Annotated in this window: 57 protein-coding genes and 1 pseudogene (2 of these 58 only partly in view); 17 read left to right on the plus strand and 41 right to left on the minus strand. The window is 72.6% G+C overall.

Annotated elements, in window-relative coordinates; translation table 11 throughout:
• The 10 genes from ABD978_RS37190 to ABD978_RS37235 all read right to left on the minus strand — a co-directional run.
• A protein-coding gene (locus ABD978_RS37190; protein ID WP_345365153.1) for a DsbA family protein crosses the window boundary here: on the minus strand, positions 1-426 show its 5' portion. 411 nt of this gene lie to the left of the window's left edge; only the first 426 of its 837 coding nucleotides appear in the window; its start codon is at positions 424-426; the stop codon falls past the left edge of the window.
• 46 nt (positions 427-472) lie between these two features.
• On the minus strand, positions 473-1,159 hold the full coding sequence (locus ABD978_RS37195; protein WP_345365155.1) for a MauE/DoxX family redox-associated membrane protein: 687 nt from the start codon (positions 1,157-1,159) through the stop codon (positions 473-475).
• Positions 1,160-1,273: 114 nt separating this feature from the next.
• Positions 1,274-2,104, minus strand: coding sequence for a tryptophan synthase subunit alpha (trpA, locus tag ABD978_RS37200; RefSeq protein WP_345365293.1), 831 nt, complete (start codon positions 2,102-2,104; stop codon positions 1,274-1,276).
• 17 nt (positions 2,105-2,121) lie between these two features.
• Positions 2,122-3,348 carry a tryptophan synthase subunit beta gene (gene trpB, locus ABD978_RS37205; RefSeq protein ID WP_345365157.1) on the minus strand — a complete coding sequence of 409 codons (1,227 nt, stop codon included), beginning with the start codon at positions 3,346-3,348 and terminating at the stop codon, positions 2,122-2,124.
• Between the two features lie 110 nt (positions 3,349-3,458).
• Positions 3,459-4,265, minus strand: coding sequence for an indole-3-glycerol phosphate synthase TrpC (trpC, locus tag ABD978_RS37210; protein ID WP_345365159.1), 807 nt, complete (start codon positions 4,263-4,265; stop codon positions 3,459-3,461).
• A gap of 219 nt (positions 4,266-4,484) precedes the next feature.
• Positions 4,485-4,925, minus strand: coding sequence for a DUF2752 domain-containing protein (locus ABD978_RS37215; protein WP_345365161.1), 441 nt, complete (start codon positions 4,923-4,925; stop codon positions 4,485-4,487).
• Positions 4,926-4,965: 40 nt separating this feature from the next.
• Complete coding sequence (locus ABD978_RS37220) at positions 4,966-5,769, minus strand: response regulator transcription factor (protein ID WP_345365163.1); 804 nt, start codon at positions 5,767-5,769, stop codon at positions 4,966-4,968.
• Complete coding sequence (locus tag ABD978_RS37225) at positions 5,770-6,357, minus strand: Trp biosynthesis-associated membrane protein (RefSeq protein ID WP_345365165.1); 588 nt, start codon at positions 6,355-6,357, stop codon at positions 5,770-5,772.
• Positions 6,354-6,722: a phosphoribosyl-AMP cyclohydrolase gene (gene hisI, locus ABD978_RS37230; protein WP_345365167.1), complete on the minus strand. Its 369-nt coding sequence runs from the start codon at positions 6,720-6,722 to the stop codon at positions 6,354-6,356. The genes ABD978_RS37225 and hisI overlap by 4 nt, the downstream gene beginning before the upstream one ends.
• A gap of 9 nt (positions 6,723-6,731) precedes the next feature.
• Positions 6,732-8,198, minus strand: a complete 1,467-nt coding sequence (locus ABD978_RS37235; protein WP_345365169.1) for an MDR family MFS transporter — start codon at positions 8,196-8,198, stop codon at positions 6,732-6,734.
• A 122-nt stretch (positions 8,199-8,320) separates the two neighbouring features.
• On the opposite strand from ABD978_RS37235, the gene ABD978_RS37240 reads away from it, so the two are divergent.
• Complete coding sequence (locus ABD978_RS37240; protein ID WP_345365171.1) at positions 8,321-8,872, plus strand: PadR family transcriptional regulator; 552 nt, start codon at positions 8,321-8,323, stop codon at positions 8,870-8,872.
• Between the two features lie 16 nt (positions 8,873-8,888).
• On the opposite strand, the gene ABD978_RS37245 is transcribed toward ABD978_RS37240, so the two are convergent.
• The 3 genes from ABD978_RS37245 to ABD978_RS37255 form a co-directional block, all read right to left on the minus strand.
• Positions 8,889-9,092, minus strand: a complete 204-nt coding sequence (locus ABD978_RS37245; RefSeq protein ID WP_252799752.1) for a cold-shock protein — start codon at positions 9,090-9,092, stop codon at positions 8,889-8,891.
• A 287-nt stretch (positions 9,093-9,379) separates the two neighbouring features.
• Positions 9,380-11,155: an ABC transporter ATP-binding protein gene (locus ABD978_RS37250; RefSeq protein WP_345365174.1), complete on the minus strand. Its 1,776-nt coding sequence runs from the start codon at positions 11,153-11,155 to the stop codon at positions 9,380-9,382.
• Positions 11,152-12,957 (minus strand): ABC transporter ATP-binding protein, encoded by a 1,806-nt coding sequence (locus ABD978_RS37255; protein WP_345365176.1) that lies wholly within the window; start codon positions 12,955-12,957, stop codon positions 11,152-11,154. Before ABD978_RS37255 ends, ABD978_RS37250 begins: the two co-directional genes overlap by 4 nt.
• 110 nt (positions 12,958-13,067) lie before the next feature.
• Between ABD978_RS37255 and ABD978_RS37260 the strand changes: the two genes are divergently transcribed.
• Positions 13,068-13,706 (plus strand): TIGR03085 family metal-binding protein, encoded by a 639-nt coding sequence (locus ABD978_RS37260; protein ID WP_345365178.1) that lies wholly within the window; start codon positions 13,068-13,070, stop codon positions 13,704-13,706.
• A gap of 145 nt (positions 13,707-13,851) precedes the next feature.
• On the opposite strand, the gene ABD978_RS37265 is transcribed toward ABD978_RS37260, so the two are convergent.
• Positions 13,852-15,324 carry an MFS transporter gene (locus ABD978_RS37265; RefSeq protein ID WP_345365180.1) on the minus strand — a complete coding sequence of 491 codons (1,473 nt, stop codon included), beginning with the start codon at positions 15,322-15,324 and terminating at the stop codon, positions 13,852-13,854.
• A gap of 112 nt (positions 15,325-15,436) precedes the next feature.
• Between ABD978_RS37265 and ABD978_RS37270 the strand changes: the two genes are divergently transcribed.
• Entirely contained in the window at positions 15,437-16,408 is a 972-nt protein-coding gene (locus ABD978_RS37270) for an Lrp/AsnC family transcriptional regulator (protein ID WP_345365182.1), read from the plus strand.
• A 41-nt stretch (positions 16,409-16,449) separates the two neighbouring features.
• Entirely contained in the window at positions 16,450-17,679 is a 1,230-nt protein-coding gene (locus ABD978_RS37275; protein WP_345365184.1) for a hypothetical protein, read from the plus strand.
• Between the two features lie 89 nt (positions 17,680-17,768).
• Here the strand turns inward: ABD978_RS37275 and ABD978_RS37280 are convergent, their stop codons facing one another.
• The gene (locus tag ABD978_RS37280) at positions 17,769-18,905 is read right to left on the minus strand and encodes an FAD-dependent monooxygenase (protein ID WP_345365186.1); all 1,137 of its coding nucleotides are present in this window, start codon (positions 18,903-18,905) and stop codon (positions 17,769-17,771) included.
• A 102-nt stretch (positions 18,906-19,007) separates the two neighbouring features.
• Here ABD978_RS37280 and ABD978_RS37285 point away from each other — a divergent pair, with 102 nt between their 5' ends.
• The gene (locus ABD978_RS37285) at positions 19,008-19,568 is read left to right on the plus strand and encodes a TetR/AcrR family transcriptional regulator (RefSeq protein WP_345365188.1); all 561 of its coding nucleotides are present in this window, start codon (positions 19,008-19,010) and stop codon (positions 19,566-19,568) included.
• A 27-nt stretch (positions 19,569-19,595) separates the two neighbouring features.
• Positions 19,596-20,969, plus strand: coding sequence for a glutamine synthetase family protein (locus ABD978_RS37290; protein WP_345365190.1), 1,374 nt, complete (start codon positions 19,596-19,598; stop codon positions 20,967-20,969).
• 51 nt (positions 20,970-21,020) lie between these two features.
• On the opposite strand, the gene ABD978_RS44100 is transcribed toward ABD978_RS37290, so the two are convergent.
• Positions 21,021-21,476: an alpha/beta fold hydrolase gene (locus tag ABD978_RS44100; protein WP_425550811.1), complete on the minus strand. Its 456-nt coding sequence runs from the start codon at positions 21,474-21,476 to the stop codon at positions 21,021-21,023.
• An 88-nt stretch (positions 21,477-21,564) separates the two neighbouring features.
• Positions 21,565-22,353, minus strand: coding sequence for an IclR family transcriptional regulator (locus tag ABD978_RS37300; RefSeq protein WP_345365194.1), 789 nt, complete (start codon positions 22,351-22,353; stop codon positions 21,565-21,567).
• Between the two features lie 76 nt (positions 22,354-22,429).
• Here ABD978_RS37300 and ABD978_RS37305 point away from each other — a divergent pair, with 76 nt between their 5' ends.
• On the plus strand, positions 22,430-22,903 hold the full coding sequence (locus ABD978_RS37305) for a RidA family protein (RefSeq protein ID WP_345365196.1): 474 nt from the start codon (positions 22,430-22,432) through the stop codon (positions 22,901-22,903).
• A gap of 3 nt (positions 22,904-22,906) precedes the next feature.
• Here ABD978_RS37305 and ABD978_RS37310 read toward each other — a convergent pair whose 3' ends face one another.
• The 13 genes from ABD978_RS37310 to ABD978_RS37370 all read right to left on the minus strand — a co-directional run bounded on the left by ABD978_RS37310 (position 22,907) and on the right by ABD978_RS37370 (position 34,137).
• Positions 22,907-23,890, minus strand: coding sequence for an aldo/keto reductase (locus tag ABD978_RS37310; RefSeq protein ID WP_345365198.1), 984 nt, complete (start codon positions 23,888-23,890; stop codon positions 22,907-22,909).
• Positions 23,891-23,924: 34 nt separating this feature from the next.
• A complete protein-coding gene (locus ABD978_RS37315; protein ID WP_345365200.1) occupies positions 23,925-25,337 on the minus strand; it encodes a sugar porter family MFS transporter in 1,413 nt (470 codons plus the stop codon).
• 12 nt (positions 25,338-25,349) lie between these two features.
• Positions 25,350-26,396 (minus strand): glucose 1-dehydrogenase, encoded by a 1,047-nt coding sequence (locus ABD978_RS37320; protein WP_345365202.1) that lies wholly within the window; start codon positions 26,394-26,396, stop codon positions 25,350-25,352.
• Positions 26,397-26,924: 528 nt separating this feature from the next.
• Positions 26,925-27,677 (minus strand): imidazole glycerol phosphate synthase subunit HisF, encoded by a 753-nt coding sequence (hisF, locus tag ABD978_RS37325; RefSeq protein ID WP_345365204.1) that lies wholly within the window; start codon positions 27,675-27,677, stop codon positions 26,925-26,927.
• The gene (locus tag ABD978_RS37330; RefSeq protein WP_345365206.1) at positions 27,674-28,078 is read right to left on the minus strand and encodes a RidA family protein; all 405 of its coding nucleotides are present in this window, start codon (positions 28,076-28,078) and stop codon (positions 27,674-27,676) included. Before ABD978_RS37330 ends, hisF begins: the two co-directional genes overlap by 4 nt.
• On the minus strand, positions 28,075-28,803 hold the full coding sequence (gene priA / locus ABD978_RS37335) for a bifunctional 1-(5-phosphoribosyl)-5-((5-phosphoribosylamino)methylideneamino)imidazole-4-carboxamide isomerase/phosphoribosylanthranilate isomerase PriA (protein ID WP_345365208.1): 729 nt from the start codon (positions 28,801-28,803) through the stop codon (positions 28,075-28,077). The genes ABD978_RS37330 and priA overlap by 4 nt, the downstream gene beginning before the upstream one ends.
• Before the next feature lie 3 nt (positions 28,804-28,806).
• The gene (locus ABD978_RS37340; RefSeq protein WP_345365210.1) at positions 28,807-29,139 is read right to left on the minus strand and encodes a hypothetical protein; all 333 of its coding nucleotides are present in this window, start codon (positions 29,137-29,139) and stop codon (positions 28,807-28,809) included.
• Positions 29,139-29,765: an imidazole glycerol phosphate synthase subunit HisH gene (gene hisH / locus ABD978_RS37345; RefSeq protein WP_345365212.1), complete on the minus strand. Its 627-nt coding sequence runs from the start codon at positions 29,763-29,765 to the stop codon at positions 29,139-29,141. The genes ABD978_RS37340 and hisH overlap by 1 nt, the downstream gene beginning before the upstream one ends.
• On the minus strand, positions 29,762-30,352 hold the full coding sequence (hisB, locus tag ABD978_RS37350) for an imidazoleglycerol-phosphate dehydratase HisB (RefSeq protein ID WP_345365214.1): 591 nt from the start codon (positions 30,350-30,352) through the stop codon (positions 29,762-29,764). Before hisB ends, hisH begins: the two co-directional genes overlap by 4 nt.
• A 143-nt stretch (positions 30,353-30,495) precedes the next feature.
• The gene (locus tag ABD978_RS37355) at positions 30,496-31,569 is read right to left on the minus strand and encodes a histidinol-phosphate transaminase (RefSeq protein WP_345365216.1); all 1,074 of its coding nucleotides are present in this window, start codon (positions 31,567-31,569) and stop codon (positions 30,496-30,498) included.
• The gene (gene hisD / locus ABD978_RS37360; RefSeq protein WP_345365218.1) at positions 31,566-32,873 is read right to left on the minus strand and encodes a histidinol dehydrogenase; all 1,308 of its coding nucleotides are present in this window, start codon (positions 32,871-32,873) and stop codon (positions 31,566-31,568) included. Before hisD ends, ABD978_RS37355 begins: the two co-directional genes overlap by 4 nt.
• Positions 32,874-33,131: 258 nt before the next feature.
• Entirely contained in the window at positions 33,132-33,962 is an 831-nt protein-coding gene (locus tag ABD978_RS37365) for a PhzF family phenazine biosynthesis protein (protein WP_345365220.1), read from the minus strand.
• A gap of 22 nt (positions 33,963-33,984) precedes the next feature.
• Positions 33,985-34,137: a hypothetical protein gene (locus ABD978_RS37370; protein WP_345365221.1), complete on the minus strand. Its 153-nt coding sequence runs from the start codon at positions 34,135-34,137 to the stop codon at positions 33,985-33,987.
• 275 nt (positions 34,138-34,412) lie between these two features.
• Between ABD978_RS37370 and ABD978_RS37375 the strand changes: the two genes are divergently transcribed.
• Both ABD978_RS37375 and ybaK read left to right on the plus strand, forming a co-directional pair.
• The gene (locus ABD978_RS37375; RefSeq protein ID WP_345365223.1) at positions 34,413-35,075 is read left to right on the plus strand and encodes an LON peptidase substrate-binding domain-containing protein; all 663 of its coding nucleotides are present in this window, start codon (positions 34,413-34,415) and stop codon (positions 35,073-35,075) included.
• 23 nt (positions 35,076-35,098) lie between these two features.
• On the plus strand, positions 35,099-35,596 hold the full coding sequence (gene ybaK, locus ABD978_RS37380) for a Cys-tRNA(Pro) deacylase (protein ID WP_345365225.1): 498 nt from the start codon (positions 35,099-35,101) through the stop codon (positions 35,594-35,596).
• On the opposite strand, the gene ABD978_RS37385 is transcribed toward ybaK, so the two are convergent.
• Positions 35,480-36,091, minus strand: coding sequence for a hypothetical protein (locus ABD978_RS37385; RefSeq protein WP_345365227.1), 612 nt, complete (start codon positions 36,089-36,091; stop codon positions 35,480-35,482). The genes ybaK and ABD978_RS37385 overlap by 117 nt on opposite strands.
• Positions 36,092-36,194: 103 nt before the next feature.
• On the opposite strand from ABD978_RS37385, the gene ABD978_RS37390 reads away from it, so the two are divergent.
• Complete coding sequence (locus tag ABD978_RS37390; protein ID WP_345365229.1) at positions 36,195-36,881, plus strand: DUF6882 domain-containing protein; 687 nt, start codon at positions 36,195-36,197, stop codon at positions 36,879-36,881.
• Between the two features lie 137 nt (positions 36,882-37,018).
• Here the strand turns inward: ABD978_RS37390 and ABD978_RS37395 are convergent, their stop codons facing one another.
• Together ABD978_RS37395 and ABD978_RS37400 are read right to left on the minus strand one after the other, a co-directional pair.
• The gene (locus tag ABD978_RS37395; protein WP_345365231.1) at positions 37,019-37,654 is read right to left on the minus strand and encodes a GOLPH3/VPS74 family protein; all 636 of its coding nucleotides are present in this window, start codon (positions 37,652-37,654) and stop codon (positions 37,019-37,021) included.
• A gap of 55 nt (positions 37,655-37,709) precedes the next feature.
• Positions 37,710-38,981 carry an MFS transporter gene (locus ABD978_RS37400; protein ID WP_345365233.1) on the minus strand — a complete coding sequence of 424 codons (1,272 nt, stop codon included), beginning with the start codon at positions 38,979-38,981 and terminating at the stop codon, positions 37,710-37,712.
• 71 nt (positions 38,982-39,052) lie between these two features.
• Here ABD978_RS37400 and ABD978_RS37405 point away from each other — a divergent pair, with 71 nt between their 5' ends.
• A complete protein-coding gene (locus ABD978_RS37405; protein WP_345365235.1) occupies positions 39,053-40,018 on the plus strand; it encodes a GlxA family transcriptional regulator in 966 nt (321 codons plus the stop codon).
• Positions 40,019-40,155: 137 nt separating this feature from the next.
• Here ABD978_RS37405 and ABD978_RS37410 read toward each other — a convergent pair whose 3' ends face one another.
• Positions 40,156-40,842, minus strand: a complete 687-nt coding sequence (locus ABD978_RS37410) for a response regulator (RefSeq protein WP_345365237.1) — start codon at positions 40,840-40,842, stop codon at positions 40,156-40,158.
• Entirely contained in the window at positions 40,839-42,137 is a 1,299-nt protein-coding gene (locus ABD978_RS37415; RefSeq protein WP_345365239.1) for a sensor histidine kinase, read from the minus strand. Before ABD978_RS37415 ends, ABD978_RS37410 begins: the two co-directional genes overlap by 4 nt.
• 226 nt (positions 42,138-42,363) lie before the next feature.
• On the opposite strand from ABD978_RS37415, the gene ABD978_RS37420 reads away from it, so the two are divergent.
• A complete protein-coding gene (locus ABD978_RS37420) occupies positions 42,364-43,764 on the plus strand; it encodes an FAD-binding oxidoreductase (protein WP_345365241.1) in 1,401 nt (466 codons plus the stop codon).
• Positions 43,765-43,904: 140 nt separating this feature from the next.
• Here ABD978_RS37420 and dnaE read toward each other — a convergent pair whose 3' ends face one another.
• Positions 43,905-47,429: a DNA polymerase III subunit alpha gene (dnaE, locus tag ABD978_RS37425; RefSeq protein ID WP_345365243.1), complete on the minus strand. Its 3,525-nt coding sequence runs from the start codon at positions 47,427-47,429 to the stop codon at positions 43,905-43,907.
• 387 nt (positions 47,430-47,816) lie between these two features.
• Between dnaE and ABD978_RS37430 the strand changes: the two genes are divergently transcribed.
• Positions 47,817-49,214 (plus strand): amino acid permease, encoded by a 1,398-nt coding sequence (locus ABD978_RS37430; protein ID WP_345365245.1) that lies wholly within the window; start codon positions 47,817-47,819, stop codon positions 49,212-49,214.
• Between the two features lie 290 nt (positions 49,215-49,504).
• Here the strand turns inward: ABD978_RS37430 and ABD978_RS37435 are convergent, their stop codons facing one another.
• Positions 49,505-49,810, minus strand: coding sequence for a chorismate mutase (locus ABD978_RS37435; RefSeq protein ID WP_345365295.1), 306 nt, complete (start codon positions 49,808-49,810; stop codon positions 49,505-49,507).
• 165 nt (positions 49,811-49,975) lie between these two features.
• A pseudogene (locus ABD978_RS37440) lies at positions 49,976-50,386 on the minus strand (hypothetical protein); the annotation flags it as partial.
• A 322-nt stretch (positions 50,387-50,708) separates the two neighbouring features.
• Here ABD978_RS37440 and ABD978_RS37445 point away from each other — a divergent pair.
• From ABD978_RS37445 to ABD978_RS37460, 4 genes are all read left to right on the plus strand, one after another.
• Complete coding sequence (locus ABD978_RS37445) at positions 50,709-51,800, plus strand: sigma-70 family RNA polymerase sigma factor (RefSeq protein ID WP_425550812.1); 1,092 nt, start codon at positions 50,709-50,711, stop codon at positions 51,798-51,800.
• Complete coding sequence (locus ABD978_RS37450; protein WP_345365247.1) at positions 51,797-52,615, plus strand: AraC family transcriptional regulator; 819 nt, start codon at positions 51,797-51,799, stop codon at positions 52,613-52,615. Before ABD978_RS37445 ends, ABD978_RS37450 begins: the two co-directional genes overlap by 4 nt.
• A gap of 287 nt (positions 52,616-52,902) precedes the next feature.
• Positions 52,903-53,604 carry an AzlC family ABC transporter permease gene (locus tag ABD978_RS37455; RefSeq protein ID WP_345365249.1) on the plus strand — a complete coding sequence of 234 codons (702 nt, stop codon included), beginning with the start codon at positions 52,903-52,905 and terminating at the stop codon, positions 53,602-53,604.
• Positions 53,605-53,615: 11 nt separating this feature from the next.
• Positions 53,616-53,927 (plus strand): AzlD domain-containing protein, encoded by a 312-nt coding sequence (locus ABD978_RS37460; RefSeq protein ID WP_345365251.1) that lies wholly within the window; start codon positions 53,616-53,618, stop codon positions 53,925-53,927.
• Between the two features lie 10 nt (positions 53,928-53,937).
• Here the strand turns inward: ABD978_RS37460 and ABD978_RS37465 are convergent, their stop codons facing one another.
• The 3 genes in view from ABD978_RS37465 to ABD978_RS37475 are tightly spaced (each overlapping or abutting the next) and all read right to left on the minus strand, a layout consistent with a single transcriptional unit that may run on beyond the window.
• Positions 53,938-54,939, minus strand: coding sequence for a M24 family metallopeptidase (locus ABD978_RS37465; protein WP_345365253.1), 1,002 nt, complete (start codon positions 54,937-54,939; stop codon positions 53,938-53,940).
• On the minus strand, positions 54,936-55,856 hold the full coding sequence (locus ABD978_RS37470; RefSeq protein WP_345365255.1) for an ABC transporter ATP-binding protein: 921 nt from the start codon (positions 55,854-55,856) through the stop codon (positions 54,936-54,938). Before ABD978_RS37470 ends, ABD978_RS37465 begins: the two co-directional genes overlap by 4 nt.
• A protein-coding gene (locus ABD978_RS37475; protein ID WP_345365257.1) for an ABC transporter ATP-binding protein crosses the window boundary here: on the minus strand, positions 55,853-56,262 show its end. 451 nt of this gene lie beyond the right edge of the window; only the last 410 of its 861 coding nucleotides appear in the window; its start codon lies off the right edge, out of view; it ends in the stop codon at positions 55,853-55,855. The genes ABD978_RS37470 and ABD978_RS37475 overlap by 4 nt, the downstream gene beginning before the upstream one ends.

Raw genomic sequence — 56,262 nt, forward strand, 5'->3', positions numbered from 1 at the left:
CGCCCGCTGGGAGTTGCCCCGGATCGGTTCCTCCCGCTGCTGGAACAGCCAGAACGGGTAGTAGACGACGTTGACCTTGCCCTCGGCGGCGAGCTTCTTGACGGTGTTGCCGCTGGTGCTCTCCATCTCGTGGCAGATGGGGCACTGGAAGTCCTCGAACATCTCCAGCTTGGGCGCCTTGATCCCCGGCTTGCCCATCAGGACCCCGCCGTCGGCCAGGCGGGTCGCCGGCGCGATCGCACCGGTGTAGGTGTTCTTGTCCTTCTTGTTCACGACGTACACGGTGACGATCACGGCCAGCGCCACGATCGCGAGAGCGCTGATGGCGATGGTCAGGGCGCGCATCCGCTGTTGTTTCTGCGCCTGACGCTTGCGCTCCTCCGCCAGCCGCTCGCGGGCCGACCGCTGTCGAGCGGCCTTACTCATCTGGTCTCCTAGTTGATATTCGTTGAGCGCTCGGGCCGGGTGATGCTCAGGCGTACATCCCGAGCGCCCGGTCGAGCGCGAATTTGCCGCGCGGGTACAACATCAGCCAGGCGGCGAGAGCGAGGAAGCCGAGGTCTCGGAAGACCTCTCTAAGGTAGTGGGTCTGGCCCTTGGCCACCGTGCCGCCACCACCGAAACAGCCGCAGTCGATGGACAACCCGCGTGCGGCCACGGAGATGATTCCGGCGATGAAGACGAGGAACAGCAGACCCACGCAGATCGCCATGACCCTCGTGGCGAAGCCGAGAAGGATCATCGCGGCGAGGACCATCTCCAGCACCGGCAGACCGAGGGCGACCGGAGTGACCATGCTCTGCGGCAGGATGCGGTACGCGGCCACCGCCGTCTTCTGCAACGCGGCGGGCTCGGTGAACTTCGCGTATCCGGCGATCCCGAGGATGCCCGCGAGCCCCACGCGCACGACGAGCGTGATCCACTCCTGGTAGCGCTCCGGCAGCGACGGCAGGCGGACCCGCCCGGCCGCGTCGGTCCCGTCGTCGACGGTCGTGACCTTGGCGTTCGCGGGGCGGGCCGCCGCGTTCGCGGGGCGGGTCTTACCGCCTCCCGGTCCGCCCCGCCCGCTCGCGGGGGTCTTCCTCCCGCTCGCGGGCCTGGACGCCCCACTGCTGGCCTTGGTGCCACGCCCGGCGGAGTCAGCCTTGGCTTCAGCCACTGTCGTTCCTCACCCTGAGATGATCCCGGCGCGCGCCAGCATAGGCGACGAGAATGTAAGGACGCCGTCAAGCACGGGGTAGATCCTGTCACCTTCGGGACGGGAGTGCCCGCGCTATCGCCGGACGCCCGCCGCGAGTTCGGCGGTGAGGCGGCGTACGGCGTCGATCCCGGCCTCGGGGGACGGCGCGTCGAGCAGCCTCCGGATGAACGCCGACCCGACGATCACTCCGTCCGCGAAGCCCGCGACCTGCGCGGCCTGGTCGCCGTTGCTCACGCCGAGGCCGAGCCCGACGGGCAGCGGGGACCGCCCCGCGATCGCCTTGCGGGTGCGTTCGACCAGGTGCGCCGCGCCGGTGTCGACGGCGGTGCGCGCCCCGGTCACGCCCATGAGCGAGGCGGCGTACACGAAGCCGCGGGACAGACCGGTGATCGTGGCCAGGCGCTCGTCGGTGGAGCTCAGCGCGACCAGGAACACCCGGTCGAGGTCGTACGCGTCGGAGGCGGCGAGCCACGGCTCGGCCTCCTCCGGGGTGAGGTCCGGGGTGATCAGGCCCGAGCCGCCCGCCGAGGCCAGGTCACGGGCGAAGGCGTCGACGCCGTAGCGGTCGACGGGGTTCCAGTACGTCATGACGAGCGTGCGCACGCCGGTGGCGGCGACCGCCTCGACCGTGCGGAACACGTCGGCGACCCGGAACCCGCCGGTCAGCGCCTGGTGGACGGCGTCCTGGATGGTCGGGCCGTCCATGAGAGGGTCGGTGTAGGGCAGGCCGATCTCGATGACGTCACAGCCGGCCTCGACCATGGCCGTCGCGGCGGCGATGGCCCCCTCGTACGAGGGGAACCCCGCGGGCAGGTAGCCGACGAGCGCGGCCCGCCCTTCCGCCTTGGCCCGCTCGAAAGCCGTCGCGACGGTACGCGCCGGCGCGCCCTCGGTCCGTTCCATGACCTCACTCCGCTCACTCATCGGACCGACCCCTCGCCCTCGACCAACCCGAACCATTCGGCGGCCGTGTGCATGTCCTTGTCGCCCCGGCCGGAGAGGCAGACCACGATCGTGGCGTCCGGGCCGAGCTCGCGGCCGACGCGGAGCGCGCCGGCCAGCGCGTGCGCGGACTCGATGGCGGGGATGATGCCCTCGGTGCGGCACAGGAGCGCGAAGGCGTCCATGGCCTCGGCGTCGGTGACGGCCTCGTAGGTGGCGCGGCCGCTGTCGTGCAGCCAGGAGTGCTCGGGGCCGACGCCGGGATAGTCGAGCCCGGCCGACACCGAGTGGGTCTCCAGGGTCTGGCCGTCCTCGTCCTGCAGCAGGTAGGTGCGCATGCCGTGGATGACTCCGAGGGACCCGCCGACGAGGGTCGCGGCGTGCTTGCCGGTCTCGACGCCGCCGCCGCCGGCCTCGAAGCCGTAGAGCCGGACGCCCTCATCGGGGACGAAGGCGTGGAAGGCGCCGATGGCGTTCGACCCGCCGCCGACGCAGGCGACGACCGCGTCGGGCAGCCGCCCGGTCAGCTCGAGGACCTGCTCGCGGGCCTCGACGCCGATGATCCGCTGGAAGTCGCGGACCATCATCGGGAACGGGTGCGGGCCCATGACCGAGCCGATGCAGTAGTGGGTGTCCTCCACGGTCGCCACCCAGTCGCGGAACGCCTCGTTGCAGGCGTCCTTGAGGGTGCGGCTGCCGGTCTTGACCGCGACCACCTCGGCGCCGAGCATCCGCATCCGGGCGACGTTCAGCGCCTGGCGGACGGTGTCGACCTCGCCCATGTAGACGACGCACTCGAGACCGAGCAGCGCCGCCGCGGTCGCGGTGGCGACGCCGTGCTGGCCGGCGCCGGTCTCGGCGATGATCCGGGTCTTGCCCATGCGCTGAGTGAGCAGCGCCTGCCCCAGCACGTTATTGATCTTGTGCGAACCGGTGTGGTTGAGGTCCTCGCGCTTGAGGAGGATCCGCGCGCCGCCGGCCTCCGCGCCGAACCGCTTCGCCTCGGTGAGAAGGCTGGGCCGCCCGGCGTACGTCGCCAGCAGGTGGTCGAGCTCGCCGCGGAACGCCGGGTCCGCCATGGCGGTCTGGTAGGCGGTGGTGAGCTCGTCGAGCGCCGCCATGAGCGCCTCGGGCGCGAACCGGCCGCCGAAGGGGCCGAAGTGCCCGGTCAGATCAGGAAGAGAGCGTGCGGAATCGATGGTCATCACAATGGTCCTGTCGCAGGTGGGTAAAGCCGATCCGATCAACTGGAATGCCGATTCAGGCCCGCCATCGCTCGCGAAGGATCATGCCCACAGCTTACTTGCTCCGCCGCCTACTTGCCCTGGCGCAGGGCCGGGTGCGTCCCGGCGGCGACGAGGTCGGACACCGCCGAGCGCGGGTCCTTGCCGATGACGAGGCTCTCCCCGACGAGGACGGCGTCGGCCCCGGAGGAGGCGTAGGCCAGCAGGTCGTGCGGCCCGCGCACACCGGACTCGGCGATCTTCACGATGCCGTCGGGGATCTGCGGCGCGATCCGGGCGAAGGTGCCGCGGTCGACGCGCAGCGTGGTCAGGTCACGGGCGTTGACGCCGATGACCTTCGCGTTCGCGTCCAGCGCGCGCTCCAGCTCCTCCTCGGTGTGCACCTCGACGAGCGGCGTGAGCCCGATCGACTCGGCCCGCTCGATCAGGGAGATCAGGGCCTGCTGCTCGAGCGCGGCCACGATCAGCAGCACGAGGTCGGCGCCGTACGCCCGCGCCTCCCAGAGCTGATAGGAGGAGACGACGAAGTCCTTGCGCAGCACCGGGATGTCGACGCGGTTGCGGACCGCGGCCAGGTCGTCGATGCTGCCGCCGAAGCGGCGACGCTCGGTCAGCACGCTGATCACGGCGGCGCCGCCGGCCTCGTAGTCGGCGGCGAGCGCGGCCGGGTCGGCGATCGCGGCGAGCGCGCCCTTCGACGGGCTGCACCGCTTGACCTCGGCGATCACCGCGACGCCCTGGCCACGCAGTGCGCCGATCGCGTTAAGCGGCGATGGGGCGTGGGTGGCCATCCGCTTGAGCGCGTCGAGCGACACGGCCTCCTGCCGCTCCGCAAGATCTGCCCGGACGCCGTCCAGGATCTCGTCGAGCACGCTCACGAGCCCACCCTCCCCGCTCTCATGGAAGGCGTCCGCGACGCCGCTCTGCCGAACCGGTCGCCCATATGCCCTCCCCGCTGATCGCTCGCCGGACGTCCGCACCGCCGCCGCGTCGAGCCCTGTCGCACGAGCTCACTCACGGAACGATCCCCCCTGCCGGACGGTCGTGTGTCTCGATCGTAGCCCCGCCGATGCGATGCGCCTTGCCGGGGTGGAAGATCACGGCGCCAGGGCACGTCCGGCAGGGAGATTCCGGACGACCCAGTACACCAGGATGACCACGGTGAACCCGATGATCACGGCCGGGTGGAGGATTCTGGACCGCACCGGCCGTCCCCTCCGCGCCGCCGACACCCATCTGACCCAGAGGTAAGCCAGGAATGGCAGTGTGGCGAAGGCCAGCGGGTTGCGGCCGAACGCCTCGGTCAGATGTCCGTGGCCGATCGCGTGGATCATGCGCAGCGTCCCGCAGCCGGGACAGTAGTACCCGGTCACGGCGAGGAAGGGGCAGGTCGGGTAGTGCCCCGGATGGTTGGGATCGACCATCGTGACGTAGCCGGCCGCGCCGATCACCCCGGCGAGGACGGCGTACGGCGACCAGCGCGCCCTGCGGTGACCCGCCCGCGTCATCGGCGGGCTCTCGAACCGTCCCACTGTCACGCTCTCAGCGTACGGCCGGACGGGTCGCGGGGTCGGCGGCTCAGACATCGGCGACATAGCCGACGCCGCGTACGGTGCGCAGCGGGCTGCCCGCGCCCAGCTTGGCGCGCAGCTGGGCGATGTGGACGTCGACGGTGCGGACGCCGGCGGCCTCGGTGTTCCCCCACACGGCGACGAGGAGCTGGTCACGGCCGAAGACCCGCCCCGGATGGCCCATCAGGAACGCCAGCAGGTCGAACTCCACGGCGGTCAGCGCCTTGGGCACCCCCGCCACGGTGACCGAACGGGCGCCCGGGTCCAGCACGACGTTCCCGGCCCGCAGGACGTCGTCCCGTGGCGCGGCGGCCCGGTGGCCCCGCAGGGCGCGGCCGAGCGTGGCCAGGAGCACCCGGGGGCTGAACGGGCGCGGCACGGTGTACCCGCCGGGCGCCGTCATGCCCGGCGGCACCACGGACACGACGACCGCCGGACCGGCGGCCTCCGCGAGGTCCCGGTACACGCCGGTGGTCAGGTCGAGGACGATCGCGTCGGGTCGCAGCGTACGGGCGAGTCCGGCGGCCGCGTCCGGGTCGCCGACGAGCCGGACGCGGTATCCCTCGCGGGTGAGGTAGAGCCGGATGAGGTCGGCGACGCCCGGATCGTGCTCGACCACCAGCACGGTGGCGCGGGCCGCCGCGCCCGATCCGGCTCCCGGCCGCGGACGCGGGACACGGGCGCCCGGCGCGCCGTCGGCCCCGGCCGGTCCCGGCGGGGTGTTCGACGGTGGTCGCCACCGCGAGCGCGGGGCTCGGGGGTCCGGCGCGGCCCCCTCGCCGGCCGGTCCGGCCGGGGCGCGCCCGCTCAATCAGTGCTCCTGGAACTCGTCGCGGGTGGGGTCGTCGCCGCGGTCGAGCGACTTCCACAGCGAGGCGGGGTCGTCGCTCGTGCGCGGGGCGGTGCCCGGCCGGTCGTAGCGGGCGGACATGCCGGGCCAGCGCCGGCCGCGTACGACGGTGAGCAGCCCGGCGGCGGCCAGCAGGATCCCGCCCGCCATCGCGACGATCCACCAGCCGCTCACGTGCACGGACAGGTCGCCGGTCAGCCGGGTGAGGTTGGTCCGGTCGGCGGCGGCGGACACCACCCGCGCGTGGCGGACGGCCAGCGGCGACAGCACGGCGATGAGCACGCCGAAGCCGGTCAGCAGCACGCCCACGGCCGTCCGCGCCCAGCCGCGCGTGGCGAGCAGCGCGGCGATCCCGGCGAGCCCGACCAGGCCGAGAGCGGCGATGCCGCCGCTCAGCGACCTCCCGGTGAGGTGCTGCAGCGACGGCACGAGCTCCGGGCCACCGCGTACGGTGACGGTCGCCCAGGTCCGGCCGGTGAACCCGGCGGCGAGCCCCGCACCCACCGCGCCGAGCAGCGCGGCGGCGGCGAGTTCGCGGCGGGTGGTCACTGGGGACGCTCTCCCACGGCCGGGTCGAGGCGGTCGGCGTCCCAGCAGGTGCGGTCCCCGGTGTGGCAGGCGGCCCCGACCTGGTCGACCTTGACCAGGATTGCGTCGCCGTCGCAGTCGAGGGCGACCTCCTTGACCCACTGCTGGTGGCCGGAGGACTCCCCCTTCACCCAGTACTCCTTGCGGCTGCGCGACCAGTAGGTGGCGCGGCCGGTGGTCAGCGTGCGGTGCAGGGCCTCGTCGTCCATCCAGGCCAGCATGAGTACCTCGCCCGTGTCGTACTGCTGGGCGATGGCCGGGACGAGCCCGTCTTCGGTCCGCTTGAGACGATCGGCGATCTTGGGGTCCAAGGACATGACATCCATTGTGCCGCCTCACTCGACCGTGGGGGCGGAGGGGGCGAGGCGCCGCAGCGGGGACTCGGGCATCAGGGCGAAGACCACCAGCGCGATGGCGGCGCCGGCCGCGCCGAGCCACGGGATCACGGTCGCGGTGGCGGACGCCGACGCGGCGGCCAGGCCGTGCGCGGGGGCGGCGGCGCGCACGTGGGAGGCGTACGCGGTACCGGCGATCGCCAGGGCGACCGACCCGCCGACCTGACGGAAGAAGGTGATCTTGCTGGTGGCGGTGCCGATGTGCTCCGGTTCGACGGCGTTCTGCACGGCGATGGTGAGTCCGGACAGCATCGGCCCGATGCCCAGTCCGATCAGCGCCATCCAGCCGGCCAGGACCCAGACGCCGGTGTGGACGCCGATGCCCGCGCACAGGAGCGATCCGGCGGCGAGCAGGGCGGGGGCCGCGACCAGCCAGGGCTTGTACCGCTTGGTCCGGCTGATCAGCGCGCCGGTGACGAAGCTGCCGGCCAGCATGCCGAGCATCAGCGGGTAGACCTTCAGGCCGGAGGTGCTGGCGCTGTCGCCGTGCACGCTCTGGAAGTAGCGGGGCAGGAAGATGATGGCCGCGTACATGCCGAAGGCCGTGAAGAACGAGCCGACGTTGGCCGCCGTGTAGGTGCGGTTGCGGAACAGGCCGAGCGGCACGATCGGCTCGGCGGCGCGCCGCTCGACGAGGACGAACGAGACGAGCAGGACGATCGAGGCGGCGATCGGCGCGGCGACGGTCCCGCTCGTCCACGCGTGGGTGGCGCCGGCGGCCGTCGAGCGGCCCTTCTCGGTCAGGCCGTACAGCAGGAGCCCGATCGCGGCCGCGAAGACCGCGATCCCGAGGTAGTCGGGCCGGGCGGGGACGCGCTCGCGGCGCCGGTGGGGCAGGCGGAGGGCGATCACCGCGAGGACGACCACGCCGATCGGCAGGTTCACCAGGAAGACCCAGCGCCAGTTCGCCTGCTCGGTGAGCAGGCCGCCGAGGTAGGGGCCGGCGACGTAGCTGAGGGCCATGACTCCGCCGACCGCACCCTGGATGCGCCCGGAGTTCTGCGGCGGGAACAGGTCGGCGACCAGCGCGAGCGACAGCGGGATGAGCGCGCCGGCGCCGAGGCCCTGGACCGCGCGGAAGGCGATGAGCTCGGGCATGTTCTGCGCGGCCGCGCACAGCGCGGAGCCGGCGAGGAAGACGGTGACCCCGATCAGCAGGAGCGGCTTGCGGCCGTGCACGTCGGACAGCCGCCCGTACAGCGGCACGGTGATCGTCGAGGTCAGCAGGTAGGCCGTGACGACCCAGGTGTAGAGGTCCTCGCCGCGCAGGTCCGCGACGATCCGCGGCAGCGAGGTGCCGACGATCGTCTGGTCCAGCATCGCGAGGAACATGCCGCCGAGTACGGCGACGATCAGCAGACCCGTCTTGGGCCCGCGTGCCGTGTCCGGCGGCGCGGTGCTCGTCATGGCCGACATCTCGATCCCTTCTCACACGTTCGATCAACGCGTCGATACCAACATGTGAGAGCCGACATGTCAACTTCAACATGTCTGTCTATGACATGTCGACATCGGGCTATCCTGGGCGGATGTCACTGCGCGCAGCACTGCTGGCACTGATCGAGGCGGGCGGACCGTCCAGCGGCTATGACCTGACCAAGCGGTTCGAGGGGTCGCTCGCCTATGTCTGGCAGGCGAGCCACAGCCAGATCTATCCCGAGCTGAACCGCATGGCGGCGGACGGACTGCTGCGGGTGGAGGCGGAGGGCTCGCGCGGCCGCAAGACCTACTCCATCACCGCGGCCGGCAGAAGCGAACTGCACCAGTGGCTGCTCGAGACCAAGCCGGAACAGCGCGTGCGCAATGAGGGGGCGCTACGGGCCTTCCTGATTCCCCTGCTCCCCCGGGAAGAGGCCCTCGGCCTGCTGCGGGAGGAGTTGCGTCACGTCGAGGCGAGGAGAGCCGAACTGGAAACACTGTGCAGTGACGTCGGCGAGTCCAGTTTTGGGCGTTATGCCCTTGAAAGGGGCCTTCGGCACTTGGTCGCGTCGCGCGAGTGGGCGCTCTGGGCGATCGAGCGGCTCCAAAAAAGCGAAGAGGCCCGTACCGAAACGGCACGGACCCCGACGGGTGAACTTTGACCGAACGTTTTCGGTACTACAGCGGACGGACCTGGTCCGCCTGCGGGCCGCGGTCGCCCTGGACGACCTCGAACTCCACGCGCTGATTGTCCTCGAGCGTACGGTATCCGTTGGTGGCGATCGCCGAGTAGTGGACGAAGACGTCCGGACCACCGCCGTCAATGGCGATGAAGCCGAACCCCTTGTCGGCGTTGAACCACTTCACGGTGCCCTGGGCCATGCCTAACTCCTTGCCGGACAAACAAAACCCACACGTCGTGGGTCACTTTGTGGTTGCCGCGGGTGTGCGCAGGCCCTTGAAGAAGCAAGAACACGCCCGCCAGTCATCGGTCCGCGGGCGTCTGGCAAACGAACGTGGAACTACGACAACAACCGGTTTGAGTTTACCAAGTTCGGTGCTCTGTCACACGCCCCGGTGCGAAAGACTGTTTTCCACCGTCGATATTCCCCGCCGTTCTCGCGGCAACCCACCTCCGACCGGCGAGAACGGCGCGGGAGTCCGGCAAATCAAATCTTCAACTGTGCCGCCCAGGACGCGTACAACTCGGCATATCGTCCGGATTCGGCCACCAACGCGGCGTGCGGCCCACGCTGGACGAGATGTCCCTGGTCGAAGACGAGGACCTCGTCGGCCGCCTCGGCGGTGGACAGCCGGTGGGCGATCGAGACGGCGGTACGGCCGCGGGTGACGCTCTCGATGGCCCGCTGCAGGCGCACCTCGGTGGCGGGGTCGACGGCGGAGGTCGCCTCGTCCAGCACCAGCAGGTCCGGGTCGGCCAGGTACGCCCGGGCCAGCGCCACGAGCTGCCGCTCCCCCGCCGACAACGACTCGCCGCGCTGCCCGACCGGGGTCGCCAGCCCCTCGGGCAGGCCGGCCAGCCAGTCGCCCAGGCCGAGTTCGGCCAGCGCCCCGCGGATGTCCTCCTCGGACGCCTCGGGCCGCCCGAACCGGAGGTTGTCGGCCAGGGACGCGTCGAACAGGAAGCCGTCCTGCGGGACCATCACGATCCGCTCCCGCAACGAGGAGAACCGCACGTCGGTCAGCGGCACTCCGTCGACCAGCACCCGCCCCGACGCCGGGTCCATCATCCGGGTGAGCAGCTTGGCGAAGGTGGTCTTGCCCGAGCCGGTCTCCCCCACGACCGCGATCCGGGAGCCCGGGGCGATGCGCACGGACACGTCGTGCAGCACGGTCGGCCCGCCCGGATAGGCGAACGACACGTCCTCGAACCGCACGTCGATCGCGCCCCTGGGCAGTACGGTCCCCGCCGGGCCGGGGTCGGCGACGTCCGGCGTCGTGTCCAGCACGCCGAGCACCCGCCGCCAGCCCGCGATGGCGTTCTGGGCGTCGTTGAGGACCTCGGTGGCGACCTGCAGGGGGCTGACGAACAGCGTGACGAGGAACAGGAACGCCACCAGCTCCCCGGCGGTGAGGTGGCCCCCGACCCCCAGCGCCGTGCCGGCCACGACGACGCCGGCGGTGGCGATCGCCGAGGCCAGCTCGGTCGAGGGGAAGGTCAGGGCGACGAGATTCTGCGCCCGTACCTGCGCGTCGCGGTACGCGCCGACGGACTCGTCGATCCGCCGCTCGGTGCGCTCCTCGGCGCCGTACGCGCGGATCACGGACGCGCCGACGACCGACTCGCCCACCGCCGACAGCATGTCGCCGACCCGCTCGCGCACGGCGCCGTACGCCTTCGACAGCCAGCGCTGGAAGACGCGCAGCGCGTACGTCAACGGCAGGAAGACGACCCAGACGAGCAGCGTGAGCGGCCAGGAATAGACGGCCATGAGCACGGTCGCCACGACGAGCTGGCCGCCCGCGATGATGATCATCAGGCCGCCGTACTGCATGAACTGGCTCATCTGGTCGACGTCGCTGGTGACGCGGGAGACCAGCGACCCGCGCCGCTCGCCGCTCTGGGTCAGCATCGACAGGTCGTGCACGTGCCGGAAGGCGCGGACGCGCAGTGCCGCCAGGCCGCTCTCGCTGGTGCGGTACAGACGGACGTTCATCAGGTACGCCGCGACGGCCGTCAGGACGACGGCGGCGGCGCACATGAGGACCGCGGTGCGGATGAAGGCGATGTCGGGCCCGCCGTGGGCGCGCAGGCCCCGGTCGAGCGTCTGCTGCACGGCCACCGGGACGACGATCCGCCCGACGGTGGCCACCAGCGCCAGCAGCAGTGTGCCGACGATGCCGCGCCGGAACTCCGGGGTGAGCCGCAGCCCCTGGCGCAGGGTGGCGAGCCCGGACGCCGGGCGGCTCTCGAGGGCCGTCATGCGACCGCCTCCTCGTTCTCTTCGTCCTCGTCCGGCACGGCTTCGTCCGGTACGGCTTCGTCGGCGGCGCGCTCGTAGGCCGTGACGAGATCCCGGTATCCGGCGGACCGTTCCAGCAGTTCCTTGTGGGGGCCCTGGGCGACGACGCGGCCGCGTTCGATGTAGACGACGTCGTCGGCCAGCTCGATGGTCGCCTTCCGGTAGGCCACGACCACGACGGTGGCGGCGGAGTCGCGCAGCCCGTCGAGGATGCGGGCCTCCACCTGGGGGTCGACGCTGGAGGTCGCGTCGTCGAGCACGAGCAGCCGCGGGCGCCGGACCAGGGCGCGGGCCAGCGCGAGCCGCTGCCGCTGCCCGCCGGACAGCGTGGTGCCGCGCTCCCCCACGTGGGTGTCCAGGCCGTCGGCGAGCGCGGAGACGAACCCGTCGGCCTGGGCCAGCCGGATCGCCTCCCACACGTCGTCGTCCGACACGTCCAGGCCGAGTGTCACGTTGCCGCGCACGGTGTCGTCGAACAGGAACGCCTGTTGCGGCACGAGCGCCGTCGTCGCCGACAGGCCGTGCCGCTCGACGTCCCGCGCGTCGACGCCGTCGAGCAGGACCTGCCCGCCGGCCGGGTCGACGAGGCGGACGAGCAGGTTCGTGAGCGTGGACTTGCCGGATCCGGTGGGGCCGACGACCGCGATCGTACGGCCGGGCTCGGCGGCGAAGGAGACGTCGTGCAGGACGTCGTCGTCGGTGTAGCCGAACCGCACGTCGCGCGCCTCCAGGCGCGCGGGGCCCGCCGTGTCGACGGACCGGTCGCCGTACGGGAGGGAGCCGGTGGCGTGCAGGACGTCCTGCACGCGTTCCCAGCCGACGACGCTGCGCGGCACCTCGGCCAGGACCCAGCCCAGCGCGCGGATCGGGAAGGCCAGCAGGGTGAACAGGTACGCGACGTGCACCAGGTCGCCGGGCGACATCGCGCCGGACCGCAACCGGATCGACCCGACGAGCAGGACGGCGAGCACGCCGAGGTTCGGCAGGGCCTCCAGGACGGGGTCGAACAACCCGCGGATGCGGCCGACCGCCACGTTCGCGTCGCGCAGCTCCGCCGCGACGGCGGCGAAGCGCTCGGTCTCGTCCGCCTCCCGGCCGAGGGTCTTGACGACCAGCGCGCCTTCGAAGCTCTCGTGCGCGACCTCGCTGACGCCCGCCCGCAGGCGCTGCGCGTGCGCGGCGACGGGGGCCAGCCGCCGCTGGTAGATCACGTTCAGGCCGGCGATCGCCGGGAAGACGAGGAAGCCGACGATCGCAACGACCAGGTCGGTGGTGAGGATCGCGATCGCGGCGATGATCAGCATCAGCACGACCCCGAGCGCCATGGGCAGCGGGGCGAGGGGGGCCCAGGCGGCCTCGACGTCGGCGTTGGCGTTCGACAGGAGCCGGCCGGTGGGGTGTCTCTGGTGCCAGGCCAGGGGCAGCCGGAGGTACTGGCGGGTGACCGCGCGCCGGTAGGCCGCCTGCATGTTGTACTGCACCATCCCGGCGTACAGGCGCCGTCCCGCGACGCCGAGCGCCTTCAGCAGGGCCACGCCGACGATCGCCAGGCTGCCGAGGACGAGCGCGCCCGTGGTGGTGCGGCCGTCGCGGAAGGCCGGCAGGACGACGTCCTGGGTGACCCGGCCGAGGACCCAGGCGCTGCCCACGGTCATCGCCGCGTACAGCCCGCTGCTGAGCACGGCGGCCGTGAGGAGACGCGGCTCGGCCCGGGCGGCGACCCAGAGGACGGCCGCGCCCTTTTTTAGGATGTCCGATGTCACTTTTTGTGACACAAAGTCCCCTCTCGTGGCAGATTGTGGGGCCGATAATCCCTATCACGCGGGGGCGCCGGGTTATTCCATGCCGGGAAGGGCGGGCCTACGATCGCTGGATGGCGAACGAGAACTGGGCGCGCGCCGAGCGCCACGCCCTCAGTGACGCGCTGATCGACGCCGGTCCCGAGGCACCCACCCTCTGCCAGGGCTGGACCGCCGCGGACCTGGCCGCCCACCTCGTCGTCCGGGAGCACCGGCCCGACGCCGCGCCGGGCATCATGATCCCGCTGCTGGCGGGCTATACCGAGAAGGTACGTCTCGGGATCCGCGACGCCACGCCGTACGCCGACCTCGTGGCGCGCTTCCGGGCCGGGCCGCCGGCCTGGTCGCCGTTCGCGCTCGGCGCGGTCGACGCCGCGGCGAACACCACCGAGTACTTCGTGCACCACGAGGACGTGCGCCGCGCCGGGGAGGGCTGGGAACCGCGCGAGCTGCCCGCGGCCTTCGAGGAGCAGTTGTGGCGGCGGCTGCGGATGGCCCGGTTCGTCCTGCGGCGGCTGCCCGTGGAGGTCACCTTCGTGGATCCGGACGGCCGTACCCAGCGCGTCACCAAGGGCGGCCGGCTGGTCCGGGTGCACGGTGAGCCGAGCGAGCTGACGCTGTGGGCCCTGGGCCGCAAGGACGCCGCGCGGGTCGAGCTGACGGGCGAGGCCGAGGCGATCAACGTCCTGAACCAGGGCCGCTGGCGCCTGTGACCGCACCCGCCGGATCGGGTCCGGCCACGGCGCCGTCCCCCTGGGACTCCGGTCCTGCCACGGCCCTCTTTCGCCGGGGCTCCGGTCAGGCCGCGGCCTTCTCCCAACGGGGACCGGCCGCGGCCTCTTCGCGCCGGTGGTCCGGTCAGGCCGCGGCCTTCTCCCGCTGCGGCTGCGGCCGTACGGTCCGCCGCGGCGACCGCACGAGCGCGAGCACGATGATCCCCGCGGCGATGCCCAGCCCCGCCGAGACGGCGTAGACCTCGTTCAGCCCGGAGGCGACGGCCGCGCGGACGATCGGCAGCCGGGGGGCCTGTCCACCGCTCGCCGCGCCGGCCATCGCGTGCGGGTCGGCCACGTGCCCGGTCAGCAGGTGCTCGATCCGGCCGCGGAAGACAATGCCGAGCACGGCGATGCCGAGGGCGTAACCGAGCTGCCGGAACGTGTTCAGGGCGCCGCCGGCCATCCCGCCGCGCTCGGGCGGGACCGCGCTCATCACCGCCGCCGACAGCACGGGGATCGCCAGTCCGACGCCCACGCCGCCGACGATCAGTCCCGGCATGATCGCAGTCGAGGAGGACCCGGCGTCCAGGACCGCCTGCAGGCCCGAACCGATGCCGATCAGCAGCAGCCCGATCCCGATGCTCAGCCGGGGCGAGACGCCGTGCAGGAGCCGCGCCCCGGCGGCGGAGACCACGAAGGACGCCAGGGCGAGCGGGATGAGGGCGGCCCCGGCCCGTACCGGCCCGAGGCCCAGGGCGCCCTGCAGCCACAGGGAGGTGAAGGCGAGACAGGCGAACGCCGAGGCCATCATGAGGGCACCACCGACCAGCACGGCGACGAACGACCGGTTGCGGAACAGGCCGAGATCGAGCAGCGGGTGCCGGGTCCGCGTCTCCACCACGACGAAGACGGCCAGGGTGACGGCGGCCAGGGCGAACATCGTGAGCGGCGTGGTGGCGGTGAAGCCGTCGTCGCCCGCCCGGATGAGCCCGTAGGTGAGCGTGCCGGCGCAGGCGGTGAAGGACGCCATCCCCGGCAGGTCGATCCGCGCCTGGCCGGCGCGCCGGGACTCCTTGACGACGGCGAGCGTGAGCACGATCGTGACGACGGTGATCGGCAGGTTGACCAGGAAGATGGACCGCCAGTTCACGTGCTGGGTGAGCAGGCCGCCGAGGATCGGGCCGCCGGCCGCCGCCAAACCGTTGACGGCGCCCCACACGCCGAACGCGACACCCCGGTCCCGGCCCTGGTAGGTGCTGTTCAGGAGGGCGAGGGTCGTCGTGAACATGGCCGCGCCGCCCACGCCCTGCACGCCGCGCGCGGCGATGAGGGTCGCCGCGTTCGACGCCAGCCCGCAGGCGAGGGAGGCGGCGGCGAACAGCACCAGGCCCACGAGGTAGACCCGGCGCGCCCCGAACAGGTCCGCGACCGAGCCGGCGCCCAGCAGGAGCGCGGCCAGGGCCAGCGCGTAGATGTCCAGCACCCACTGCAGCGCCGAGAACGACGCGTCGAGGCTCTTGGCCATGCCGGGGAGCGCGACCGTCACGATCGTGACGTCCACGAGCAGCATGAAGGCTCCGAGACAGACCGCGACGAGCGGCCACCATTTACGCATGAGGGGATTCCTTCCGGTTTCATGGTGAGGACTCCACCTTCGCCGGGAGGGACGGAACTCTCCAGCCAGGAGCCGGCGATCGGCGTTTATCGACACGGGCTACTCTTCTGCGGTGGAATCCCGCACACTCGACGCGCTGGACCGCGATCTCGTCCACGCGCTGCAGATCGACGGCCGGGCCCCGTTCAGCAAGATCGCCGAGGTGCTCGGGGTCTCCGACCAGACGATCGCCCGCCGATACCGGCGGCTCCGTACGGCGGGGACGCTGCGCGTCGTCGGGGCCATCGACGGCGGCCGCGTCGGCCTGGTCTCCTGGGCCATCCGGCTCCGGGCCACTCCCGACGTGGCCGGCGCGGTCGCCACCGCGCTCGCCCGCCGCCCGGACACGTACTGGGTCCACCTGCTCTCCGGCGGAACCGAGATCACCTGCGGCACGCGGACCCGCACGCTGGAGGAACGCGACGACCTGCTGCTGCAGAAGCTGCCGCGCACAAGCCGGGTGTCGTCGGTCACCGCCCACGCGATCCTCCATTTGTTCGTCGGCGGGTCGATCGGCTGGGCGCGCATGCGGTCGCTCTCGCCGGAGCAGGCCGAGCGCCTGCGACCGGACCTGCCCGTGCCGGACGACGAGCCGGTGGATCTGAGCGAGGCCGACTACGCGCTGCTGGGCGCGCTGTCCGTCGACGGGCGCACCGGCCACGCCGAGCTGGCCGCCGTCACCGGGTGGTCGGAGTCCACGGTCCGGCGGCGCATGGACCAGCTCCGCCGCGCCGGCGTGCTGTTCTACGACATCGACGTGCCGTCGGAGGTCTTCGGCCACCACGTCGAGGCGCGGCTGTGGGTGTCGGTCCAGCCGTCGAAGCTGGTCGCCGTCGGCGAGGCCATGGCCGGGCACCCCGAGGTCGCGTTCGCGGCGGCCACCACCGGCCCGACCAACCTGTTGGTCGCCGTCTCGTGCCGGGACCCGAACCACCTCTACCGGTACCTGACCGAGCAGGTCGGTTCGCTGGAGGGCGTCCGCGACGTGGAGACCGCGCCGGTGATCCGTATCCTGAAGCGAGCGGGCGCGACATTGCTTCCGTAATTGGCTTGCCCGGTTTGTGGTCGAGTGCGCATCCTGCAGCGGTGGAACCCATCGTCATTCACCCGGCGGAGTCACTGCACGGCCGCCTGCAGCGCGGCCGTGGCTGCGCCGCGCGCCGTGCCGCCGGCCTGCCCGGCGCGCGCGAACTGATCTACGACTGCGTGAGCCGCGACCCTCGATGGGACACCCTCGAGGCCCGCGGCCTTTATTACGCCCGACTGATCCTCGACCTGGAGCTGGAGACCGGCCCCCTAGCCGAACACATATTCGATCCCATTGATCCGTTGGACGCCGAGCCCGACCGCACCAACCTGGCGCTCGACGTCCTGTCCCAGCTCGTCCGCCTCGGCCGGCGCGAGGCCGCCGTGCCGCTGCGCCGGTACGCCGCCGAGGGCGCGAACTGGTACACCGCCCTGCAGGCTCTGGTGGAGCTCGACGACCCCGCCCTGGCGGAAGGGCTCGACGAGGTCGCGGCCGCCCGCTGCGACGACCGCTCCCTCGCGTGGCTGTGCGGAGTGGACGGCGCGGTGACGCGGATGTGGGCCCGCCGCCAACCCCGGATCGCCGCCGCCCGCAGACCCGAGCCCCGCCCGCACGAGCCGAGACCCTCGCTCACCGGCCGCTCCGACGCCGACCTGGCGGCCCTCGTCCGCGCGGACGACACCGCCACCACCGCCGCCATCCTCGAACTCGGCCGCCGCCGCAGTGCCCTGGTCCTCGACCTGGCCGAGGAGCTCCTGCCGGGCGGCGCCCACGACGGCCCCCTGTGCCGGGCCGTACGCGACCTGGGCCCCGCCGCGCTGGGCCGCGCCCGGCTGTGGACCGCCGAGCGACGGTCCTACCAGGACGTCGGCATCGACGTGCTGGCCGCGCACGGGACGGAGTCCGACGCCCCGCCGCTCCTCGAGTCCCTCGAGGACGCCCTGGACGAGGAGGACTGGGACCTGGCCGCGGTGCCCGCCGACGGGCTCGGCCGCCTGCGCGCACGGCCCGCGATCCCGCTGCTGCTGTACGGCTGGGAGGAGAGTGCCTCGTCCCAGCTGCGCGCCAACCTGCTCGGCGCGCTCACCAGGATCGACTCGCACGTCGCGGAGCCGTACCTGGTGGAGGCCCTGTGGGACTGTGAGGGCGGGGCGCGCCGCATCGCCGCCGAGGCGGTGCCCCTCGACGGCGCGACCCGGGCCCGGCTGCGCCGGCTCCGCCACGAGGACGCCGAGGAGCCCGCCGTCCGCGCCGCGGCCGGCGAACGCCTGTCCGGCTCCCTGAACTGAGCCGCGGCTCCGATTCCATCGAATGCCTGTCCGGCCGGCCGAACCGAGCCGCGGCTCCGGTTCCATCGCCTCGAGGCGGCAGGGCGCGCTCAGCGGTCCACCGCGAGCTCGGACAGCCGCATCGCCAGCCCGCGCCGCACCGCCGCGTTGTGGCCGGCCACCGTCAGGAGGGTGTTGCGCACGGCGCGGGCGGCGGGCCCGCCGGCGGTGGCGGCGCGGGTCATCCGGTCGGTCATCGCCACGACGCCGGCGGCCACCGGGCGCCGCGCCTCCTCGTAGCCGTCCTCGGCGCCGTCGGCGAGCCGGCGGGCCAGGTCCACCGCGTCCTGGATGCCGGTGTTCATCCCCTGGCCGCCGGCCGGGCTGTGCACGTGGGCGGCGTCGCCGGCGAGGAAGATCCGTCCGGCCCGGTAGTGGTCGGCGATCCGGTGGTGCACCCGGAACCGCGAGCTCCACACGACGTCGTGGACACGCGCCGGGGTGGCACGCGGGCCCCGGGCGCCGAGCAGGTCGCGCACGTCGGCGGCGTCCGGGTGCTCGGGGGCGTCGTCGACGGTCGCGACGACCCGGTGCCGGCCCCCCGGCAGCGGCGCGACGACGACCAGCCCGTCCGGGGAGAAGAACAGCTGGACCTCGTCGTCCGGCAGGCCCCACTCGAGGTGGACGTCGGCGAGGACGAACGACTGCGGGTAGGCGTCGCCCGTGAAGCCGATGCCGGCCTGCTCGCGGACGACGCTGTGCATGCCGTCCGCGCCGACGACGTGGCGCGCCCGGACCGTCGCCCCGTCGGCCAGCCGAATGGTGGCGCCGTCGGCGTCGCCCGTCACCGCGGTCACCTCCCGGCCCCGGTGGACCTCGCCGCCGAGCGCCCGCAGGCGGCGGAGCAGGACCTCCTCGGTGGTGCTCTGCGGGACCATGAGCGTGTAGGGGTGCGCGGTGGGCAGCCCGCCGAAGTCGACTCTCATGAGCGTCCGGTCCCGGTCCCGGACCGTGAACGTCGGGACGATCACTCCGCGCTCGACGAGCTCGCCGGCGACCTTCAGCGGCTCGAGGACCTCGAGGGTCCGGGCGTGCACCACGGCGGCGCGGGAGGTGTTAGCCCCCTCGGCCGCCTTGTCCAGCAGCACGGCGTCCTTCCCCCGGTCGACCAGTGACGCGGCCAGGGCCAGGCCGGTGGGGCCGGCGCCGACGACGGCGACCTCGACGGTGTCGGGAAGCTTCGGCATGGTGACCTCCGAGAAGTCAACAGATGATGGCCAACGGACGTTGGCAGAAGAGTAACCCGCGACACGGCGTTTGCCAACACTCGTTGGCCTACACTTGGTGGCATGGCTTTCACCGCTCGCTCCGAGGAGACCCGGGCCGCGATCCTCGCCGCCGCCCGCCGCCGCTTCGCCGCCGACGGCTACGAGCGGGCGACCGTTCGCGCCATCGCCGCCGACGCGGACATCGATCCCTCGATGGTCATCCGCTACTACGGGTCCAAGGAGGGTCTGTTCGCCGCCGCGGTCGACGTGGACCTGCGGCTTCCGGACCTGGCCGCCCTGCCCCCCGACCGGGTCGGAGAGGTCTTCGTGCGGCACTTCCTGGCGCTGTGGGAGGGTCCTGGGCCCGGTGAGGTGCTGACCGTCCTCCTGCGGTCCGCGGTCACGAACGAGAGCGCCGCCGAGCGCATGCGCATGATCTTCGCCACCCAGGTCGCGACGGCACTCGGCCCGTCCGTCGAGGACGGCCCCACCCGGGCCGCCCTCGTCGCCGGCCAGGTCCTGGGCGTCGCGCTGTGCCGTTACATCCTGCGGCTGCCGCCCATGGTCGCCCTCGATGCCGAGACGCTCGTCGCCTACCTCGCCCCGACGGTCCAGCGGTACATCGGCGCGCCTCTGGCCTAGTGGGACGGCCCGTGTTACGCCATAGACATGGGCGCCAGCAGAAGGCGGGACGACCAGGTGGCCGCGCACGTGGCGGAACGGGTCGAAACCGGCCGCATCGACCTCGTCCGGTTCCTCTACGCCGACCACGGCGGCATCATCCGCGGCAAGTCCGTGGCCGGGCCGCGGGTCGCCGAGCGGCTCCACACGGGCATCGGCCACACGGTCGCCATGATGGCGATGACCATGCTCGACACGCTGCAGCCGGTCGAGGGCATGGGCCCCGTCGGCGAGGTCCGCATCCTGGCCGACCCCTCGACCTTCACGCCGCTCCCGTACGCGCCCGGCGCCGCCGTGATGCTGTCGGACCTCGTCCAGCCCGACGGCCGGCCGTGGGCGGCGTGCCCGCGCACCTTCCTCAAACAGGCCGTCGCCGAGCTCGCGGACGTCGGCTACTCCGTCCTCGCGGCGTTCGAGCCGGAGTTCACGCTGGGCCGCCGGACGCCGACCGACCAGGGCCCGGACCGGCTCGTCCCGATCGACGACAGCCTCTGCTACTCCGCCACGGGCTTCCACGCCGCGCACGACTTCGCGGTCGAACTGCTGCACGCCCTGGAGGCCCAGGGCATGCGCGTGGAGCACTACCACCCCGAACTCGGGCACGGGCAGCAGGAGATGTCCATCCGGCCTGCCCCGCCCCTGCGCGCCGCCGACAACCACGTGCTCTACCGCGAGACCGTACGGGCCGTGGCGATGCGGCAGGGGCTGTGGGCCTCGCTCGCGCCCAAGCCCATCGCCGGCCAGGCGGGCAACGGCTGCCACCTGCACCTGTCGCTGTGGTCCGGCGACCGCAACGTCTTCCACGACCCGGCGGGCGCGTACGGGCTGTCGAACGAGGGCCGCTGGTTCATCGGCGGCCTCCTGGCGCACCTGCCCGCGCTGACGGCGCTCACCTCCGGCACCGTCAACGGTTTCCGCCGCCTCGTGCCCCGGTCGTGGGCGAGCGCGTACGCCTGCTACGGCTCGGACAACCGCGAGGCCGCGGTGCGGATCTGCTCGCCGATGCGCGACGCGGCCGAGGAGAGCACCAACCTGGAGCTCAAGCCGTCGGACTCGTCCGCCAACCCGTACCTGTCGCTCGGGGCGGTCATCCGCGCCGGACTGGACGGCATCCGGTGTAAGACCGAGCCTGGCGCGGCCGTCGACGTGGACCCCGACACCCTTCCCGAGGCCGACCGCCCGCCACGCCTGCCGTCATCCCTCGGCGAGGCGCTCGACGCCCTCGAGGCCGACGACCTGCTCATGACGGCCCTCGGCCCGTTGCGCGGCGCCGCCTACCTGGCCGTCAAGCGCGCCGACGTCGAGGCCTTCGCCGGAAGAGACGCCGATTACGAGTGCTTCCACCACTTCACGAAGTTCTGAACCGGTGATCACTGGCGTCCGCTGTGCTCTACGCGCAGTGACCGCCAGTGATCAGCCTGACATCGCCGACCAGAACGCCTGGAGTGCCGTGGTGAAGCGCCGTGGGGCGTCGACGTTGGCGAGGTGGCCGGCGCCGGGGATCTCCTGGATGTCCGCGTGGGCGAGGCCGGCGGCGATGCGCTCGGCGTGGGAGCGGGGCGTCCTCGTGTCGTGCTCTCCGACGAGGAGCAGGACCGGGCAGCGGACCTCGGGCAGGAGCGGGCGCAGGTCGGTGCCGAAACAGCGGTGGGCGGCGGTCGTGTACGCCTTCAGCGGGGTACCGGCCAGAACCTCGCGCGACCGTGGTCCGGTCGACTCCCGAACGAGCCCGGACGCGCGCTGGTCGCGGCGCCGGCGTCGTCGAGCAGCGCGGCGAGCTCGGCCCCGGCCGGGGATCGGCCGTGGCCGGGCAGGTCGGCGAGGAGCAGGCGCCGGTCGGCGGCCAGGAACGGCGCACAGGGATGCCACATCGTGTGGTCGAGCCCGAGGCTGTGCAGCAGCAGGACCGGCTCCTGTTCGGAACCCGGGCCGATCACCTCGGCGAAGGGGCGGGCGGTCATCCGGTCACCGCCTCGGCGTGCCCGAGACCGGCCGAGATCCGGGCGGCGGCGGCCGTGACGGCCGCGGCCAGCTCGCGCCGGCGCGCGGGGCCGAAGCGGGCTTCGGGCACGCAGCAGCCGACCGCGGCGACGGGCGTTCCGGTGTAGTCGCGGATGACGGCGCCGACGCCGCACACGCCGGGACGCCACGACGACTCGTTGATCGCGTATCCCCGCTCGCGCACGCGCGTCAGCTCCTCGGCCAGCCGCTCGGGCTCGGTGATCGTGTTCTCGGTGTAGCGCCGCAGTCCGGCCTCGCCCACGCGCGCCATCTCGGCGGGCGGCTGGTAGGCGAGGAGGGCCCGCCCGGGCGCCACACAGTGCGCCGGGGCGCGGGCTCCCACCCGGGACTGCGGCGCGACGGGCAGCCGGGAGTCCAGCTTGGCGAGGTAGACGACCTCACCCCGGTCGTACACGCACAGGTGGACGACCTCGCCGGTGACCGTGTTCAGCTCCTCCAGGTACGGCCGGGCGACGTCGCCGAGCCGCACTCCCGCCAGGACGCTCATGCCGAGCTCCACGCAGCGCAGACCCGCACGGTACAGGCCCGTCTCGGGGTCCTGCTCGGCGTAGCCCCGCGCCACCAGGGTGGCGAGCAGCCGATGTGTGGTCGCCTTCGACCGCCCGCACGCGTCGGCGACGCGGCCGAGTGACCGGGGTCCCTGCGCCGCGAGGAGCTCGAGGACGTCGAGAGCGTGGGCGACCGCCTGGACCGGTTGCTCGTCGCCGTCGTTGCTTGACCTCATGGGCGGAGAATACGGAATGACGTTTCGAAGATAAAGATCTTTCGGAATGCCGTTTCATTCCGCTACATTGCCCGGCGTGGATCTGATCGAAGAACGCCTCTCCGAACTCGGGGAGACGCTCCCCGCCCCCATCGCCGCTCCTCCCGGCGTCGCCCTGCGGTTGGAGTTCGTCACGGCCGTGGGCTCCCTGGCGTACCTGTCGGGGCATGGCCCGGCCAACGGCCCGCGGCGGCTCGCCCGCGGAAAGGTCGGCGCGGACCTCACCGTCGAAGAGGGCCGGGCGGCGGCCCGTCAGTGCGCGCTCGCGGCACTCGCGTCGCTCAAGCGAGAGTTCGGCGAGCTGACGCGCGTCCGGCGATGGATCAAGGTCACCGGGTACGTGAACTGCGTCCCGGGCTTCGAGCAGACGCCCGCCGTCGTGAACGGTTTCAGCGACCTGATCTACGACCTGTGGGGCGACGCCGGGCGCCACGCCCGGTCCGCGATCGGCGTCTGCGCCCTTCCGTTCGCGGTGCCCGTCGAGGTGGAGGCGGTCGTGGAGCTCGCCTGACCGTCAGCGGGGTCGCAAGGGGCCGCGGCCGGCGCAGGTGCGCTCCATGGCGGCGGTGATCTCCTCCAGGTCCTCCCGGGTCAGTTCCAGGGCCGCGGCGGGGAGCCAGCCGTCGACCTGGCCGGGGCGGCGGGCGCCGACGATCGCGCCGGTCACACCCGGCCACGTCAGCGTCCACGCGACCGCCACCGCCGCCGGGGACACGCCGTGCCGCTCGGCGACCGGCCGCAGCGCGTCGGCCAGCGCCAGGTTCGCGTCGAGGCCGATGGTGAAGTCCGGGGAGCGGCGCCGCCAGTCGTCCTCGGCGAGCGCGGCGACCCGCTCCCGGGAGAACGCGCCGGTGAGCAGGCCGGACTGCATCGGCGAGTAGACGATCACTCCGGTGCCGTGCCGGGTGCACCAGTCGAGCTCGGGCGCGGCGGTCCGGTCGATCAGGGAGAAGGCCGGTTGCAGCGTGTCGACGTGCGCGATCTGCTCGGCCTGTCCCAGTCTCAGCGCGCTGTGGTTGGACAGGCCGATCGCCCGGACCTTCCCCTCCTGCCGCAGCTCCGCCATGGTCTCCCAGTACATGGCGGTCGGCGTGCCGTCCTCGGGCGTCTGGTGGACCTGGTAGAGGTCGATGCGCTCGGCCTGGAGCCGCCGCAGCGACTCCTCCACCTCACGGCGGATCGTCGTGGGAGTGGCGACGCGGAACACGTTCCCGTAGTCGTCCCAGGTCATCCCGCACTTGGTGAAGACGTACGGCCGGTCGGAGACGCCCTGGAGCGCCATGGCGACGATCTTCTCCGAGTGCCCGAGCCCGTACACCGCGGCCGTGTCGATCCAGTTGACGCCCTGGTCGACGGCGTGCCGGATCGCGGTGATCGACTCCTCGTCGTCCTGCGGGCCCCAGCCGTACGCCCAGGAGCCCCCGGCCGCCCAGGCGCCGAAGCCGACGCGCGTGATCCGCATGTCGGTCGTGCCCAGGCGGGCCGTGGGCAGGGCCATGGTCCTTCTCCTCGGCGGTCGGTCCTCCGGGTCGTCAGCCCATCTCTTCCAGTTTCTTCCCCTTGGTCTCGTGCAGGTACCTGACCACGAAGAACACCGACAGCAGGGCGAAGATCGAGTACCCGACGTACGCCCCGGACAGGCTCCACTCGGACAGGCTGGGGAAGGTCACGGTGACCAGCCAGTTGGCGATCCACTGGGCCGCGACGGCCACCGCCATGGCCGCGGCCCGGATCCGGTTCGGGAAGATCTCCCCGAGCATCACCCAGACGACCACGCCCCACGACAGCGCGAAGAACAGCACGTACGTGTGCGCGGCCACCAGCGCGACGAGGCCGTGCGAGTGCGGGATGTGGACGTCGGTGCCGCCCGTCTTCTGCGCGGCGCTGAACGCCCAGGCCATGATCGCCAGGGAGATCGTCATGCCGACGGAGCCGATCAGGGCGAGCGGCTTACGGCCGATCCTGTCGACGAACAGGATCGCGATCAGCGTGCCGATGATGTTGATGATCGAGGTGGAGAGGCTGATCAGCAGGGAGTTGGTCTGCGAGATGCCGACCGAGTGCCACAGCGACGCCGAGTAGTAGAAGATCACGTTGATGCCGACGAACTGCTGCAGGACCGACAGGGCGATGCCGATCCAGACGATCGGCAGCAGGCCGAGCGCGGGCCCGCGCAGGTCGCGCAGTGACGGCTTGTGCTCCGAGCGCAGGACCCCCTGGATCTCCCCGATCCTGGCGTCCAGGTCGATGTCCTCGCCCTCGACGTCGGCGAGGACCTGCCGGGCCTTCTTCAGCCGGTTGCTGGCGATCAGGTAGCGCGGCGACTCGGGGATGATCAGCCCGAACACGAGGAAGATCACGGCGGGCAGGGCCGCGACGCCGAGCATCCACTGCCAGGCCTCGAGACCGAGCAGGTGCCCCCGGACCTCCCCGCCGGCCATCGAGGCGATCGCGAAGTTGACGAGCTGGGAGATGGCGATGCCGAGCACGATCGCCAGTTGCTGGAAGGACGCCAGCCGCCCGCGGTAGGCGGGCGGCGCGATCTCGGCGATGTAGGTCGGGGAGACCACCGAAGCCATCCCGATCGCGATGCCGCCCACGATCCGCCAGGCGGCCAGCTCCCAGTCGGCGAACGGGAACATCGAGCCGATGGCGCTGATCACGAACAGCAGAGCGGACAGCCGCATGACGATGAGGCGTCCCCTCAGGTCGGCGAGCTTGCCGGCCACCGCCGCGCCGAGGGCCGACCCCAGCAGAGCCGACGAGACGATGAGACCGGTGACGCCGGCCCCGACGTGGAAGTGGCCCTTGATACCGTCCACGGCCCCGTTGATGACGGCGCTGTCATACCCGAACAGGAACCCGCCGAGAGCGGCGGCCGCGCTGATGAAGACCACGTGCGCGAGGTTGTGTTCCTGTCGGGTGACGGGAGCTTGAATGGTCATGTTGATCCCGATCTACAGGTCGATGACGACTTTCACGTCGTCGTCGCCGCCGGCCCGGAGCGCCTCGGGCGCCCGGTCGAGGGGCAGCCGGTTGGTGATGAGTTGGGCGAGCCACGACCGGTCCGCCCGGCCGAGGGCCTCGGCGGCCAGCCGGTAGTGGCGGTGGTTGGCGTTGACCGAGCCGAAGACGGCGGCGTTGGACAGGACGATCTGCCGGTTCACCCCGCCGGCGTCGACCTCCGTCCGATGGCCCGCGCGCGAGACCCCGGTCAGGCACACGACGCTCGCCGCCGACTCGGCGATCGCCTCCATGACGAGCTGAGCGACGCCGGTGGCCTCGATGACGATGTCCGGCCGCGTCTTCGCGGCGACATCGGCGACGGAGCCCGTGTGGTAGGTGCCGCCGAGATTCGCGACGATCTTCGGCTTCACTCCCCCGGTGACCCGGTCGAGCACGTGGACGTCGAGCCCGCGCTGGGCGCCCAGCAGGGCGGCCAGCAGCCCGATCGGGCCCGCTCCGGCGACCAGGACCCGCCGGGGTTCGAACCACGCCCGGGCGCCGATGCGCTCGAGGTGGTCCCAGGCCTTCGCCACGACGGTCGTCGGCTCCAGCAGGACGCCGAGGTCGCCCAGCGCCGGATCGAGGCGGACCGCGTAGTCGGTCTCGATCGTCCACCGCTCGGATCCGAAGCCGTGCCGTTGCTTGATCCCGCGCTCGGTGTACCGGCCGTTGCGGCACATGTCGAACTCACCGTGCGCGCAGGCGCCGCACGGCACCGGGTCGGGCCGCCGGACGATGCCGACGACGAGGTCCCCCGGACGGAAGTCGCCGCCCGCCGGCGCCTCCATGACCCGGCCGAGCGACTCGTGCCCGATGATCAGGCGTTCGTCACCGGGCGGCGCGTAGCCGTAATCGCCGGAGACGATCTCTCGATCGGTACCGCACACGCCGAGGGCGACCCCCTCGACGAGGAGTTCGCCCTCGCCCCGCGTGGGCTCGGGAACCTCGCTCACCTGGAGCGACCCCGCCTTCAGCGGCACCATCGTAAGAGCACGCATGGTCATCTCCTACTCAGAGCCGTTGCCCGTTCCCCCGAGGCAACTTCGGCCCAAATGTCCAGAATGTGGATTCGCGGCAACCGTACACACCTCACGCGTGATCAGGCCGCCACGGATCGCACACGGAACCGGACATCGCGATCCGCCCGATGACGGGCGAACCGCCGGACGCCGGGGGAAGGCTCAGGTCGCTCCAGGGGGACACGCCCCACCTTTGCCCCGATCAAAGGTGAACATGCTTCACGGAAGCGGATTCGAGACGTACGTCACCGCCGCCCGTCCCCGTGGCGTGCGGAAACACGGACCGGGGCGGGCACGGTGATCAGCCGGGGGCGGCGTGGCGGGCGGTGCGCGGCGCGGCGCCGAGGCGCCGTACGGCGCGGTGCCAGGACGGCGCGCCGGGGTGAGTACGGCGCGGCGCCGCAACCGCGTACCAGGGTGGGCGCGGAGCGGCCCTGGGACCGCGCCAGGGTGGGTGCGGAGCGGCGCCGGGACCGCATGCCGGATGTCGCGGGGCGGCGCCGCTCGTCAGCGGACCGGGTGGCCGGCTCCGCGCAGCGACTCCTTGACGTCGCCGATCTTGAGGTCGCCGAAGTGGAACACGCTCGCGGCCAGTACCGCGTCGGCGCCCGCGTCGATCGCGGGGGCGAAGTGCTCGATCGCGCCGGCTCCCCCGCTCGCGATGACCGGGACGCTCACCACCGCGCGTACGGCGCGCAGCATCTCCAGGTCGAAGCCGTTCTTGGTGCCGTCGGCGTCCATGGAGTTCAGCAGGATCTCCCCGACGCCCAGCTCCTCGCCGCGCCGCGCCCACTCGATCGCGTCCAGGCCGGTGCCGCGCCGCCCGCCGTGCGTGGTGACCTCGAACCCGGACCCGGACCGGCGGGCGTCCACCGACAGTACGATGCACTGCGAGCCGAACCGGTGCGCCGCCTCCCGGAGGAACTCCGGCCGGGCGATCGCCGCGGTGTTGATCGACACCTTGTCCGCGCCGGCCCGCAGCAGCCGGTCGACGTCGTCGACGGTACGGACGCCGCCGCCCACGGTCAGCGGGATGAACACCTGCTCGGCCGTACGGCGCACGACCTCGTACGTCGTCTCGCGGCCGCCGCTGGAGGCGGTGATGTCGAGGAAGGTGACCTCGTCGGCGCCTTCGGCGTCGTAGCGCCGGGCCAGCTCGACCGGGTCGCCGGCGTCCCGGAGGTTCTCGAAGTTGACCCCCTTGACCACCCGCCCGGCGTCGACGTCCAGGCAGGGAATCACCCGAACCGCGACCGTCATGGCTTATCTCCGTCCTGCAGCGCCTCGGAGTAGGCATCCACCTCGATCTCCACCAGCATCCGGTGGTCGATGAAGGCCGAGACCTCGATCATCGTCGCGGCCGGGCGGACCTCGCCGAAGAGCTCGCGGTGCGCCCGGCCCACGGCCTCGGCGTCGGCGATGTCCCGGACGTACATGCGGGTCCGCACGACGTCCTCGACCGAGGCGCCGGTCTTCTCCACGGCCTGCAGCGCGATGCCGAACGCGGTCTTCGTCTGGCCGTACGCGTCGTTCTCGTACCGTACCTCGCCGTCCACCGTCGAGGTGCAGCCCGCGACGAGCACCCACGGCCCGGCCACGACCACCCGTGAATACCCGACGATGTCCTCCCAGGGACCGCCGGAGGAGATCCGCTTGATCACGCGACCGCTCCCACCGTGGCCAGGGCCTCTTCCAGGGTGAACGCGCCGGCGTACAGGGCCTTGCCGACGATGGCGCCCTCGACGCCCACCGGCACCAGCCCGGCGAGCGCGCGCAGGTCGTCCAGTGACGAGACGCCGCCCGAGGCGATCACGGGGCGGTCGGTGCGGGCGCAGACCTCGCGGAGCAGGTCGGTGTTCGGCCCGCGGAGGGTGCCGTCCTTGGTCACGTCCGTGACGACGTAGCGCGGGCAGCCGTCCGCCTCCAGGCGCTCCAGCACCTCCCACAGGTCGCCGCCCTCGCGGGTCCAGCCCCGTGCCGCGAGCGTGGTTCCGCGCACGTCCAGCCCCACCGCGATCTTGTCCCCGTGCTCGGCGATGATCTTCCGGCACCAGTCGGGGTTCTCCAGCGCGGCGGTGCCGATGTTGACCCGCGAGCAGCCGGTCGCCAGCGCCGCCGCCAGAGAGTCGTCGTCGCGGATCCCGCCGGACAGCTCCACCTTCACGTCCAGCTTGCCGATCACGCCGGCGAGCAGCTCGCGGTTGGACCCCCGGCCGAACGCGGCGTCCAGGTCGACCAGGTGGACCCACTCCGCGCCCGCGCTCTGCCAGGCCAGGGCCGCCTCGACCGGCTCACCGTACGAGGTCTCGGTGCCGGCCTCCCCCTGCACCAGACGTACGGCCTGACCGGCCGCGACGTCGACGGCGGGCAACAGTACCAGGGACATGTCTTAAGACCTCCGGTCGAAGGCGAGCGTGACGAACACAGGGACCAGGAACACCGACAGGGCCAGCACCCCGAGCCGCCCGGTCCACGAGGACAGGTATATCCAGGCGACCACCTGGATGAGCACGAAGACCACCGCGACGATGGCGTTCTGCTCGCGGCGCCGCCGGGCGAGGATCCCGCCCGGGCGCCCGGACCGGCGCGGCAGGAGCCCCGTGACCCGGGCGATCCGGGCCCGGCGCCGCGCCCGACGCGCGTCCCGGCGGGCGGCCTCGGCTGCGGCGCGCTGCCGCGCCGCCTCCCGTTCCGCCCGGCGCCGCTGACGCTCCTTGCTCATCAGAGCGTCGACAGCCAGTTCTTCAGGACGACGGCGCCGGCGTCGCCGGACTTCTCCGGGTGGAACTGCGTGGCGCTCAGCGGGCCGTTCTCCACCGCCGCGACGAAGCGCTCGCCGTGCTCGCTCCAGGTCACCAGCGGCGGGGTGAACCGGCCGGGCGGCATGTCCCAGCGGCGCACGCCGTACGAGTGCACGAAGTAGAACCGCGTGTCGGGGTCCAGGCCCGCGAACAGCACGGTGCCCTCCGGCGACTCGACGGTGTTCCAGCCCATGTGCGGCAGGATCGGCGCCTCGATCCGCTCCACCACGCCCGGCCACTCGGCGCAGCCGTCGGTGGTGATCCCGTGCTCCACGCCCTTCTCGAACAGGATCTGCATGCCGACGCAGATGCCGAGCACCGGGCGGCCGCCCGCGAGCCGACGGCCGATGATCTGCTCACCGCGGACGCCGCGCAGCCCGCTCATGCACGCCGCGAAGGCGCCGACGCCCGGGACCACCAGGCCGTCGGCGTTCAGCGCGGCGTCGAAGTCGGCGGTCACGGTGACGTCCGCCCCGGCACGGGCGACGGCGCGCTCGGCGGAGCGGAGGTTGCCCGATCCGTAGTCGAGGACGACGACGTTCTTCACAACATGCCCTTCGTCGAAGGGATGCCGTGCGCGCGGGGGTCGTGGGCGACGGCGTCCCGCAGCGCCCGCGCCAGGGCCTTGAACTGCGCCTCGACGATGTGATGCGCGTTGCGCCCGTACGGGACGTGCACGTGCAGGCAGATCGCGGCGTTGAACACGAACGCCTCGAAGATGTGGCGGGTCATCGTCGTGTCGTAGTCCGGGCCGATCATCGGGGCGATGCCCTCCGGCTCGGTGTGCACGAGGTACGGCCGGCCGGACAGGTCGACCGTCACCTGGGCGAGCGTCTCGTCCAGCGGCACGCTCGCGTCGGCGAACCGCCGGATGCCGGACTTGTCGCCCAGGGCCTCGCGGAACGCCTGGCCGAGGGCGATCGCGGTGTCCTCGATCGTGTGGTGACTGTCGATGTGCAGGTCACCGGAGGTCTTCACGGTCAGGTCGAACGACCCGTGCTTGCCGAGCTGCGTCAGCATGTGGTCGAAGAAGCCGACGCCGGTGGCGACGTCCACCCGCCCGGTGCCGTCCAGGTCGACCTCCACGACGACCTGCGTCTCCTTCGTGCCCCGCTCGACGCGTCCGGTGCGCATCCGCTTCTCTCCTCCGTTGGAACTCGTGTTGGACTGCGCTCGCTGGCGCGAGCGCGGTTCGCCGGCGCCCAACGCGCCGTCTTCCCTCGTCGCTCCGGTCGCTTCGCTCCCTGCGCTCCTCGGTCCAGACGACGCGCGCCCGCTCACAGGGCCGCCTTGAGGGCGGCGCGGAAGGCCGCCATCTCTTCCGGTGTGCCGACGCTGACCCGCAGCCACTCCGGCGGACCGACCTCGCGGATCAGCACGCCGCGGTCCAGGACGCCCTGCCAGACCGCCCGCCGGTCGGCGAACCGGCCGAACAGCACGAAGTTGGCGTCGGAGTCGGCCACCTCGAAGCCCTCCCCGCGCAGCCAGCCGACGAGGGCGTCCCGCTCGGCGCGCAGCGTTTCGACCGCGCCCAGCAGCTCGCCCTGGTAGGCGATGGCGGTGCGCGCCACCGTCTGCGTCACCGCCGAGAGGTGGTACGGCAGGCGCACGAGCAGCAGCGCGTCGATGACGGCGGGGTCCGCGGCGAGATAGCCGACCCGGGTGCCCGCCATAGCGAACGCCTTACTCATCGTCCGCGTGACGATCAGCCGGGGGTTGCCGGGCAGCAGCGAGAGCGCGCTCGGCGTGCCCTGCCGGCGGAACTCGGCGTACGCCTCGTCGACCACCACCATGCCCGGCGCGACGGCCAGGACCGCCTCGATCGCCTCGAGCGGCAGAGAGGTGCCCGTCGGGTTGTTCGGCGAGGTCAGGAACACGATGTCGGGACGGTGCTCCTCGATCGCCGCGACCGCGCGCTCGGCCTCCAGCCCGAAGTCCTCGTCGCGGTACGCGTCGATCCACTCGGTGCCGCTGACCCGCGTGATGATCGGGTGCATGGAGTACGACGGTTCGAAGCCCAGCGCGGTACGGCCGGGGCCGCCGAACGCCTGCAGGATCTGCTGAATGATCTCGTTCGAGCCGTTGGCCGCCCAGACCTGCTGGGCGGTGACGCCGTGGCCGAGGTAGTCGGCGAGGTCCTTGCGCAGCTCGACGGCGTCGCGGTCGGGGTAGCGGTTGAGTCCTCCGGCGACCTCGGCGACCGCGCGGCCGAGCGCCTCGACCAGTCGCGGCGACGGCGGGTAGGGGTTCTCGTTCGTGTTGAGCCGCACCGGCACGTCGAGCTGCGGCGCGCCGTACGGCTCCCGCCCCCGCAGGTCGTCGCGGATCGGAAGGTCGCTCAAGGACGTCACTCGGGGATACCCCAATCGAACCGGGCCTTCATGGCGGCGCCGTGGGCGGGCAGGTCCTCGGCCTCGGCGAGCGTGACGACCCGCCCGGTCACGTCCGCCAGGGCGGCCTCGTCGTAGTCGACGACGTGGATGCCGCGCAGGAAGGTCTGCACCGACAGGCCGCTGGAGTGGCAGGCGCACCCGCCCGTGGGCAGCACGTGGTTCGAGCCGGCCATGTAGTCGCCGAGCGACACCGGGGCGTGCGGCCCGACGAAGATCGCGCCGGCGTTGCGCACCCGGCTCGCGACGGTGCGGGCGTCGGCGGTCTGGATCTCCAGGTGCTCGGCGGCGTACGCGTCGACGACCTTCAGCCCGGCGTCGACGTCGTCGACGAGCACGATCCCGGACTGGCGGCCGGCCAGGGCCGCGGTGATCCGCTCGGTGTGCTTGGTCCGCGTGACCTGCTCGGTCAGCTCGCGCTCGACCGCGGCGGCGAGCTCCTCGGAGTCGGTGACCAGGACGGCGGCGGCCAGCGTGTCGTGCTCGGCCTGGCTGATCAGGTCCGCGGCGACGTGCACCGGGTCCGCGGTGGCGTCGGCCAGCACCGCGACCTCGGTCGGACCGGCCTCGGAGTCGATGCCGATGACGCCCTTGAGCAGCCGCTTGGCGGCCGCGACCCAGATGTTGCCGGGCCCGGTGACCATGTCGGCGCGCCGGCACTCCTCGGTGCCGTAGGCGAACATCGCGATGGCCTGCGCGCCGCCCGCGGCGTACACCTCGTCGACGCCGAGCAGGGCGCACGTGGCGAGGATCGTCGGGTGCGGCAGGCCCCCGAACTCCTGCTGCGCCGGCGAGGTGACGGCGAGGGACTCGACCCCCGCCTCCTGCGCGGGCACGACGTTCATGACGACGCTGGAGGGGTAGACGGCCTGACCGCCGGGGACGTAGAGCCCGACCCGTTCCACCGGCACCCAGCGTTCGGTGACGGTGCCGCCGGGCACCACCTGCGTGGTGACGTCGGTGCGCCGCTGAGCGCGGTGGACGACACGGGTGCGGCGGACGCACTCCTCGAGCGCGTCGCGGACGGCGGGGTCGAGTTCTTCGAGGGCACGGCCGATGGCCGCCTCGGGCACCCGCAGCGACTCGACCTCGATCCCGTCGAAGCGCGCGGTGTAGTCCCGTACGGCCTCGGCGCCACGATGGCGTACGTCATCGCAGATGGGCCGCACCTTCTCCAGGGCGGCCTCAACGTCGAGCTCGGCTCTCGGCAGCACGGAGCGCAGGTCGTCCGGCAGGGACCCGCGCAGGTCGATACGGGATATCACCTGATCAGTCTACGAAGGAGCTCCACCTGCCCGGACGCCCGTCTCACCCAACGAGACGTCAGAAGTACGCAAGTGACATCACCGTCATCGACAGCTCCGCCCTGGTGGAGGCGCTGATCGGCGCGTCACCGTCGAAGGAGCTGGTCACGGTGGTCGCCGAGGAGCAGCTCCATGTCCCCCAATTAAGCCGACGTGATCACTTGCGGTCACTGCTCTCTATCGGCGGCAGGTGCCAGTGATCACGAAAGATGCCGAGGATCAGGCGTGGAGGGTGCCTTCGATGACGGTTGTGGCGCCGCCGCGCAGGATGACGCGGTCGTCGCGGACCGACAGGCGCACCTCTCCCCCGCGCGCCGACGCCTGGTAGGCCACCAGTTCGGCGCGGCCCAGGCGCTCGGCCCAGTAGGGCGCCAGCATGCAGTGCGCCGACCCGGTCACCGGGTCCTCGGGGACTCCGACCCTCGGCGCGAAGAAGCGGGACACGAAGTCGTGGTCCTCGCCGGGCGCGGTGACGCAGATCCCCCGGGCGTCGATCCGGCCGAGCGCGTGCTGATCGGGTCGCAGCGAGCGGACGGTCGTGGCGTCCGGGAGGACGACCAGGACGTCGTTCTGGCCGTTGCGCCCGGTCCAGAGCGGCTCGGCGCCGAGGGCCTCGGCCAGGCCGGCGGGCGGGTCGGCCTTCGTCGGAGGGACGGCAGGGAAGTCCATGGCGAGCAGATCGTCCTCCCGCCGTACGGTCAGCACGCCGCTGCGCAGGGTCTGGAAGCGGATCGGCCGGTCGCAGGGGACGGCCCCGGTCTCGTACAGCACGTGCGCGGCGCCGAGGGTGGCGTGGCCGCAGAGGGCGACCTCGACGGCGGGCGTGAACCACCGCAGCTCGAAGTCGGGCCGTACTTCACCCCCCTGGCTACGCCCCGCCGCCCCCGAGGCGGCCTCGACAGGGCGCGGGAACGCCGTCTCGGACAGGTTGAGCTCCGCCGCGACGCGCTGCATCCAGCCGGCGTCCGCCGGGTCGGTCAGCGGGCAGACCCCCGCGGGATTGCCCGCGAACGGCCGGTCGGTGAAGGCGTCGACGACGTACACGCGCATGCGCCCACCCTAGGCCTCGGCGCTACACCCCCGGCCGCGTGCCTCCGGTGAACTGCTCCCAGCTCTCCTGCTGGTCCGCGGCGGCCGGGCCGCCGGTGGGAAAGCCGCCCCAGCGGCGGGGGCGGGCGACGATCCAGCCGAGTACGAATCCGACGCAAAGACTGGCAATCGCCAAAAACAACATGTTCAGCCACATAAGGGCCTCCGAACGACAAGCCGGCGGGAGGTACCGCCGTACCGCGACGGCGGGGCCGCGCGGTCGTCCGACCGTAACCCCGCAGCTCGCGGTGGTGTGTGCCGGTTGACGCGATCTAGTCCAAGGTGACTACGGTCACACCATCCGACCGGTGACCTCCGACCGGTCGTCGGTCGTCCGAGCGATCGCCTTTACGTTGTAGATCACGAAAACGCGCGCGACGGCGGCCGCTCTGACGTCGTACGCTGAACGCCGTGACCGAACGGCTGCCGATCTTTCCGCTGGGAGCCGTGCTGTTCCCGGGGCTGGTGCTGCCCCTCCAGATCTTCGAGGAGCGGTACCGCGACCTCATGCGCGACCTCCTCGAAGGCCAAGAGCCCTTCCGGTTCGGCGTCGTCTCCATCGAGCTCGGCCACGAGGTCGGTCCCGGCGCCGCCCGCCGGCTCGCCGCGGTCGGCTGCACCGCGGAGCTCCGCGGGGTCCAGCGGCACGACGACGGCCGCTACGACGTGGTCACCAGCGGCGGCACGCGGTTCCGGATCGAGGACGTCGACGACTCCCTGAGCTACCTCCGCGCCGACGTGACGATGCTGCCCGAGGAGAGCGGGCCGGAAGCCGACAAGATCACCGAGCCGGTGACCAGGCTGTTCCACCGCTACTGCGACCGGCTGACCGAGCACGGCGCCGAGGTGACCGAGCTCGACGACCTCCCGGAGCAGCCGGTCCAGCTGTCCTACGTGGTCGCCGCCTCGATGGTCCTGGACCGCCACGACAAGCAGCGACTGCTGCAGGCCGAGGACGCCGCGACCCGGCTCCATCTGGAGTACGACCTGCTGCGCCGGGAGAACCTCCTCCTGAAGGTGTTCCCCGCCGTGCCGGCGTCGGAGTTCCTCGGCGGCACCGTCAGCCCGAACTGACTCTCGGAAGGAAACAGACACCAGTGGCATCGAACCGGCGATCGGGCGGCAAGGGCACGCCCGCGACCGTGTCGGCGACCCGCGCCGGAATCGAGTTCACCCTGCACCCGTACGAGACCGATCCGGACGCGGACTCCTACGGCGAGGCCGCCGCCGACGCCCTCGGGGTCTCTCACGACCGGCTCTTCAAGACCCTGGTCACCGAGGTGGACGGCGACCTCACCGTCGCGGTCGTGCCGGTCTCCTCCTCGCTGGACCTCAAGGCACTGGCCGCCGCGGCCGGGGGCAAGCGCGCCGCCATGGCCGACCCCGCGCACGCCGAACGCGTCACCGGGTACGTCCGTGGCGGCATCAGCCCGCTCGGGCAGCGCAAGCGGCTGCCGACGGTGGTCGACTCCTCCGCGTCAGGGTTCCCGACCATCTACGTCTCGGCCGGTCGGCGCGGCCTGCAGATCGAGCTCTCCCCCGCCGACCTGGTCCGGCTGACCGGAGCGTCGACCGCCGGCATCGCCCGCGGCTAGCCGGCCGCGCGACTCCCGGTGCGCCACGTCCAGCGCCTCCAGCAGGCCGAACACCACGACCGCCGTCAGCGGCCAGGCGAGGACCACGCCGAGGGCGTGCAGGCCGAGCGGGGCGCGGGCGAGCGCCCCGTCGCCGGCCGTCCGTAGCGCGTGCTGGTAGGCGCTCTCACCGATGAGGTGCCCCAGCCGCCAGGCGACGACCGCGGCCGCGACACCGCCCGCCGCGATCCCCGCGAGCGGGCCCAGGTCCCCCACCCGCCCGGCCAGCACATAGGCGGCGAGGCCGCAGAGCAGGCCCGCGGCGGCGGTCAGCACGGCGAACCAACCGTCCGCCGCGATCAGTGTCTGGGTCTCCGGATCGGCGAGGAGGCCCTTGCCGCCCGAGACCTGGTAGGCCGTCCGAGGCGCGATCGCGACCCACAACAGCCCGACGGGCACTCCCAGCACCGTGATCGCAAGTGCCGCCAGCAGTCCGATGCGTATCCGGCTCGCCACTCGCCCTCCCCCGGCGTTCGGTGAACAAGGCAGGGTAGCGCCTCAACCTGGACGCCTCCTGGCCTGCTCCGGTCCTTGCATCTTCTGAGATAGTGTGCCCGGCATGTCTGGATTCAGCCCGGCCTTCGAGCGGCTCGGAGCCGCGTACGCGGCCGTCGCCGCCCAGCAGCAGGAGGTCCTGGCGGGGGTACTGCCGGCGAACGGCGACTGGACCACCGACCTGGCGAGCGGCACGTACACCAAGGGTGACGTCACGTTGCACGTCGCCCTGGTCGGGAGCTTCGCCGAGAAGGACCGCAGCTGGTTGTGGGGCTGGGCCAATCCGCAGTTCGGCCCGGAGCATCCGGCGGTGCTGAATCCGCGTCCCATGGGCTCCCGGCTCGGCGTGCCCGAGATGACGACGCGCGAGCTGGATCTGGCCTGGTACGAGGGGCCGGCGCAGAACGGCGGCGAGCTGGTCGCCGCGGTCACGAACGGCCTCCTCGGCCTCAGCGGGACGATCTCCGGCCGCTACGACGGCGGCGTCGCCTACTTCGCGGTCCGCGACCCGGCCGTGCCCGGCACCGTGTGGGACTCCGTCACGGCGCCGCGGCTGATCACCGATGGCCTCTCGCTCTTCCCGGCCGACCACCGGCTGACCGTGCTGCGGTTCTTCAGCCACCACCGCCTGCCGTACCGGCAGACCGAGACGTCGATCACCGCGAAGCTGCCGGACGGCGGCTCCTGCGTCGCGCGGTTCGACGAGCAGGACCGCCTGACCGACCTGTCGATGACCGTTTCCGGCCGCTGACCCTCGCGGGCGCGGGAGCCCGTCATGCCCGCCCGGCCGGCGGAGAGGGCGCCGGCGCCGGGCGATCGGCGTACGGCGCGGGCCTCCCGCCGCACGAGGCGGACCCGCCGTACGGGGCGGAGGACCTCGGCGGGCGCTCAGACGGAGACGCTCCCGAGTTCCACGGCGAGGGCCCGGCGTACGGCGTCGGCGATCCAGTCGCCCTCGGTCATCGCGCGCATCCGGTCGCGGAGCACGCGCCAGTTCCCCGACGTGGCGAACACCGGCTTGCTCAGCCCCGCGCCGGCCACCAGCGCGCCGAGGGCGAGGGTACGGGCGTCGGCGGGCGCGCTCGTCGTGACGGCCGCGACCACGCGCTGCTGCGCCTCCCACAGCCCGACGATGTCCCGTACGGGATAGCGGGTCTCGACGAAGACGCCGAACGTACGGTGGAGGCGGTGGCGGTCGACGGCGACCTGGCCGCGGTCGGCCAGGCGCGCCAGCAGCCGCTGCTGATGGTCGGTCGCGCGCAGCCGGGTGACCCACTCCTGCGGGGTCCGGCCGCGGGGCGAGGCCGCGATGTCGGCGAGCAGTCCGTCGAGGATCGGGTCGCCGACGGGCTCGGCGTCGGCGACGGCCAGCACCGTGCCGTCCAACCGGAGCCGGTCGGCGAGCCTCAGCTCCGACAGCATCGCGCCGGCGACCCCGCAGTCGAGTTCGACCGGGCCGATGCGGCACTTTCCGCGCAGGTCATAGGCGAGGAGCAGCAGCTCCTCGGCCAGCGTCTCGGGCACGTTCCGCACTGTAAGCGGCTCGTACGAAGTCTCGGTAAACAAAAGGCAAAGCGTTTTACGTCGCCATGACCCGTCTCTTGATCCGGATCGACAGGAGTGCGGCGAGGAGGCACAGGGCCCCGGCGCCGTACCAGGCGGCCGCGTAGTCGCCGAGGCGGTCCCGGATGACGCCGGCGGTGACGGCGGCGGCCGCGGCGCCGATCTGATGGGAGGCGAAGACCCAGCCGAAGACGATCGGTCCGCTCATCTGGAAGTGCTCCCGGCACAGGGCGACCGTCGGCGGCACCGTGGCGACCCAGTCCAGGCCGTAGAAGATGATGAACACGAGCATGCTCGGGTGCGCGGTCCGGGCGAACAGGCTCGGCAGCACGAGCAGCGAGCATCCGCGTAGGGCGTAGTAGACGCCGAGCAGCACCCGGGAGTCGACCCGGTCGGTGAGCCAGCCGGAGAAGATCGTGCCGACCACGTCGAAGATCCCCACGAGGGCCAGCAGGCTCGCGGCGGTCGTCTCCGGCATGCCGTGGTCGTGCGCGGCCGGGATGAAGTGCGTGCCGACGAGGCCGTTCGTGGACGCGCCGCAGATCGCGAAGCCGCCCGCCAGCAACCAGAAGACGGGCGTCCGGGCGGCCGTGGCGAGCGAGCCGAGCGCCCGCCGTGCCGCCCCCGCGTTGTGCGGCTTGGGGACGATCTCGTCGGCGCCGTACGGCGGGAGGCCGACGTCCGCGGGGTGGTCGCGCAGGAGGAGCACGACCAGCGGCACGACGGCCAGCGCGGCGACGCAGACGGTCACCGCGGCGGTCCGCCAGCCGTGCATGTGGGTCAGGTGCGCCAGGACCGGCAGGAAGACCAGCTGCCCGGCGGCGCCCGCCGCCGTGAGCACGCCGGTCACCAGGCCCCGGCGTGCGACGAACCACCGGGAGGTGACGGTGGCGACGAAGGCCATGGCCATCGATCCGGTCCCGAGGCCGATCAGCACGCCCCAGCAGGCGACGAGCTGCCACGGCGCGGTCATGAAGACCGTCAGCCCGCTGCCCACCGCCACGAGCAGAAGCGCGGCGGACACCACCCTGCGCATCCCGAACCGGTCCATCAGGGCGGCCGCGAACGGGGACGTCAGGCCGTACAGCAGGAGGTTGACCGAGACGGCGGCGGAGATGGTGCCCCGTGGCCAGCCGAACTCGGCGCGGAGGGGGTCGATGAGGACGCCGGGGGTGGCGCGGAACCCGGCGGCGCCGACGAGGGCGATGAGGGTCACCGCGGCGACGATCCAGGCACGGTGCAGGCGCGGGCGGGTCCGTACCGGTGTGTCGGGAAGTGTCTGGGTCACCCGATGGAGTCTCGCCGCCGGCGGCTCCCGCGACGAGTGGCCCGAAAGCCAACATGTGAAAGAATCGGGCCATGCCGCATGAGGTGGTCGTCCTCGCCCTGAACGACGTCGTCGCGTTCGACCTGGGGGTTCCGTCGCAGATCTTCGGCGCGGCGCGGGACGCCGGCGGACGACCCTACTACCGGGTCCGCGTCTGCACCGCGGACGGCGGGCCGGTGCGCACCTCGGCCGGGTTCGCGGCCGTTCCCGACCACGGGCCGGAGATCCTGGCGGAGGCCGACACGGTCGTGGTGCCGGGGGTGCACGGCGGCGCGGCGCTGGAGGACGGCACCCTGGAGCCGCCGGTGGCCGCGGCCCTGGCCCGGCGACGCCCGGACGCGCGGCTCATGTCGATCTGCACCGGCGCGTTCGTCCTGGCCGCCGCGGGCGTGCTGGACGGCCGCCCGGCGACGACGCACTGGGCGCACGCGGACCTGTTCCGCGCGCTCCACCCCACGGTGCCGCTGGACCCGGACGTCCTGTTCGTGGACGACGGCGACGTGCTGACCTCGGCCGGGGTGGGGGCCGGGGTGGACCTGTGCCTGCACGTCATCCGCCGGGACCACGGCAGCGCCGTGGCGAACCACGCGGCCCGGCGTTCGGTGATGCCGCCGTGGCGGGAGGGCGGGCAGTCGCAGTTCATCGAGCGGCCGCTGCCGTCGCCCGCGGGCTCCTCGACGGCGGAGACCCGCGCCTGGGCCCTGGAGCGGCTGCACGAGCCGCTCGACCTCACACGGCTGGCGCGCCGGGCGGGGATGAGCGTCCGCACCTTCACCCGCCGGTTCCGCGCGGAGACGGGCCTCAGCCCGGCGCAGTGGCTGGTCCGCCAGCGGATCGAGGAGGCCCGGCGGCTCCTGGAGACCACCGACCTGCCGATCGACCAGGTGGCCGGGCGCGCCGGCCTGGGCACTGCGGCGTCCCTGCGCCAGCACCTGCACGCGGCCGTGGGGGTCGCCCCGGCCGCCTACCGTCGGACGTTCGGCGCCGCGCGGGTCTGACGCCGGCACCGCTGCTGCCGGCGCCCGGGCGGTCGACGTCCGCCACCGACGCCGGGCGCCGTACGACCGCCGGCGTTCTGTGGGCGTTCGCGGTACCACCGCGCGAGCGTCGCCGCCCACGGCGGACGTTCCGGGCGTCAGTGGTCGGGCTCCCACGGCGCGGCGGAGCCGTCGCCGGCCCTGACCAGGCCCGACTCGTAGGCCAGGACGACGAGCTGGGCGCGGTCGCGGGTGCGCAGCTTCGTCATCGCCCGGCTGACGTGGGTCTTGGCCGTCGTCGGGCTGATCACCATGTGCGCGGCGATCTCGTCGTTCGACATCCCGCGCGCGACCAGCGCGGTCACCTCCCGCTCCCGGTTGGTCAGGACGTCCATCACGTCCGGGGCGGCGGGCGGGCGCCGGGACACGAACTCCCTGATCAGCCGCCGGGTGATGGCGGGGGCGAGCAGCGCGTCGCCCCGCGCGGCGACGCGGATGCCGTGCAGCAGGTCGGTGGGTTCGGTGTCCTTGACGAGGAAGCCGCTCGCGCCCGCGCGGAGCGCGTCGAAGACGTACTCGTCGAGCCCGTAGTTGGTGAGCATGACGACGTGGACGCCGGACATCCGCTCGTCGGCGGTGATCCGGCGGGTCGCCTCGATGCCGTCGAGGACCGGCATCTGCACGTCGAGGAGGGCGACGTCGGGCAGGTGGGCGGCGGCGAGCGCGACGGCCTCCCGGCCGTCGGCGGCCTCGGCGACCACCTCGAGGTCGTCCTCGGCCTGCAGCAGGGCACGGAACCCGGCGCGGATCAGCGCCTGGTCGTCGGCGAGCAGCACGCGGATCACAGCGCCGCCTCCTCGCCGCGGACGGCGGCGACCCGGCCGGGCACGACGTGGCCGGGAACGGCCTGATCGGCGGCCTGCCCGGCGGCGCCGTGGTCGGCGGTCCGGTCGGCGGCGCGGTTCGGGGCGGGCGCGGGGATCGGGTGGCCGTCCGTCCGGGGCTCGTCCGCGATCGGGAGTTCGGCGTGGACGGTGAAGCCTCCCTCGGGGCGGGGCTCGGCGCGCAGTGACCCACCGAGCGCCGTGACGCGCTCGCGCATCCCGGTCAGCCCCACGCCCGGCTCCGGGGGCGCTCCGGGCGTGGCCCGCCCGTCGTCGTCGACCCGCACCGTCAGCGTGTCGCCGCCGTACCCGAGGTGCACGGACGCGGCGGCCGGGCCGGCGTGCCGGGCGACGTTGGTCAGCGCCTCCTGGACGATCCGGTACGCCGCGCGGTCGACCGCGGCCGGCAGGTCACGCGGCCGGCCGGTGACCGTGACGTCGGCCGGCAGGCCCGCGGACCGGGCCCGGCGCACCAGGTCCGGCAGCCGGTCGAGTCCACTGCCGCCGGGCTCGCCGTCGCGCAGCACCTCCAGAGTGGCGCGCAGCTCCCGCATCGCCTCGCCGCTGGCCTCCTGGATGGCCAGCAGGGCCTCGGGCACCGGCTCGCCGCGCTTGCGGGCGAGGTGGATCGCCACCCCGACCTGCACCTTGACGATGGAGATGCTGTGGGTCAGCGAGTCGTGCAGCTCGCGGGCGATCCGCAGGCGTTCCTCACCGGCGCGGCGCAGCGCCATCTCCTCCTGGGTTCGCTCGGCCTCCGCCACCCGCTCCCGTGCCTCGCGGACGTACGCCTCCCACTGCCGGAACGCGCCGCCCATCATCGCGCTGGCCAACAGCCACCCGGCCAGCAGGAACCGGTCCTGCAGCACCTGCCGGACCGGTTCCCCGTGGTGCAGCGTCAGATCGGTGATCACGGCGATGACGAGGGCGGCCTTGGGGACGAGTACGACGAACCGGTGCCCGGCGCGCATGGCGGTGAACAGCGCGACCATCACCGGCTCGGCGGCGGCCACGCCCGGGTAGCCGCGGACGAGGTAGGCGAGGACGCACCCGGTCGTGACCAGCAGCACGGCGACCGGCGCCCGGCGGCGCACGACGAGCGCGAAGGAGCCGGTCAGCAGGAGCAGATAGCCGAACGCGTCCATCCTGGTGTATCCGTGCGGCGCGATGGCCGCGCCGACCAGGGCGATGGCGGCGACGGCCGTCGCGATGGCCAGGTCGGAGAAGGGCGGACGAAGCCGGTACTGGATCCCCATTCGGGCAGCGTAGACCGGCGCCCGCCTTCTCCGGTTCCTCCTGGAAGGGGAGCCACGCGCTACTCCCCCGGGAGTACGCCGGCCGAAGCTGCGCCGAATGCCGCAGCGTGACTGCCGTCCCCCGTACGACGACGGCGGGGCGGTCGGGCGGCGAGCATCGGGACCGTCCGAAAGGCGACCGCCGTCACGCCGGTGACGGCCGGCACTCACGGGGAGCGGGGACGACATGACGAATACGACGACCGTCGGGCCGGAGAGGGTCGCGCGCACGCTGCGCGACGCCTTCGCCGGGCCGGTGCGCCTGCCCGGCGACGCGGCGTACGACGCGACGCGGTCCGGCTGGAACCTGCGGATCGAGCACCGTCCGCTGGTCGCCGCCGAGGCGACCGGCCCCGGTGACGTACGCGCCGCGGTCATCGCCGCGCGGGAGAGCGGGCTGCCGCTCACCGTCCAGGCGACGGGACACGGCACGCACGTGCCCGCCGACGGCCTGCTGCTCACGACGGGCCGGATGGCGGACGTGCGGATCGACCCGTACCGGTGCGTCGCCCGCGTCGGTCCCGGCGCGCGCTGGTCCGACGTGATCGCCGCGGCCGCTCCGTTCGGCCTGGCGCCGCTGTCGGGCACGCCGTTCGTCGGCGTCACCGGGTACACCCTGGGCGGCGGGACCGGATGGCTGTCCCGCAAGTACGGGTACGCCGCCGACTCCGTCGTGACGGCCGAGCTGGTGACCGCCGACGGCGAGCACGTGACCGCGAACGCCGAGCACCACGCGGACCTGTTCTGGGCGCTGCGCGGCGGAGGCGGCAACTTCGGCGTGGTGACCGCCCTGGAACTCCGGCTGCACGCCGTCGGCCGCGTCTACGCGGGTCTGTCCCTGTACGACGCCGGCAACGCGGCCGAGACGCTCGCCCGCTACCGGGAGTGGGCGGCCGATGAGCCGGACGAGCTGAACACGGCCGTCATGCTCATGCGGATGCCGGACGTCCCGGCCGTCCCCGCGCCCGTGCGCGGCCGGCCGGTCCTCGCCGTCCGGGTCTTCCACCTGGGCGGGTACGAGGAGGCGGAGCACCGGCTCGGGCCGCTGCTGGAGGCGGCGGGCGCGCCGCTGGTGGACGGCTTCCGGGCGATGACGTTCGCTGAGGCGAGCACGGCGCTCGCCGGGGCGTCGTCGCCCCCGATGGCGGTCCGCCAGCACCTCGACCTGTTCCGGGACCTGCCGGACGCGGTGCTCGGAACGCTGCCGGACGCGGCGTTCGGCGACGTGCCGGGGCCCGCGGTCGAGGTCCGGCACTGGGGCGGGGCGATGGCGCGGCCCGCGCCGGATGCCGGGCCGGTGGGCCACCGCGACGTGCCGTTCTCGGTGATCGCCACCGCACCGTACGGGCCCGGCGGGACCGGGTACGGCGACGCGGGCGTACGGGCCCGGGTCGACGCGGGGGTCGACGGCCTCGTCCGCCGGCTGCGGCCGTACGCGACCGGCGGGTCCTTCCTGAACTTCCTCACCGACCCGACCCGGACGCGGGACGCCTACACGCCGGACGACCACGCGGGCCTGTGCCGGGTCAAGCAGACCTGGGATCCGGACGACGTGTTCCGTCCGGGCCACCACATCCCGCCGCTGTGAGCGGATCTGCCGCGCCGGGACGAGCCGGCGGCCCGGAACGCCGCTCGAGACCGCCCGGCGGTAACCGGTCCGCGCGGCGGCCGGGTCCGCTCAGACCAGGCACGTCAGCTCGAGATCGCCGTCGGCGCGGCCCGGTTCGCTCAGACCAGGCAGGCCGGCCCGAGGAGCTGCTTGAGGTCGCCCATCAGCGCCGGTGAGGCCGTGACCCGGAGTTTGTCGTCGAGGCGGACGACCGTGGTCCGCGGTCCGTTCTGCAACTGCAGGTGGACCTCGGTCTGGCCCGGGTGGGCGCCCAGCACCTCCTTCAGGCCCTGGACGACCGGCGGGGTCACCCGGGTCACCGGCATCGAGACGGTGAGCGGCCGGCCGGAGTCGCTGACCGTCAGGTCCGGCTGGGTGACCTCCATCGCGATCAGCTTCGGGGTGTCCTCGCGCTTGTCGAGGCGCGCCTTCACGACGAGGATGGCGTCCTCGGCGAGCAGCGTGGAGCACAGCTGGTACGCCGACGGGAAGATCATCAGCTCGATCGCGCCCTCGAGGTCCTCCAGGGTGGTCAGCGCCCAGGAGTCGCCCTTCTTGGTGACCTTCCGCTGCAGCCCCGAGACCAGGCCGCCGACGGTGACGATCTGCCCGTCCGCCCGCTCGTCGGCGGTCAGCGCGGCGATCGAGCAGTCGACGTTGGCGGACAGGATGTGCTCGATGCCGAGCAGCGGGTGGTCGGAGACGTAGAGGCCGAGCATCTCGCGCTCGAAGGCGAGCAGGGTGGTCTTGTCCCACTCCCCCTCCGGGATGGCGATGTCGAACGTGGTGTCCACCACGTCGTCGCCCCCGCCGAACAGGGAGTCCTGCCCGATCGCCTCGTTGCGCTTGATGTCGATGATCGCGTCGATGGCCTGCTCGTGCACCATGACCAGGCTCTTGCGCTCGTGGCTCAGGCTGTCGAACGCGCCCGCCTTGATCAGCGACTCGACGACCCGCTTGTTGCACACCTGCGGCGGCACCTTGCGCAGGAAGTCCTGGAAGTCGGTGAAGCGGTCCTTCTCCTTGCGGGCCTTGACGATCGCGTCGACGACGTTCTCGCCGACATTGCGGATCGCCGACAGGCCGAACAGGATCTCGGTGTCGCCCTTCGGGGTGAAGTCCGAGTCGGACTCGTTGACGTCGGGCGTGAGCACCTTGATGCCCATGCGGCGGCACTCGTTGAGGTAGAGGGCGCTCTTGTCCTTGTCGTCCTTGACCGAGGTGAGCAGCGCCGCCATGTACTCGGCCGGGTAGTTGGCCTTGAGGTAGGCGGTCCAGTACGAGACCAGGCCGTACCCGGCGGTGTGCGCCTTGTTGAACGCGTAGTCGGAGAAGGGCAGCAGGATGTCCCACAGCGCCTTGATCGCCGCGGCGGAGAAGCCGCGCTCCTGCATCCCGGACTCGAAGGTGGCGTACTGCTTGTCCAGCTCCGCCTTCTTCTTCTTGCCCATCGCGCGGCGGAGCAGGTCCGCTTGTCCGAGGCTGTACCCGGCGACCTTCTGCGCGATGGCCATGACCTGCTCCTGATAGACGATCAGGCCGTAGGTCGTGTCGAGGATGTCCTTGAGCGGCTCTTCCAACTGCTCGTGGATCGGGGTGATCGGCTGCTGGCCGTTCTTGCGCAGCGCGTAGTTGGTGTGGGAGTTCGCGCCCATCGGGCCTGGGCGGTACAGCGCGAGGGCCGCGGAGATGTCCTCGAAGTTGTCGGGGCGCATCAGGCGCAGCAGCGAGCGCATGCCGCCGCCGTCCAGCTGGAAGATGCCGAGCGTGTCGCCGCGGGCCAGCAGCTCGTACGCCTTCTTGTTGTCCAGCGGGAGCTTCAGCAGGTCGAGCTCGACGCCCTTGTTGGCCTTGATGGCCTTCAGCGCGTCCTGCATGATCGTCAGGTTGCGCAGGCCCAGGAAGTCCATCTTCAGCAGGCCGAGCGTCTCACAGGTCGGGTAGTCGAACTGCGTGATGATGACGCCGTCGGAGTCGCGGCGCATGATCGGGATGTGGTCGGTCAGCGGCTCCGCCGACATGATCACACCGGCGGCGTGCACGCCGGTCTGGCGGATCAGGCCCTCCAGGCCCTGCGCCAGATCCATGATCTGCTTGACGTCGGTCTCTTCCTCGTACAGCTTGCGCAGCTCGCCGGCCTCGCCGTACCGCGGGTGCTTCTCGTCGAAGATCCCCGACAGCGGGATGTCCTTGCCCATGACGGCGGGCGGGAACGCCTTGGAGATGCGGTCGCCCAGGGCGTACGGGAAGCCGAGGACGCGGCCCGCGTCCTTGATCGCAGCCTTGGCCTTAATGGTGCCGAAGGTGGCGATCATGGAGACCTTGTCGGCGCCCCACTTCTCGGTGACGTAGCGGATCGCGTCGGCGCGCCCACGCTCGTCGAAGTCGACGTCGATATCGGGCATCGACACGCGGTCGGGGTTGAGGAACCGCTCGAAGATCAGGCCGTGCGGGAGCGGGTCCAGGTCGGTGATGCCCATGGCGTACGCGACGAGCGAGCCCGCCGCCGAGCCACGGCCCGGGCCGACCGCGATCCCGTTGTTCTTCGACCACATGATGAAGTCGGCGACGACGAGGAAGTACGACGGGAACCCCATCTGGCAGATGACGTCCATCTCGTACTCGGCCTGCTTGCGGTGCTCCTCGTCGACCCCCTCGGGGAAGCGCCGCTCCATGCCCCGCCAGACCTCTTTGCGGAACCACGACTCCTCGGACTCGCCCTCCGGCACCGGGAACCGCGGCATGAGGTTGCGGTACTCGAACATGCCGGACGAGTCGACGCGCTCGGCGACGACGAGGGTGTTGCGGCAGCCCTCGGCCCAGATGTCGGAGGTGTCGAGCGCCCGCATCTCGTCGGCGGTCTTGAGGTAGTAACCGGAGCCGTCGAACTTGAAGCGGCCCGGGTCGGACAGCTGCTTGCCGGTCTGGATGCACAGCAGCGCGTCGTGCGCGGACGCCTCGGACTCCCGCGTGTAGTGCGAGTCGTTGGTGACGACCGGCGGGATGCCCAGCCTCTTGCTGATCTCGATCAGCCCGTCGCGGACCCGGCGCTCGATGTCGAGGCCGTGGTCCATCAACTCCAGGAAGTAGTTCTCCTTGCCGAAGAGCTCCTGGTACTTGGCCGCGGCCTCCAGGGCCTTGTCGAAGTGGCCGAGGCGCAGCCGGGTCTGGACCTCGCCGGACGGGCAGCCGGTGGTGGCCATGAGGCCGGCCGAGTGCTCGGCCAGCAGCTCGAAGTCCATCCGGGCCCACTTGCGGATGAACCCCTCGGTGTAGGCCCGGCTCGTCAGCTTGAACAGGTTGTGCAGGCCCTCGGCGTTGCGCGCCCAGATCGTCTTGTGGGTGTAGTGGCCGCCACCGGAGACGTCGTCGCCCTTCTGGCTGGGCTCCCCCCAGCGCACCGGCTCCTTGTGGAACCGGGACGCCGGCGCGACGTACGCCTCGATCCCGACGATGGGGGTCACCCCGGCCGCGGTGGCCTGCTTGTAGAAGTCGTAGGCGCCGTGGGTGTTGCCGTGGTCGGTCATCGCGATGGCCGGCATCTTCTGCCGATCGACCTCGGCGAACATCTCCTTGAGACGGGCCGCCCCGTCGAGCATGGAGTACTCGGTGTGCACATGCAGATGCACGAACGAGTCACTCATGCGCGATGCGCCTCCTTCAGGCATGCGACGCCTCGCGTGCCCGGAGCACGCGCCGCGTCGGAAGTCGTCGTCTGGGGGTGAAAGGCCGGCCGGGGACCGGGTCCCCTGAGCCTAACGGTGCCGCAGTGATCGCCGGGGCCCGACACTCCGGATGTCCGGTTTATACCTGTTTTCGGTCGACCATGCCTCTCCCCCAAGCGAGGCGTCTCCGGTCACGGCCCGCGGTCCGGACGACGGCGTACACCTCACCTACCAGGGTCTACCGCATTTCGGCCCGCGGATCGACCGCGCCCGTGTCGCGGCGCGAACACGCTCCGCCACCTTGTAAGGTCAGTGCCCGTATAGCGGTTTTCGGGGGAGCGGAACCCGCTGGAAATCGGAGGCTGCGTGTCGACAGCACTGGACCACCAGGGCACCGCTCCCGGCGACGAGGACGCCGGCTACATACAGTCCCTCGGCAACCGCCAGGTACGCATGATCGCGATCGGTGGCGCGATCGGTGTCGGCCTGTTCCTCGGGGCCGGCGGGAGGCTCGCCGCGGCCGGGCCGAGCCTCGTCCTCTCGTACGCCGTCTGCGGTATCGCGGCGTTCTTCGTCATGCGCGCGCTCGGCGAGCTGGTCCTGCACCGGCCCAGCGCGGGCAGCTTCGTCACGTACGCCCGGGAGTTCATCGGCCCGTGGGCCGGCTTCGCCAGCGGCTGGATGTACTGGCTCAACTGGGCGATGACCGGGGTGGCCGAGACGACCGCCGCCGGCATCTACGTGCACAAGTGGCTGCCGCAGATCCCGCAGTGGGTCACGGCCCTGGTCGCCCTCGCCGTGCTCCTGACGGTGAACCTCCTGTCGGTACGGCTCTTCGGCGAGCTGGAGTTCTGGTTCGCCGTGATCAAGGTCCTCGCCATCGTCGTCTTCCTGTTCGTCGGCCTGTCGCTGGTCCTCACCGGCGCCGGCGTCGGCCACGACCACGCCGGTGTCTCCAACCTCACCGCGCACGGCGGCTTCCTGCCGCACGGGGTGCCCGTCGTCCTGATGAGCCTGCAGGCGGTGGTGTTCGCCTACTCGGGGATCGAGATGGTCGGCATCGCCGCCGGCGAGACCGAGAACCCGCGCAAGGTGCTGCCCGGCGCGATCGGCAGCGTGATCTGGCGGATCGGCATCTTCTACGTCGGCTCGGTCCTGCTGCTCGCCATGGTCCTGCCCTGGACCGTCTACAGCGCGAACGAGAGCCCGTTCGTCACGGTGTTCTCGCGGCTCGGCGTCCCCGGCGCCGGCGACATCATGAACGCGGTCGTGCTCACCGCCGCCCTGTCGTCCTGCAACTCGGGCCTGTACTCCACCGGCCGCGTCATGCGGGCGCTGGCCGTCAAGGGCGAGGCGCCGAGGTTCGTGGGGCGGATGAGCGCGCGGCACGTGCCGTACGGCGGGATCCTGTTCACCTCGATCGTGCTGCTCCTCGGCGTGGTCCTCAACTACGTCGTGCCGAAGATGGCCTTCGACATCGCCACCTCGATCGCCTCGCTCGGCGTCGTCGCCGTGTGGGCGACCCTGATCTCCTGCCAGCTCCGGCTCCGCGCCCGCGCGGCCCGCGGCGAGATCGAACGGCCGTCCTTCCGGATGCCGTGGGCCCCGGCGTCGAACTGGGTCACGCTCGGCTTCCTCGTCCTGGTCGTCGTCCTGATGGCCTTCGCGGACACGGCCAACAAAATCGCCTTCTGGTGCCTGCCCGGTGTCGCCGTCGTCCTGTTCGTCGGCTGGCGGGTCGTCCGAAACCGCCGCGCCCCCTGACCCGGGCCCCCGTCCCGGCGGGTGGAACGCTCGGCGAACACTGCCATGACGGGACCGCGTTCCCGACGAACCGGGACAAAGCTCCACCACGCGGCCGTCTTCGCCGAGCATCCGGCACACCCCCGAACCGCGCCCACCACGCCCGCGACCACCCGGACGCGTCAGGCCTCCGGACCAGTGGGCGCCAGGCCGGTGAACGCCGGACCGAGCAGACCGGGACCGGCGGGGCCGGGTACGCCGGGGCCGACAGGGGCCGGGCCGGTGGACGCCGGGCCGGGGCGGCGGGGTGGTCAGGCCGGGGAGAGGTCGCGCTCTTCGGACGCCTCCAGGCCGGTCTCGATGACGGCCGTCATGATGCGGCCGAGCCGGTCGGCGCCCAGTCGGGGGGCGCGCGACACCATGGCCTCGACGATCTCGCGTTCGCGCCGAGGGTCCCGGCCCGCGAAGCCGCCGACCGGCTTGAGCCGCTGCACGGTGGCCGCCAGTTCCGCCCGGCGCTCCAGCAGCGTCGCCAGCGCCGCGTCGACGCGGTCGATCGCCGCCCGGGCGCCGGGGATCGTCTCCGGCACGTCGTCGCACGTCAGGGCCCCGAGCAGCGCGGCCTTGGCCCGCACCCCGGCCACCACCGCCGACTCGGCGTCCTCGCCCAGGAGCAGTCCGCACGCGCCCGCCGACAGCGCCGCGACGGCGAGGTCCGGGGCGGCCGAGACGTCGACGAGGACGGGCCGGTGCCGACCGGCCGCCCGGACCAGCGACAGGTCGATGGTCGCGTGCGGCAGGTGGGTGCGCGTGCCCGTCTCGCACAGGACGACGTCCTGGTTGCCCTCGGCGACGCAGTACTCGGCGGCCGACAGCCACTCCTCGAGCGTGGCCGCCGGGGCCCGCTGCACGACCACGGGACGTCCCGTACGGGCCACCGCCCGCAAGAGCTGGAAGTCCTGCATCCAGGCGCCGCCGACCACGACTCCGTCGGCATGCGTCACGATGGCCGGCAGGTCCAGGGCGGAGAACGGCTCGACGAGCAGCGGGCCGTGGTACGACCGGCGTACCCGGGTCAGCTCGGCGGCGGCGTTCGCCCGGCCGTGCAGGCGGCGCAGGCTCACCACGGCGACGTCCGGGTCGGCCGCCGGTCCGGCGATCATGACGGGGGTGTCCCGATCGTGCAGGTCCATCGGAATCTCCTTCCGGGGCGGGCCCGGAGCCGAGCCGCCCACTCACGGTGGAAAAGCGAAAGGCAGAGCCCGTGGGGCTCTGCCTTGGCCGGCTCGGGGGTCGTCGCTCAGGTCACGGCGACCGGCTCACCCGGAGCCGGCTGCATAAACCCGAAATAGCGACGATCCACGTGCCCAGAGTAGCGGGGGCGACCGGAGGGTCGCCACCCGGCGGGATCCTCGTCTCGGCCAATGAGACGCACAGCGGTGCCGGGCCCGCGTCACCTCCGGGTAGACCGATGGTCTCGGGCGAGTCAGTGCCGTTCTGTCGTAGGGCGGGCGTATACCGAGACGATGGGCCTGCGGTGCCTGCCCGCGCGGGTCGCCGGTCACCCCGGAGCGACGAACTCGAAGGGTCACCATGAGCACGGACAAGGCGGTCAAGGACGACTTCCTCCGACAGGCGGCTCCGTACCGGCGCGAGCTGCTGGCGCACTGCTACCGCATGCTCGGCTCGGTGCACGACGCGGAGGACCAGGTCCAGGAGACGTACCTGCGCGCGTGGCGCTCCTACGACGGCTTCGAGGGCCGGTCCTCGCTGCGGACGTGGCTGCACCGGATCGCCACCCGCACGTGCCTGACCGCCCTGGAGAGCCGGGGTCGCCGGCCCCTGCCGACCGGTCTCGGCGAGCCGAGCGCCGACCCGTACGACACGCCGATCGAGCGGTCCGAGGTGCCCTGGCTGGAGCCGATCCCCGACGCGATGGCCGGTGCCGAGCACGCCGACCCCGCCGCGATCGTCGCCTCCCGGGAGAGCATCCGGCTCGCGCTGATCGCCGCCCTGCAGCACCTGCCGCCCCGGCAGCGCGCGGTGCTGATCCTGCGCGACGTGCTGAAGTGGCGGGCCGCCGAGGTGGCGGAGGCGCTGCACACGACCACCACGGCGGTGAACAGCATCCTGCAGCGCGCCCGCGCCCGGCTCGACGAGGTGGCGACTCCACCGGAGGATCTGGCCGAGCCGGCGTCGGCGGAGGAGCGTGAGCTGCTCGCCCGTTACGTCCGGGCGTTCGAGGAATACGACGTCGCCGCCATCGTGGAGCTGCTCACTGCGGACGCCGTCTGGGAGATGCCGCCCTACACCGGCTGGTACCAGGGCGCCGAGAACATCGGCCGGCTGATCGGCGGGCAGTGCCCCGCCGACGGCCCGGGCGCGATGCGGCTGGTCTCGACCCGGGCGAACGGCCAACCGGCCTTCGCCGTCTACATGCGCGCCGCCGACGGCGCGCACCACGCCTTCGCGCTGCAGGTGGTCACGCCCGCGCCCACCGGGGTCGCGCACGTCGTCATGTTCTTCGACCTGCGGCTCTTCGCGAAGTTCGGGCTGCCGGCGGTGCTGCCGCCCGTGCCGGCGGCGCCGATAGCATCGGTGCCATGAGCCGGGAGGTCGCGCACTACCGGCGGCACCCGGCCGAGCCGGGTGTCGACCTGCTCAGCGCCCGTTACGTCACCCACCGCTACGCCAGGCACGCGCACGCCACCTACACCGTCGGACTGATCGAGTCCGGGGTGGAGGAGTTCGAGCACGCCGGGTCGCTGCTGCGGGCGACCACCGGCCAGCTCCTGCTTCTGAACCCGGAGGTCGTCCACACCGGTCACGCGGGCGTCCCCGAGGGCTGGCGCTACCGCGTGCTGTACCCCACGGTCGACGTCGTCGCGCAGATCGCCGCCGAGCTGGGCGCCCCGTCCGGCACGCCCTACTTCCCCCAGACGGTGCTGGACGACCCGGAGGCCGTCCGGCTGCTCCGCGCCGTGCACCACAGCGCCGACGGCGGCGACGCGCTCGCGGCCTCCTCCACGCTGCACCGGGCGCTCGCCGGCCTCCTGCGCCGCCACGCCGCCCGGCCGCCGCGGTCGGTCTCGCGCGGCGCGCCGCCGCGGGCGGTCCGCGCCGCCCGCGAGATCCTTCACGAGCGGCTGTCCGACCCGCCGTCCCTCGACGACCTGGCCGCCACGGTCGGCGCCGGCCGGTTCGCCCTCCTGCGCGCGTTCCGCGCCGCGTACGGGCTGCCGCCCCACGCCTACCTGGTCAACCTGCGGGTCCAGCGCGCCCGGGCCCTCCTGGACGCCGGTGTCCGGCCCGCCGAGGTCGCGGCCGACCTCGGATTCACCGACCAGGCGCACCTGACCCGCCATTTCAAGCGGATCGTCGGCGTGCCGCCCGGCGCCTACCTGCTCGGCCGCCCCGCCTGACCACCCCACCGGCACCCATCCGCTCGGCCGCCCCACTCGCCCGACCGGCCCGCCCGGCGCCTACCCGGGAGGACCACACTTCGTGTCCCGCTTCTTCATGCCAACGGTCGTGGTCCCCGAGGACCCGGTGACCGGGCAGAACGCTCGATGAGTCCCGGCTCCCGCGAATGAGCCGCTTTGTGTCACTCTGTCCACCCGATCGCCGAGGCTTCTCGTCCAGGAAGGCGCCGGACTGAACTGCAATTTCGTGCAAGACCGGTAGATGTCGGGCCGCTTAGCCTGCGGGCATGGATTCGCAGACACGTCCTGCCGTCCGCGACGGACTGGGCGTCGGCCTGGCGGTCGGCCTGTCCGGGCTGGCGTTCGGGGCCGCCGCGGTCGCGGCCGGGCTCGGTGTGGCGCAGGCCTGCGCGCTGAGCGTCGTGGCGTTCACGGGGGCGTCGCAGTTCGCGCTGATCGGGGTGGTCGCCGGGGGCGGCAACCTGATCGCGGGGGCTCTCGGCGCCGTCCTGCTGGGCGGCCGCAACGCCCTGTACGGCCTGCGGCTCGCGCCGACGCTCGGCGTGCGCGGGTGGCGCCGGCTGCTGACCGCCCATCTGGTCATCGACGAGACGACCGCGGTGGCCACGGCCCAGCCCGCCCCCCGGTCGGCTCGCGCGGGTTTCTGGGCCACCGCGATCAGCCTCTACCTCACCTGGAACCTCTCCACCCTGTTCGGCGCGCTCGGCGCGGCCCGGCTGGGGAACCCGGAGACGTACGGTCTCGACGTGGTCGGTCCGGCGGCGTTCCTCGCCCTGCTGTGGCCCCGCCTCACCTCCGGCGGCACCGAGCGGATCGTGGCGCTGCTCGCGATGGCCATCGCAGTCGCGACCACGCCGCTGCTGCCGCCGGGCGTGCCGATCATGCTGGCGGCGGTCGCCGCGCTGGCCGGGATCGTACGCCGCACTCCCCCGGTACGCCCCGCCCCCGAAGAGCTCTCGAGAGTCTAGACAGGAGAGTCATGGCCGTCTGGATCGCCGTCCTCGCGACGGGGCTCGGCTGCTACGCGCTCAAACTCGCCGGGCTCGTCGCCCCGCAACGTGTGCTGGACGACGAGCGGGTGCGGCGGTTCACCGCGCTGGTACCGGTCGCGCTGCTGACCGCGCTGGTCGCCGTGCAGACACTGGCGCACGGCCGCACGCTGGAGCTGAACGGTCCCCGGCTGGCCGGCCTCGCCGCCGCCGTCGTCGCGCTGCTCCTGCGCGCTCCGTTCCTCGTCGTGCTGGTGGTCGCGGCCGCCGTCGCCGCCGGCCTCCGCGCGCTCGGCGGCTGAACCGGACGCGCTACAGGTCGACGACCGAGAGCAGCCGAGGCGTCTGGTTGAGCCGGCGGGCGCCCATGTCGGTGCAGACGACGACGTCCTCGATCCGGGCCCCGTACAACTCGGGCAGGTAGACGCCGGGTCCGATCGACATGGTCACACCCGCGTCGAGGACGGTTCCGTCCTCGGGTGTCAGGTAGGGCGGCTCGTACGCGTCGAGGCCGATGCCGTGGCCGGTCCGGTGGAGGATGAACGCGCCGTACCCGTTGTCCGTGATGACCTCGCGGGCGATCGCGTCGATCTCGCCGACCGCCACACCGGGGCGTACCGCCTCGCACGCGGCGGTCTGCGCGGCCAGCACCACCGAGTACATGGCCTCGAAGTCCTCGGGCGGCTCGGCCACCACGAACATCCGCGCCGTGTCGGAACAGTAACCGCCGTACCGGCCGCCGAGGTTCACCCGGACGGCGTCACCGGGGTTGATCACCCGGGCGGAGGGGCGGTGGTGGGGATCGGCCGAGTTCTCCCCCGCCGCGACGGCCACGGACACGATCTCCTCATGCCCGGTCTCGAGCAGCAGGGCCCGCAGCCGCCGCGCCATCTCGCGCTCCGTCGAGCCGGACCAGGTGAGGTCGCGCGCCGCGACCAGCGCCCGGTCGACCGCGTTCGCCGCGCGGTCCATCACCTCGATCTCCTCGGCGGACTTGCGCATCCGCAGCGGGGCGAGCAACGGCGCGGCGGAGGCGATCGGCGTCTCCGGGCCGAGCGACGCCTGCAGGGCGAGCAGCTCATGGGCCGGCATCTGCGGATCGACGGCGACCCGCGCGCCGACGGGGATGAGCGCGACCACGTCGCGAGGCGTGTCGACCGCGTGGACCGGCGAGCCGTCGGGCGTGACGACGAGGAAGGTCGGGAGCGTCGCCTCGAGGAGGTACCTCAGGTTCGACGACGGCCGGAGGACGAGCACGTCGACGGCGTGCGCGGTGAGCAGGGACCGGAGCCGGTCCAGGCGTTCCGCGCTCACTCGGCGGCCGAGCCCGGTGCGTCGTAGAGCCAGCAGGCCACTCCCCCCAGGGGCACCGGCTCCCGGACGGAGCAGACGTCCATCGCGCTGGGGCAGCGTGGATGGAATCGGCAGCCCGAGGGCGGCGCCGCCGGATTCGGGACGTCACCGGGGAGTTCGGCGGGGAGCGTGCCGGAGCCGTCCGGCGTGGGGATCGCGGCGAGCAGCGCCCGGGTGTAGGGGTGTTTCGGGTCGTCCCAGACCTCCGCGGTCCGGCCGATCTCCACGATCTTGCCGAGGTACATCACCGCGATCCGGTCCGCGATCAGCCGTACCACCGACAGGTCGTGACTGATGAACAGCAGCCCGGCGCCGGATTCGACGGCGAGGGACCGCATCAACCCCGCGACCTGCGCCTGCGCGGAGGCGTCCAGCGCGGAGATGGGCTCGTCCCCGATCAGCAGGGACGGTTCCGCGGCGAGGGCACGGGCGATGGCGATGCGCTGCCGCTGCCCGCCGGAGAACTCATGCGGGTACCGGCCGGCCATGTCCGCGTCGAGACCGACCCGTTCCAGGAGCTCTCCCGGTGTCGCCTCGCCGCGGACCCCGTCGGCGATCTGCCTCCCCACCCGGCGGCGCGGGTTGAGCGAGGCGTACGGGTCCTGGAACACCATCTGGATCCGGGTCAGCGCCGGATCGCGGCGGCGCAGGCCGAGCGGGCGTACCGGGCGGCCCTCGAACGCGACCGAACCGCCGGTGGGAGCGGTGATCCCGCAGACGGCGCGGGCGAGCGTCGACTTCCCGCAGCCGGACTCGCCGACCAGGCCGACGACCTCACCGGGCTCGACGGTGAGGCTCGCTCCCGCGACGGCCCGGACCGGCGGCCGGCCGGGGGTGTGGTGGTCGACGACCAGGTCCTCGACGGTCAGAAGCGTCATGAGTCCTCCTTCCTTGCCCGACCAACCCGCCCCGACCGACCTCCCGGCGTCGGGGGGGCGACTCGGAGGGCTGCGCCTTCGATTCCCTCGCTCCGGTCGGGCAGCGCGTCCAGCAGGGCACGCGTGTACGGATCGGCCGGCTCGCGCATGACCCGCGCCCGCGGCCCGGTCTCGACGAGGCGGCCGTCCCGCATCACGCTGATCACGTCGGCGACCGACGACATGACGCCGAGGTCGTGGGTGATGAGCAGCACCGCCAGGCCCAGGTCGTCGCAGAGGCCGCGCAGCAGCCGGAGGATGCCGGCCTGCACGGTGACGTCCAGCGCCGTCGTCGGCTCGTCGGCGATCAGCACCTGCGGATCGCAGGCGAGGGCGATGGCGATCGCGATCCGCTGCCGCATCCCGC

It is taken from the genome of Actinoallomurus liliacearum (genome assembly GCF_039542035.1).
Taxonomy (GTDB): Bacteria; Actinomycetota; Actinomycetes; order Streptosporangiales; family Streptosporangiaceae; genus Actinoallomurus; species Actinoallomurus liliacearum.

Coding starts and splice junctions, on each gene's coding strand:
- ABD978_RS37390 (WP_345365229.1), top strand. CDS start 36,195: ATGTCTGGATTCAGCCCGGCCTTCGAGCGGCTCGGAGCCGCGTACGCG.
- ABD978_RS37310 (WP_345365198.1), bottom strand. CDS start 23,890: ATGGCCCTGCCCACGGCCCGCCTGGGCACGACCGACATGCGGATCACG.
- ABD978_RS37420 (WP_345365241.1), top strand. CDS start 42,364: ATGACGAATACGACGACCGTCGGGCCGGAGAGGGTCGCGCGCACGCTG.
- trpB (WP_345365157.1), bottom strand. CDS start 3,348: ATGACCATCGATTCCGCACGCTCTCTTCCTGATCTGACCGGGCACTTC.
- ABD978_RS37315 (WP_345365200.1), bottom strand. CDS start 25,337: ATGACCATTCAAGCTCCCGTCACCCGACAGGAACACAACCTCGCGCAC.
- ABD978_RS37450 (WP_345365247.1), top strand. CDS start 51,797: ATGAGCCGGGAGGTCGCGCACTACCGGCGGCACCCGGCCGAGCCGGGT.
- ABD978_RS37365 (WP_345365220.1), bottom strand. CDS start 33,962: ATGCGCGTGTACGTCGTCGACGCCTTCACCGACCGGCCGTTCGCGGGC.
- ABD978_RS37280 (WP_345365186.1), bottom strand. CDS start 18,905: ATGCCGAAGCTTCCCGACACCGTCGAGGTCGCCGTCGTCGGCGCCGGC.
- ABD978_RS37340 (WP_345365210.1), bottom strand. CDS start 29,139: ATGAGCAAGGAGCGTCAGCGGCGCCGGGCGGAACGGGAGGCGGCGCGG.
- ABD978_RS37415 (WP_345365239.1), bottom strand. CDS start 42,137: ATGGGGATCCAGTACCGGCTTCGTCCGCCCTTCTCCGACCTGGCCATC.
- ABD978_RS37455 (WP_345365249.1), top strand. CDS start 52,903: ATGGATTCGCAGACACGTCCTGCCGTCCGCGACGGACTGGGCGTCGGC.
- ABD978_RS37320 (WP_345365202.1), bottom strand. CDS start 26,396: ATGCGTGCTCTTACGATGGTGCCGCTGAAGGCGGGGTCGCTCCAGGTG.
- priA (WP_345365208.1), bottom strand. CDS start 28,803: ATGTCCCTGGTACTGTTGCCCGCCGTCGACGTCGCGGCCGGTCAGGCC.
- ABD978_RS37240 (WP_345365171.1), top strand. CDS start 8,321: ATGTCACTGCGCGCAGCACTGCTGGCACTGATCGAGGCGGGCGGACCG.
- ABD978_RS37235 (WP_345365169.1), bottom strand. CDS start 8,198: ATGACGAGCACCGCGCCGCCGGACACGGCACGCGGGCCCAAGACGGGT.
- dnaE (WP_345365243.1), bottom strand. CDS start 47,429: ATGAGTGACTCGTTCGTGCATCTGCATGTGCACACCGAGTACTCCATG.
- ABD978_RS37290 (WP_345365190.1), top strand. CDS start 19,596: ATGGGCGCCAGCAGAAGGCGGGACGACCAGGTGGCCGCGCACGTGGCG.
- ABD978_RS37285 (WP_345365188.1), top strand. CDS start 19,008: ATGGCTTTCACCGCTCGCTCCGAGGAGACCCGGGCCGCGATCCTCGCC.
- ABD978_RS37245 (WP_252799752.1), bottom strand. CDS start 9,092: ATGGCCCAGGGCACCGTGAAGTGGTTCAACGCCGACAAGGGGTTCGGC.
- ABD978_RS37260 (WP_345365178.1), top strand. CDS start 13,068: ATGGCGAACGAGAACTGGGCGCGCGCCGAGCGCCACGCCCTCAGTGAC.
- ABD978_RS37265 (WP_345365180.1), bottom strand. CDS start 15,324: ATGCGTAAATGGTGGCCGCTCGTCGCGGTCTGTCTCGGAGCCTTCATG.
- ABD978_RS37250 (WP_345365174.1), bottom strand. CDS start 11,155: ATGACGGCCCTCGAGAGCCGCCCGGCGTCCGGGCTCGCCACCCTGCGC.
- ABD978_RS37460 (WP_345365251.1), top strand. CDS start 53,616: ATGGCCGTCTGGATCGCCGTCCTCGCGACGGGGCTCGGCTGCTACGCG.
- ABD978_RS37470 (WP_345365255.1), bottom strand. CDS start 55,856: ATGACGCTTCTGACCGTCGAGGACCTGGTCGTCGACCACCACACCCCC.
- trpA (WP_345365293.1), bottom strand. CDS start 2,104: ATGGAACGGACCGAGGGCGCGCCGGCGCGTACCGTCGCGACGGCTTTC.
- hisI (WP_345365167.1), bottom strand. CDS start 6,722: ATGGATGTCATGTCCTTGGACCCCAAGATCGCCGATCGTCTCAAGCGG.
- hisB (WP_345365214.1), bottom strand. CDS start 30,352: ATGCGCACCGGACGCGTCGAGCGGGGCACGAAGGAGACGCAGGTCGTC.
- hisF (WP_345365204.1), bottom strand. CDS start 27,677: ATGACGGTCGCGGTTCGGGTGATTCCCTGCCTGGACGTCGACGCCGGG.
- ABD978_RS37405 (WP_345365235.1), top strand. CDS start 39,053: ATGCCGCATGAGGTGGTCGTCCTCGCCCTGAACGACGTCGTCGCGTTC.
- ABD978_RS37300 (WP_345365194.1), bottom strand. CDS start 22,353: ATGAGGTCAAGCAACGACGGCGACGAGCAACCGGTCCAGGCGGTCGCC.